Source organism: Xanthomonas pisi DSM 18956 (genome assembly GCF_001010415.1).
Classification (GTDB): domain Bacteria; phylum Pseudomonadota; class Gammaproteobacteria; order Xanthomonadales; family Xanthomonadaceae; genus Xanthomonas; species Xanthomonas pisi.
This window is the reverse complement of record NZ_JPLE01000020.1, coordinates 1-57195: the sequence shown is the minus strand read 5'-3', so window position 1 is coordinate 57195 and position 57195 is coordinate 1. Positions and strand designations below refer to the sequence as shown.

The 57195-nt window shown below is 65.5% G+C and carries 50 protein-coding genes and 1 tRNA gene (1 of these 51 only partly in view); 19 read left to right on the top strand and 32 right to left on the bottom strand.

Features of this window, described 5'->3' with window-relative positions:
• The 4 genes from Y887_RS05950 to Y887_RS20930 all read right to left on the bottom strand — a co-directional run.
• Nucleotides 1–2804: the 5' portion of an efflux RND transporter permease subunit gene (locus Y887_RS05950; protein ID WP_046963462.1), read on the bottom strand. 367 nt of this gene lie to the left of the window's left edge; 2804 of the gene's 3171 nt are visible here — the first part of the coding sequence; its start codon is at nucleotides 2802–2804; the stop codon falls past the left edge of the window.
• 105 nt (nucleotides 2805–2909) lie between these two features.
• Nucleotides 2910–4100, bottom strand: coding sequence for an efflux RND transporter periplasmic adaptor subunit (locus tag Y887_RS05945; protein ID WP_046963461.1), 1191 nt, complete (start codon nucleotides 4098–4100; stop codon nucleotides 2910–2912).
• Entirely contained in the window at nucleotides 4097–4870 is a 774-nt protein-coding gene (locus tag Y887_RS05940) for an SDR family NAD(P)-dependent oxidoreductase (protein ID WP_046963460.1), read from the bottom strand. Before Y887_RS05940 ends, Y887_RS05945 begins: the two co-directional genes overlap by 4 nt.
• The gene (locus Y887_RS20930; protein WP_084725935.1) at nucleotides 4867–5094 is read right to left on the bottom strand and encodes a hypothetical protein; all 228 of its coding nucleotides are present in this window, start codon (nucleotides 5092–5094) and stop codon (nucleotides 4867–4869) included. The genes Y887_RS05940 and Y887_RS20930 overlap by 4 nt, the downstream gene beginning before the upstream one ends.
• Nucleotides 5095–5224: 130 nt before the next feature.
• Here Y887_RS20930 and Y887_RS05935 point away from each other — a divergent pair, with 130 nt between their 5' ends.
• Entirely contained in the window at nucleotides 5225–6259 is a 1035-nt protein-coding gene (locus tag Y887_RS05935) for an XC_2801 family transcriptional regulator (protein ID WP_003483593.1), read from the top strand.
• Nucleotides 6260–7043: 784 nt separating this feature from the next.
• Here Y887_RS05935 and Y887_RS05930 read toward each other — a convergent pair.
• From Y887_RS05930 to Y887_RS05890, 9 genes are all read right to left on the bottom strand, one after another.
• Nucleotides 7044–7769, bottom strand: coding sequence for a YiaD family glycine zipper/OmpA-like lipoprotein (locus Y887_RS05930; protein ID WP_046963485.1), 726 nt, complete (start codon nucleotides 7767–7769; stop codon nucleotides 7044–7046).
• A 265-nt stretch (nucleotides 7770–8034) separates the two neighbouring features.
• On the bottom strand, nucleotides 8035–9453 hold the full coding sequence (locus tag Y887_RS05925; RefSeq protein ID WP_046963459.1) for a cryptochrome/photolyase family protein: 1419 nt from the start codon (nucleotides 9451–9453) through the stop codon (nucleotides 8035–8037).
• Between the two features lie 242 nt (nucleotides 9454–9695).
• Complete coding sequence (locus tag Y887_RS05920; RefSeq protein WP_046963458.1) at nucleotides 9696–11126, bottom strand: replicative DNA helicase; 1431 nt, start codon at nucleotides 11124–11126, stop codon at nucleotides 9696–9698.
• A gap of 219 nt (nucleotides 11127–11345) precedes the next feature.
• Nucleotides 11346–11900, bottom strand: coding sequence for an NADPH-dependent FMN reductase (locus tag Y887_RS05915; protein WP_046963457.1), 555 nt, complete (start codon nucleotides 11898–11900; stop codon nucleotides 11346–11348).
• 239 nt (nucleotides 11901–12139) lie between these two features.
• Nucleotides 12140–14080, bottom strand: coding sequence for an asparagine synthase (glutamine-hydrolyzing) (gene asnB, locus Y887_RS05910; protein ID WP_046963456.1), 1941 nt, complete (start codon nucleotides 14078–14080; stop codon nucleotides 12140–12142).
• A 40-nt stretch (nucleotides 14081–14120) separates the two neighbouring features.
• A complete protein-coding gene (locus Y887_RS05905) occupies nucleotides 14121–14765 on the bottom strand; it encodes a glutathione S-transferase family protein (protein WP_046963455.1) in 645 nt (214 codons plus the stop codon).
• A gap of 154 nt (nucleotides 14766–14919) precedes the next feature.
• Nucleotides 14920–17463, bottom strand: coding sequence for a DUF3857 domain-containing transglutaminase family protein (locus Y887_RS05900; RefSeq protein WP_046963484.1), 2544 nt, complete (start codon nucleotides 17461–17463; stop codon nucleotides 14920–14922).
• An 88-nt stretch (nucleotides 17464–17551) separates the two neighbouring features.
• Nucleotides 17552–18727: an acyl-CoA dehydrogenase family protein gene (locus tag Y887_RS05895; RefSeq protein WP_181112904.1), complete on the bottom strand. Its 1176-nt coding sequence runs from the start codon at nucleotides 18725–18727 to the stop codon at nucleotides 17552–17554.
• 160 nt (nucleotides 18728–18887) lie between these two features.
• The gene (locus Y887_RS05890; RefSeq protein WP_046963454.1) at nucleotides 18888–19679 is read right to left on the bottom strand and encodes a glycine zipper 2TM domain-containing protein; all 792 of its coding nucleotides are present in this window, start codon (nucleotides 19677–19679) and stop codon (nucleotides 18888–18890) included.
• 144 nt (nucleotides 19680–19823) lie between these two features.
• On the opposite strand from Y887_RS05890, the gene Y887_RS05885 reads away from it, so the two are divergent.
• Together Y887_RS05885 and Y887_RS05880 are read left to right on the top strand one after the other, a co-directional pair.
• Nucleotides 19824–20039: a DUF6116 family protein gene (locus Y887_RS05885; protein ID WP_046963453.1), complete on the top strand. Its 216-nt coding sequence runs from the start codon at nucleotides 19824–19826 to the stop codon at nucleotides 20037–20039.
• Complete coding sequence (locus tag Y887_RS05880; RefSeq protein ID WP_046963452.1) at nucleotides 20039–20806, top strand: TatD family hydrolase; 768 nt, start codon at nucleotides 20039–20041, stop codon at nucleotides 20804–20806. The genes Y887_RS05885 and Y887_RS05880 overlap by 1 nt, the downstream gene beginning before the upstream one ends.
• A gap of 34 nt (nucleotides 20807–20840) precedes the next feature.
• On the opposite strand, the gene Y887_RS05875 is transcribed toward Y887_RS05880, so the two are convergent.
• Complete coding sequence (locus tag Y887_RS05875; RefSeq protein WP_046963451.1) at nucleotides 20841–21674, bottom strand: tRNA threonylcarbamoyladenosine dehydratase; 834 nt, start codon at nucleotides 21672–21674, stop codon at nucleotides 20841–20843.
• Between the two features lie 71 nt (nucleotides 21675–21745).
• Here Y887_RS05875 and Y887_RS05870 point away from each other — a divergent pair, with 71 nt between their 5' ends.
• Together Y887_RS05870 and Y887_RS05865 are read left to right on the top strand one after the other, a co-directional pair.
• A complete protein-coding gene (locus tag Y887_RS05870; protein WP_046963450.1) occupies nucleotides 21746–22180 on the top strand; it encodes a hypothetical protein in 435 nt (144 codons plus the stop codon).
• Between the two features lie 130 nt (nucleotides 22181–22310).
• A complete protein-coding gene (locus tag Y887_RS05865) occupies nucleotides 22311–22793 on the top strand; it encodes a glycine zipper 2TM domain-containing protein (RefSeq protein ID WP_046963449.1) in 483 nt (160 codons plus the stop codon).
• 91 nt (nucleotides 22794–22884) lie between these two features.
• Here the strand turns inward: Y887_RS05865 and Y887_RS05860 are convergent, their stop codons facing one another.
• Nucleotides 22885–23100, bottom strand: coding sequence for a cold-shock protein (locus tag Y887_RS05860; protein ID WP_003483561.1), 216 nt, complete (start codon nucleotides 23098–23100; stop codon nucleotides 22885–22887).
• 228 nt (nucleotides 23101–23328) lie between these two features.
• On the opposite strand from Y887_RS05860, the gene Y887_RS05855 reads away from it, so the two are divergent.
• On the top strand, nucleotides 23329–23814 hold the full coding sequence (locus Y887_RS05855; RefSeq protein WP_046963448.1) for a DUF456 domain-containing protein: 486 nt from the start codon (nucleotides 23329–23331) through the stop codon (nucleotides 23812–23814).
• Between the two features lie 210 nt (nucleotides 23815–24024).
• Nucleotides 24025–25155 carry a phospholipase A gene (locus tag Y887_RS05850; protein WP_046963447.1) on the top strand — a complete coding sequence of 377 codons (1131 nt, stop codon included), beginning with the start codon at nucleotides 24025–24027 and terminating at the stop codon, nucleotides 25153–25155.
• Between the two features lie 182 nt (nucleotides 25156–25337).
• On the opposite strand, the gene Y887_RS05845 is transcribed toward Y887_RS05850, so the two are convergent.
• From Y887_RS05845 to Y887_RS05830, 4 genes are all read right to left on the bottom strand, one after another.
• Complete coding sequence (locus Y887_RS05845) at nucleotides 25338–26054, bottom strand: carbonic anhydrase (RefSeq protein WP_181112907.1); 717 nt, start codon at nucleotides 26052–26054, stop codon at nucleotides 25338–25340.
• 111 nt (nucleotides 26055–26165) lie between these two features.
• Entirely contained in the window at nucleotides 26166–26801 is a 636-nt protein-coding gene (locus Y887_RS05840; RefSeq protein WP_046963445.1) for a glutathione S-transferase family protein, read from the bottom strand.
• A gap of 13 nt (nucleotides 26802–26814) precedes the next feature.
• Nucleotides 26815–27240, bottom strand: coding sequence for a hypothetical protein (locus Y887_RS05835; RefSeq protein WP_046963444.1), 426 nt, complete (start codon nucleotides 27238–27240; stop codon nucleotides 26815–26817).
• A 333-nt stretch (nucleotides 27241–27573) separates the two neighbouring features.
• A complete protein-coding gene (locus tag Y887_RS05830) occupies nucleotides 27574–29091 on the bottom strand; it encodes a fumarate hydratase (RefSeq protein ID WP_046963443.1) in 1518 nt (505 codons plus the stop codon).
• 239 nt (nucleotides 29092–29330) lie between these two features.
• Between Y887_RS05830 and Y887_RS05825 the strand changes: the two genes are divergently transcribed.
• Both Y887_RS05825 and Y887_RS05820 read left to right on the top strand, forming a co-directional pair.
• Nucleotides 29331–31211: an ABC transporter ATP-binding protein gene (locus Y887_RS05825; protein WP_046963442.1), complete on the top strand. Its 1881-nt coding sequence runs from the start codon at nucleotides 29331–29333 to the stop codon at nucleotides 31209–31211.
• Nucleotides 31212–31411: 200 nt separating this feature from the next.
• Nucleotides 31412–32191 carry a ferredoxin--NADP reductase gene (locus Y887_RS05820; protein WP_046963441.1) on the top strand — a complete coding sequence of 260 codons (780 nt, stop codon included), beginning with the start codon at nucleotides 31412–31414 and terminating at the stop codon, nucleotides 32189–32191.
• A 163-nt stretch (nucleotides 32192–32354) separates the two neighbouring features.
• On the opposite strand, the gene Y887_RS05815 is transcribed toward Y887_RS05820, so the two are convergent.
• Nucleotides 32355–32840, bottom strand: a complete 486-nt coding sequence (locus Y887_RS05815) for a glutathione peroxidase (RefSeq protein ID WP_046963440.1) — start codon at nucleotides 32838–32840, stop codon at nucleotides 32355–32357.
• A gap of 440 nt (nucleotides 32841–33280) precedes the next feature.
• On the opposite strand from Y887_RS05815, the gene Y887_RS05810 reads away from it, so the two are divergent.
• Nucleotides 33281–35479: a M3 family metallopeptidase gene (locus tag Y887_RS05810; protein WP_181112909.1), complete on the top strand. Its 2199-nt coding sequence runs from the start codon at nucleotides 33281–33283 to the stop codon at nucleotides 35477–35479.
• A 90-nt stretch (nucleotides 35480–35569) separates the two neighbouring features.
• Here the strand turns inward: Y887_RS05810 and Y887_RS05805 are convergent, their stop codons facing one another.
• The 3 genes from Y887_RS05805 to Y887_RS05795 form a co-directional block, all read right to left on the bottom strand.
• Nucleotides 35570–36070, bottom strand: a complete 501-nt coding sequence (locus tag Y887_RS05805; RefSeq protein ID WP_046963438.1) for a MarR family winged helix-turn-helix transcriptional regulator — start codon at nucleotides 36068–36070, stop codon at nucleotides 35570–35572.
• A gap of 66 nt (nucleotides 36071–36136) precedes the next feature.
• The gene (locus Y887_RS05800) at nucleotides 36137–36988 is read right to left on the bottom strand and encodes a DUF3298 and DUF4163 domain-containing protein (RefSeq protein WP_046963437.1); all 852 of its coding nucleotides are present in this window, start codon (nucleotides 36986–36988) and stop codon (nucleotides 36137–36139) included.
• 40 nt (nucleotides 36989–37028) lie between these two features.
• Complete coding sequence (locus Y887_RS05795) at nucleotides 37029–37313, bottom strand: GNAT family N-acetyltransferase (protein ID WP_046963436.1); 285 nt, start codon at nucleotides 37311–37313, stop codon at nucleotides 37029–37031.
• Between the two features lie 212 nt (nucleotides 37314–37525).
• On the opposite strand from Y887_RS05795, the gene Y887_RS05790 reads away from it, so the two are divergent.
• On the top strand, nucleotides 37526–37726 hold the full coding sequence (locus Y887_RS05790; protein WP_046963435.1) for a hypothetical protein: 201 nt from the start codon (nucleotides 37526–37528) through the stop codon (nucleotides 37724–37726).
• Between the two features lie 149 nt (nucleotides 37727–37875).
• Here the strand turns inward: Y887_RS05790 and Y887_RS05785 are convergent, their stop codons facing one another.
• Both Y887_RS05785 and Y887_RS05780 read right to left on the bottom strand, forming a co-directional pair.
• On the bottom strand, nucleotides 37876–38484 hold the full coding sequence (locus tag Y887_RS05785; protein ID WP_046963434.1) for a rhomboid family intramembrane serine protease: 609 nt from the start codon (nucleotides 38482–38484) through the stop codon (nucleotides 37876–37878).
• A 7-nt stretch (nucleotides 38485–38491) separates the two neighbouring features.
• Complete coding sequence (locus tag Y887_RS05780; RefSeq protein ID WP_046963433.1) at nucleotides 38492–40057, bottom strand: POT-type proton-dependent oligopeptide transporter; 1566 nt, start codon at nucleotides 40055–40057, stop codon at nucleotides 38492–38494.
• A 285-nt stretch (nucleotides 40058–40342) separates the two neighbouring features.
• Between Y887_RS05780 and Y887_RS05775 the strand changes: the two genes are divergently transcribed.
• From Y887_RS05775 to Y887_RS05765, 3 genes are all read left to right on the top strand, one after another.
• Complete coding sequence (locus Y887_RS05775) at nucleotides 40343–42112, top strand: M14 family metallopeptidase (protein WP_046963432.1); 1770 nt, start codon at nucleotides 40343–40345, stop codon at nucleotides 42110–42112.
• Nucleotides 42113–42295: 183 nt separating this feature from the next.
• Nucleotides 42296–44485: a beta-glucosidase family protein gene (locus Y887_RS05770; RefSeq protein ID WP_046963431.1), complete on the top strand. Its 2190-nt coding sequence runs from the start codon at nucleotides 42296–42298 to the stop codon at nucleotides 44483–44485.
• Nucleotides 44486–44625: 140 nt separating this feature from the next.
• Nucleotides 44626–44712, top strand: a tRNA-Leu gene (locus Y887_RS05765).
• Nucleotides 44713–44840: 128 nt separating this feature from the next.
• Here the strand turns inward: Y887_RS05765 and Y887_RS05760 are convergent.
• The 6 genes from Y887_RS05760 to Y887_RS05735 form a co-directional block, all read right to left on the bottom strand.
• Nucleotides 44841–45275 carry an STY0301 family protein gene (locus Y887_RS05760; protein ID WP_343123096.1) on the bottom strand — a complete coding sequence of 145 codons (435 nt, stop codon included), beginning with the start codon at nucleotides 45273–45275 and terminating at the stop codon, nucleotides 44841–44843.
• Between the two features lie 142 nt (nucleotides 45276–45417).
• Nucleotides 45418–45825 (bottom strand): hypothetical protein, encoded by a 408-nt coding sequence (locus Y887_RS05755; protein WP_046963430.1) that lies wholly within the window; start codon nucleotides 45823–45825, stop codon nucleotides 45418–45420.
• Nucleotides 45826–46166: 341 nt separating this feature from the next.
• The gene (locus Y887_RS05750) at nucleotides 46167–47747 is read right to left on the bottom strand and encodes a DHA2 family efflux MFS transporter permease subunit (RefSeq protein WP_046963429.1); all 1581 of its coding nucleotides are present in this window, start codon (nucleotides 47745–47747) and stop codon (nucleotides 46167–46169) included.
• A gap of 6 nt (nucleotides 47748–47753) precedes the next feature.
• Nucleotides 47754–48947, bottom strand: coding sequence for an HlyD family secretion protein (locus Y887_RS05745; protein WP_046963428.1), 1194 nt, complete (start codon nucleotides 48945–48947; stop codon nucleotides 47754–47756).
• Nucleotides 48948–48957: 10 nt separating this feature from the next.
• Complete coding sequence (locus tag Y887_RS05740; protein WP_046963427.1) at nucleotides 48958–50472, bottom strand: efflux transporter outer membrane subunit; 1515 nt, start codon at nucleotides 50470–50472, stop codon at nucleotides 48958–48960.
• Nucleotides 50469–50909, bottom strand: a complete 441-nt coding sequence (locus tag Y887_RS05735) for a MarR family winged helix-turn-helix transcriptional regulator (protein ID WP_046963426.1) — start codon at nucleotides 50907–50909, stop codon at nucleotides 50469–50471. The genes Y887_RS05740 and Y887_RS05735 overlap by 4 nt, the downstream gene beginning before the upstream one ends.
• Nucleotides 50910–51031: 122 nt before the next feature.
• Here Y887_RS05735 and Y887_RS05730 point away from each other — a divergent pair, with 122 nt between their 5' ends.
• From Y887_RS05730 to Y887_RS05715, 4 genes are all read left to right on the top strand, one after another.
• Complete coding sequence (locus Y887_RS05730) at nucleotides 51032–51883, top strand: AraC family transcriptional regulator (RefSeq protein ID WP_046963425.1); 852 nt, start codon at nucleotides 51032–51034, stop codon at nucleotides 51881–51883.
• Between the two features lie 60 nt (nucleotides 51884–51943).
• Complete coding sequence (parC, locus tag Y887_RS05725; protein WP_046963424.1) at nucleotides 51944–54187, top strand: DNA topoisomerase IV subunit A; 2244 nt, start codon at nucleotides 51944–51946, stop codon at nucleotides 54185–54187.
• Between the two features lie 241 nt (nucleotides 54188–54428).
• Nucleotides 54429–54668 (top strand): hypothetical protein, encoded by a 240-nt coding sequence (locus tag Y887_RS05720; RefSeq protein ID WP_046963423.1) that lies wholly within the window; start codon nucleotides 54429–54431, stop codon nucleotides 54666–54668.
• A gap of 56 nt (nucleotides 54669–54724) precedes the next feature.
• On the top strand, nucleotides 54725–55381 hold the full coding sequence (locus Y887_RS05715) for a thiopurine S-methyltransferase (protein ID WP_084725937.1): 657 nt from the start codon (nucleotides 54725–54727) through the stop codon (nucleotides 55379–55381).
• Between the two features lie 232 nt (nucleotides 55382–55613).
• Here Y887_RS05715 and bfr read toward each other — a convergent pair whose 3' ends face one another.
• Entirely contained in the window at nucleotides 55614–56099 is a 486-nt protein-coding gene (gene bfr / locus Y887_RS05710; protein WP_074059611.1) for a bacterioferritin, read from the bottom strand.
• Nucleotides 56100–56364: 265 nt separating this feature from the next.
• On the opposite strand from bfr, the gene Y887_RS05705 reads away from it, so the two are divergent.
• Nucleotides 56365–57195 (top strand): penicillin acylase family protein (locus tag Y887_RS05705; protein ID WP_046963421.1); only part of this gene is annotated, 831 nt, incomplete at its 3' end.

The window sequence follows — 57195 nt, the reverse complement described above, 5'->3', positions numbered from 1 at the left end:
ACCTGCACGAATACGTTGTTGTCGCCACCGGTGAGCCACACACCGAACAATGCAGACAGCAAGGTCATCGGCACGATCAGGATCACCGCCAGTGGCAGGGTCCAGCTTTCGTACAACGCGGCCAATACCAGGAACGCCAGCAACACCGCCATCGGGAACACGATCAACGCCGAGTTGCCTTGGGTCGACTGCTGATAGCTCAGGTCGGTCCACTCGATGTTCATGCCGTTGGGCAACACCTTCGGCGCCATGCCGGCCAGCGTGTGCATCGCCTCGGTGGACGACAGCACGCGCGGGTCCGCTTCACCGATCAGGTCGGCGGCCGGGTAGCCGTTGTAGCGGATCACCGGATCCGGGCCGTAGGTCTGGCCCAGCGTGACCATGCTGCCGATCGGCACCATTTCGCCATTGGCATTGCGGGTACGCAGGTTGGCGATGTCTTCGACGCTGTCGCGGAACTGTCCATCGGCCTGGGCGATCACCTGATAGGTGCGACCGAAGCGATTGAAGTCGTTGATGTACGACGAACCCAGGTAGGTCTGCAGCGTGTCGAACAGGTTGGTCAGCGGCACGCCCTGCGCCTTGGCCTTGTCGCGATCGACCTTGGCGTCGAGCTGTGGCACGTTGGCCTGGTAGGTGCCGATCGGGAACTGCATGCCCGGCGTCTGCGAAATCGCACCGGACATCGCATTCACCGCACTCTGCAACTGGCCATAACCCAGACCCGCACGGTCCTGGATATACAGCGAGTAGCCCGAGCCCTGCCCCAGGCCCAGAATCGGCGGCGGCATGAAGGCGAACGCAAAACCCTGCTGGATCTGGCTGATGCGCGCGTTGAGCTCGGCATTGATCTGCACGGCGCTGCGGGTGCGCTGACTGAACGGCTTGAGCGTGATGAACACCGTGCCGGTATTGGGCGTGTTGGTGAACTGCAGCGGATTCAACCCGGGGAACGCGATCGTGTGATCCACGCCTTCGGTCTGCATCGCGATCTGGCTGATCTGGCGGATCACCTCATTGGTACGCTCCAGCGAGGCGCCCTCAGGCAGTTTGGTACCGGCGATCAGGTACAGCTTGTCCTGGGTCGGAATGAAACCGCCCGGCACGATCTTGAACATGAAACCGGCGCCCACCAACAGCAGCAGGTACACCATGAACACCGCACCGCGCTTGCTCAACGTGCGCGACACCGCACCCTGGTACTTGTGCGAGCTGCTGTTGAAGAAGCGGTTGAACGGACGGAACAACCAGCCGAACAGACGGTCGATCAAACGCGACGGGCCATCCTTGGGTGCGTCGTGCGCCTTGAGCAACATCGCGGCCAGCGCCGGCGACAGGGTCAGCGAGTTGATCGCCGAAATCACCGTGGAGATGGCGATGGTCACCGCGAACTGCTTGTAGAACTGGCCGGTCACGCCCGACAGGAACGCCATCGGCACGAACACCGCGCACAGCACCAGCGCGATGGCGATGATCGGCCCGGACACCTCGCGCATCGCCTGATGCGCGGCCGCCAGCGGGGTGAGGCCTTCTTCGATATTGCGCTCGACGTTTTCCACCACCACGATCGCATCGTCGACCACGATGCCGATCGCCAGCACCAGGCCGAACAGGCTCAAGGTATTGATCGAGAAACCCAGCAGGTACAGGGCCGCGAATGTGCCCACCACCGATACCGGCACCGCCAGCAACGGAATGATCGAGGCGCGCCAGGTCTGCAGGAACAGGATCACCACCAGCACCACCAGCAGCACCGCCTCCAGCAGCGTGTGCACCACCGCGCTGATCGAGTCGCGCACGAACACGGTGGGGTCATACGCCGCCGACCAGGCCATGTCCTGCGGGAACTGCTTTTCCAGCTCCGCCATCTTGGCGCGCACGGCGTCCGACAGCTCGATCGCGTTGGCACCCGGCGACTGGAACACGCCCATGCCCACCGCGTTCTGGTTGTCCAGCTGCGAGCGCAAGGTGTAGTTGCCGGCACCCAGTTCCAGGCGTGCCACGTCGCTCAGGCGCACGATCTCGCCGCTGTTGCCGCTGCGGATCACGATGTTGCCGAATTCTTCTTCGGTGGTGAGGCGGCCCTGCGCATTGATCGAGAGCAGGAAGTCGCTCTTGTTGGGCATCGGCTCGGCGCCGAGCTGGCCGGCGGAGACCTGCACGTTCTGCTCGCGGATGGCGGCGACCACATCGCTGGCGGTGAGCCCGCGCGCGGCGACCTTGTCCGGGTTCAACCAGATGCGCATGGCGTAGTCGCCGGCACCGAAGACCCGGATCTGGCCAACGCCCGGCAGGCGCGACAGCTCGTCCTTGACCTTCAAGGTGGCGTAGTTGCTCAGGTACAGCGAGTCGTACTTGCCCTTGGGCGAGGTCAGATGCACCACCATGGTCAGCGTCGGCGATTGCTTCTGCGTGGTGACGCCCTGGCGGCGCACGTCTTCGGGCAGGCGCGCCTGCGCCTGACTGACGCGGTTCTGCACCTGCACCTGCGCCTGGTCCGGATCGGTGCCCGGCTTGAAGGTCACGGTGACCATCAGCACGCCATCGGAGCCGGCGACCGACTTCATGTACATCATGTTTTCGACGCCGTTGATCGCCTCCTCAAGCGGCGTGGCGACGGTCTCGGCGATGACCTTGGGGTTGGCGCCCGGATACACCGCGCGCACCTGCACGCTCGGCGGTACCACTTCGGGGTATTCGCTGATGGGCAACAGCGGCATGGCGATCAGGCCAGCCGCGAAGATGATGATCGACAGCACCGCGGCAAAGATCGGCCGGTCGATGAAAAAACGGGAAAAGTCCATTGGGGTGGTCCTGAAAGAGGTTGCCGCCAGGTGGCGGCGCGGCACGGCGGCCCCGGACCGGCCTGGTCACCAGGCCGGTGGTCGAAAACGCGATGCAGCGATGAATCAGTTCGACGCGGTGCGCTTGTCCGGTGTCGCGGCCATGGCCACGGCCTTGGCATCGACCGGCATGCCGGGCATGAAGATCTTCTGCACGCCATCGACCACGACGCGGTCGCCGGCAGCCAGGCCCTTGCGCACGATGCGTAGCCCGTCGGCGCTGCGACCGAGTTCCACATCGCGGCGCTGCGCCTTGCCGTCCTTGTCGACCACGTAGACGTACTTGCGGTCTTGGTCGGTCAACACGGCTTTTTCGTCGACCAGCATGGCCTTGAACTGGCCGCTGCCCAACAGCTGTACGTGCGCATACAGACCCGGCGTGAACTGCCGCTGCGCGTTGTCGAGCACGGCACGGACGCGGATGGTGCCGGTGCTGCGGGTCACCTGGTTATCCAGGAAATCCACGCGCCCGGCGTGCGGAAAGCCCTGCTCGCCGACCAGGCCGATGCGCACCGGCAATTGACCACCGCGCTCGTCCGGACGCTCGCCGTTGCGGGCCATCTGCGAGTAGCGCAGGAAGGTGCCTTCGTCGGCATCGAAGTAGACGAACACCTTGTCCAGCGACACCAGCGTGGTCAGCACGCTGGCGCTGTCGCCGGCAGTGACCAGGTTGCCGGCGGTGACCATCGCACGCCCGGCGCGGCCATCGATCGGCGCACGCACGCGGCTCCAGTCCAGGTTGAGCTTGGCGGTGTCCACCGCGGCCTGTGCGGCCAGCAGGTCGGCATCGGCCTGGTCGGCGGCGGCGCGACGCTGTTCCCAGATTTCGGTGGAAATGGCCTGCTGATCGGAGAGTTTGCGTGCACGTGCCGCTTCGCTGCGCGCCAGCGTGGCCTGCGTGCGCGCCCGCACCATCGCTGCGTTGGCGCGGGCGAATTCGGCGCGGTAGCTACGGTCGTCGATGCTGAAGAGCACATCGCCCTTTTTCACTTCGGCGCCTTCGGTGTAGTTCACCTTGTCGATGTAACCGGACACGCGCGGGCGCAATTCGACGCTTTGCACCGCCTCGATGCGGCCGCTGAATTCGTCCCACTGGTTGATCTCCTTCATCAGCACCGGTGCGACGCTGACGCTGGGCGGCGGCGGCGCGCCGGTCTGCGCGGCACCACCGCCGCAGGCGGCAAGCACGACCGCGAGCACGGCGCCCGTCAGAACAGTACGCATTGGAAAACGGAACGGGGTGGCGTTCGGGGTCATGGTGAGATCTCTCGAGTGGGGATGGGCAAATGCAGGCCGGCCAGCCGGTCCACCGACGGGGCGGTGGAAAGACGACGGCTGACGGTCACGATGGGTTGTGCGGGCTGGCCAGGCCCGGTGATGAGCGAGACCGCGGCGCGGCCGACATCGACGGCGCGAATCCATTCCGGGCACGCGTCCTTGGCGCGGCCCGGCGTACATACCGGTTGTTCGACCGAGAGCAGATGCACGCGCACGCCCAGCGGTTTGGCTTCTTCATGCAGCACCTGGGCGAGCATGCGGATGGCAGCCGCGGCCACCGAGATGTCGCCGTGTGCCGCCCAGGCGCGCAGCGCGCACGGGCTGCCCAGCAACAGATAGCGGCCGCCACCGTCGGCTTCGGCCAGCAGCGGCAGCAGATGACGCGCCGCAGCCAGATGCGGCAGCACATCGCGCTCCAGGCGCCGACGCAGTGCCGTCACCGGCCGGTCCAGCAGGCGCCCGGCCTTCAACGGGCTGCCCAGGCTGGCAATGACCGCACCCAGCGGGCGCGGGCGCTGCGCCAGCTCGGTGGCCAGTGCCTGCGCCGAAGCGTCATCGGCCACCGAGCCTTGCAGGGTGTCCAGCAGCGCCGCATTGCCATGCTGCGCGCGCAGCGCGTCGAGCTTGGCGGCATCGCGTCCAATCACCAGCACCGGCATGCCGGCGTCGAGCAGCGCGGTCACGATCCCGGCACCCACGTTGCCCGCCCCGCCGATCACGACGGTTTCGGATTGGACCATCCCGGTCATGGGACTTTCACTCCCGACATCGGGACAATTCCGCGCTGCGCCCAGCGCGCCTGCAGTCCAGTTCGCTGTGTCGGCGCACCGCCGGCCTGCCGCTTCGGCGACACGGCAAAGCCTCGCGAAACGCTGGCCCGCGGGCTTCTTGCCGGGGAAACCACCGGATCGAAGGCGCTTTCGATGGCACTGCGGGACGTGGAGGACAAGCCGAAGACATCGCACAACCACATGGCCGTGCTCCTGCGTAGAAGGGATGCCGCATAAGCTAGGCCTCAAAGCAGCACTTGATTAGTCCGGATTTAGGGGAATAATCGTCCCGTAAGCGGTCTAATCCCTCCTGACCCCCCGGAAGGCAGTGCCATGACACACGATCTCAACGACACCCTGATCTTCGTCAAGGTGGTCGAACAAGGCAGCTTCATCGCCGCCGCCAACGCGCTTGGCCTACCCAAGACCACCGTCAGCCGCAAGGTGCAGGAACTGGAGACGCGCCTGGGTGCGCGCCTGTTGCACCGAACCACGCGGCGCATCGGGCTGACCGAAGCCGGCTCGGTGTACCACGAACATTGCCAGCGCATCGCCCGCGAACTGGAAGAAGCCGAGAGTGCGGTGGGGCAACTGCAATCGGGCCCGCGCGGGTGGTTGCGTTTCACCGTGCCGTATTCGCTGGGCATCACCTGGATCGCGCCGCTGTTGGGCGAATTCCACGCGCAATACCCGGAAATCCAGCTGGATATGCATCTGGGCAACGAGAAGCTGGACCTGATCGGCGGCGAAGCCGATCTGGCACTGCGCGTCGGTGCCCTGCCCGATTCCAACCTGGTCGCACGCAAGCTCGGCAGCCTGCGCACGCAGGTGTTCGCCAGCCCGTCGTATATCGAACGCTATGGCGAACCGCTGCATCCGGACGAGCTGCAATTCCATCGCACGCTGGCGCTGCGCAAGAACCGCAACGTGCACAACAACCGTTTTTTCTGGTCGCTCAGCGACGGCAGCGATGTGCGCGATTTTCCGGTCAATCCACTGATGGTGGCCAATGACCCGGCCGCGCTCAACGGTGCGGTGTTATGCGGCGAAGGGCTGTTGCTGACCGGCGATGTGATGGCCAAACCCTTCGTGCAATCGGGTCTGGTGCGCCGCGTGCTCGCTGGCTGGACCGGGCCGGAAGTGGATTTCAATGCGGTGTTTGCCGGCGGCCGCCTGGTGTCGCCGAAAGTGCGCGCGTTCGTGGACTTCCTGGTCACCCGGATGAACTTCGACGCGGACTACATGATGGCGCAGTGTCCGGCCCGTCTGGCCGCACAGAAAGCCGACAACGATGCGAAAGTCGAAGTGGGCGCAGAAGCGGAACTGCGTGCCGAGGGCAAACGCATTCTGGAAAACGTCACGGCGTAATACCGAATCAAAAATTCCCTCAACGGAGCCCCCTTCTCCCCTCGGGAGAAGGTGCCCGAAGGGCGGATGAGGGTACGTCTGCGAGCGATAGTTGACTGCCGATGTGGCTGCATCAAAGCAATACAGAGCCAAGCCTTTGAGTGGCGCAGAATTCCGCAACTATTTAGATCAAAAGCTTAGTTAATCGAGTGCGCGGTGCACTCACCGCTCGCGGGACACGCCGTGAATCCGTCCTTGGAGGCTCGGTGGCGGCATCCATGCCGCCACACGGTCCCGCAATCGGTGAGGACACCGCACCAGTAAATTGATCGGTTGTTTTTTTAAATGCTCGTCCGTCGCTCGGCCTGCGCTAGGAAGATGATCCGCGTCGGAAAACTGATCGGACGCGCTGTATCCGAACAACGTACATCATGCATTGCCTGCACCCTGCACCCTGCACACCGACCATCTCGACTGGTCCTTGGCCGCCCACCGTCGCGGGACCTTAAGCGGCATGGATGCCGCGCTAGAGCTTACATGGACGTACTTGCAGCGTGTCCCGCGATGGTGGGCGGGCAAGGGCCCTGCTGCCACGTCGCAGATCCGCCGCTCTGTGGTGCAGCAGTCGATAGGGTAAGAAGGTTCGAGAATTCAAGTCGTGCAGACCAGCCGCTCTATACCGAAGCGATTGGGTTACCGCTCTTGATCAACAAACCATGGATCATAAAAACAGGCCGCTTTCGCGGCCTGTTTTTCGATACATCGCGAGTCAGTCAATCAACTCGCCACAATTCAACGCATCACATCAACGCATGCCGGTATTGCTGGCAGCGCCTTCGGCACGCAACGGAATCAGACGGATTTCGACGCGACGATTCTGCGCGCGGCCGGCGTCGGTGCTGTTGTCGGCAATCGGATAGCGCTTGCCGGCGCCCATGGTTTCCATGCGCTCGCGCTGCACGCCCTGTGCGGTCAGATACTGTGCAACTGCGCCGGCACGTTCTTCGGACAGGCGCTGGTTCACCGCATCGCTGCCGACGCTATCGGTATGACCCACCACTTCCACCATGGTCTGGTTGTACTCGCGCAAGGTCGATGCCACGCCATTGAGCGCGCCATAGAACTGCGGCTTCAACGCAGACTTGCCGAAGTCGAAGGTGATGCCGTCGGGCAGGTTCAAGGTGATGTTGTCGCCCTGGCGCTGCACGTCGATACCGGTGTTGGCGGTGCGCTCGCGCAACGCACGTTCCTGACGGTCCTGGTACTGGCCAATCGCCGCGCCGCTGAGCGCGCCGATGCCGGCGCCGACCATCGCGTGCTGACGACGCTCGGTGGCGCTGTCGCCGGTGAGCAGACCGGCAGCCACACCGATCGCGGTGCCGATCAGCGCATTGCGGCCGGTCCGGTTCTGTTGCTGCGTCTGGTCGCCATATTGATCGCGCTGCACATACGAGCCCCCGGTGGCGCAGGCGGACAGCGCGATGGCGCTGGCCAGGGCAACGGCGAGACTCTTGGTGGCTGCTGGGGACATGGTGTTCTCCTGTGGCCGGAACATCCGGCGCTCAATCGTGTCGGCGAGGATAAACAGACCAACGCGACTGGCGCATGATGAAACCGGCCGTCGCCGCCGCGCGGATAGACGTCCATTCAGGAAAACGTTTTCGGCAATCACACGCGAAAACAGGACGAAAACGACCTCTGCCTGCACCGCCAGATGGCCGCATCGAAGACGCGCCCGTGGCGCGAGGTATCAGCAAAAAAAAACATATCGGCGCGCACTGGCAGGGGCGCTGCAGTCAGCCCTTTGTCTTTGCATATGCAGCCAACGCCGCATCACGCCCTTCTGCCAGACCGATGATCGGTGTGCGCGGATACTCCGGTGCCAGGCGCGCGAGCGACAACGGGTGCAGCCAGGGGGCAAAGCGTTCCTTCACCGCGAGCCTGCCGAGCTCGGGCACCCAGCGCGTGATGTACGCGGCCTGCGGATCGAATTTTTCCGACTGCGTCACCGGGTTGAACACGCGGAAATACGGTGCGGCATCGGCACCGGTGCCGGCCACCCATTGCCAGCCCATGGTGTTGTTGGCCAGGTCCGCATCCACCAGCGTGTCCCAGAACCAGCGCGCGCCTTCGATCCAGTGCACGCGCAAGTGCTTGCACAGCAGACTGGCCACGATCATGCGCACGCGGTTGTGCATCCAGCCGGTGTGCCAGAGCTGACGCATGCCGGCATCGACGATCGGAATGCCGGTGCGGCCGCGTTGCCAGGCCTGCAGCGCAACCGGATCGGCCTTGGCCCAGTCGAACCCTTCGAAGCGCGGGTTGAGATTCTGGTTGGTGGTGTCGGGAAAGTGATGCAGCAGGTGATACGAAAAATCGCGCCAGCCCAATTGGCGGATATAGCCATCGATCTCGGCACCATTGCGCGCATTGCGCTGCGCGTCCAGCGTGCCGGCGATGCGCCACGGTGCGATTTCGCCGAAGTGCAGGTGCGGCGATAGCTGCGAGGTACCGACGCGATCGGGACGGTCGCGGTTTTCGCGATACCCGTTGAGCGCACCGTCGCTGAAGATCTCCAGCATTTCATGCGCGCCGGCCTCACCGGGCTGCCAGTGCTCCCAGAACCCGTGGTCCCAGTTCAGGCGCGGCAGCAAGGCCAGCGACTCCAGCGCAACGGTTTTCAGCGCTGCCGGCAACGGCGGCAAGCTGCGCGGCGCAGGCACCGCGGCGGGCAATTGCAGCTGGGTCAGCGCGTTGCGCCAGAACGGGGTAAATACCTTGTACGGGCCACCTTGCTGGGTGGACAACTGCCAGGGCTCGAACAGCAGCGCAGAATTGCAGCTTTGTACCTCGATGCCGCGCTCACGCAGGCTGCGCTTGATCTGCGCATCGCGCGGCTGGGTGGCCGGTTCGTATTTGCGGTTCCAGTACACCGCCACCGCGCCGGTCTGCGCGATCACCTCATCCAGCACCTGCGCGCTATCGCCGGCACGCACGACCAGGCCGCTCCCCAGCGCCTGCAGCGCGTTGTCCAGCGCCGCCAGCGAGCGATGCCGCCAGCTGCGCGAGGCCGCGCCTGGCGCCCACTCGCCTTCTTCGTGCGGTGCGTCGATGTAGAGCGGAATCGGGTCATGCCCGGCATCGAGCGCGGCACGCAGGGCCGGGTTGTCCTGCAGACGCAGATCGCGACGGAACCAGACGATGGCGTGAGACATGCGAACTCGGCAACGGCGGTGAGGCTGCGCAGCATAAGCCAGCGAACGCAACGATGGTGCGATGCCCGCTCGCTATGAGGTGCGGGCGCATCGGCTTGCGATGCGCGTGGACCGACGTTGCCTCGCAATGGATTGCACAGGCGCTGCCGGCTGCTTGCGCGATCGCCGATGCGGTGTGGCGCCATGGCCGCGCCACTGCCGGCCAGGCCTACTGACGAGCGCCTGCAGCGGTCGCACGGCAGCTACTCGAAGCTACCCACCGAATCGTGCGCCAGATTGTCGAAGCGGGTGTATTCGCCGAAGAACTTGAGCTTGCACGCCCCGGTCGGGCCGCCACGGTGCTTGCCGATGATGATCTCGGCCAGGCCCTTGTCCGGCGAATTTTCCTTGTTGTAGTAATCGTCGCGGTAGATGAAGACGATCATGTCCGCGTCCTGCTCGATCGCGCCGGATTCGCGCAGGTCGGCCATCACCGGGCGCTTGTCGGTGCGCGTTTCCAGCGAGCGGTTGAGCTGCGACAGCGCGATCACCGGCACGTTGAGCTCCTTGGCCAACCCTTTGAGACCACGCGAGATTTCCGAAATTTCGGTCGCGCGGTTTTCGCTGTTGCCCGGCACCGACATCAGCTGCAGGTAGTCGATCACGATCAGACCCAGGTCGTGTTCGCGCTTGAGCCGGCGGCACTTGGAGCGCAGCACTTCCGGCGACACGCCAGGCGTATCGTCGATGAAGATCTTGGTTTCCTTCAGCATCTTGATCGCGCCGGTCACGCGCGCCCAATCCTCGTCTTCCAGCGCACCGGTGCGCAGGCGCTGCGCATTGATGCGGCCATTGGAAGAGATCAGACGCATCGCCAGCTGCGAGGCCGACATTTCCATCGAAAACACCGCCACGCCCTTCTTGGACTTGATCGCGGCGTACTCGGCAATGTTCAGCGCGAAGGTGGTCTTGCCCATCGCCGGACGCGCGGCCAGGATGATCAGGTCGGTCGGCTGCAGGCCGGCGGTCATCGCGTCGAAGTCGGTGTAGCCGGTAGGCAGACCGGTGATGTTGCCGCCGTTTTCGAAACGGTTGCGCAGCTCTTCGAACGCGTCCTTCAATGCGCCCGGCATCGCCACGAAATCGGTACGTCCGCGCGCACCGGCCTCGGCAATCTTGAACACCGCCTTTTCCGCGGCCGACAGCAGCTCCACGCTCTCGCGGCCTTCCGGCTGAAAACCGTCGTTGACGATGGTGGTGCCCACCTCGATCAGCTGCCGCAGCACCGCCTTGTCGCGGACGATTTCCGCATATGCGGCGATATTGGCGGCAGACGGCGTGGTGCTGGCCAGCTCGATCAGGTAGGCGCCATCGCCGACCTGCTCCAGCTTGCCCTGCGATTCGAACCACTCGCCCAGCGTCACCGCATCGAACGGGCGATCCTTCTCGTTCAATTCGCGAATCGCGCGGTAGATCAGCCGATGGTCGCGTCGATAGAAGTCGTTTTCGGTGAGCTGGTCGTTGACCCGGTCGAACGCATCCGGCGCCAGCATCAGCCCGCCGAGTACCGCCTGCTCGGCCTCGACCGAATGCGGTGGCACGCGCAACTGGTCAATCCGCGGCTCGGGACGATCGTAATCGTCGTCGTCGCGATCGCGATTGCGCTTGGAACGGAAACCAGGACGAGCGGACATGGACAGACAAACCTGACGCGGGGAGACGAGGGCAGGAAGCATAGTCATCGACGGCGCCGACGACCATGCACAACTCTGTGGATAACTGGTGGACAGCCAGTGCATCACGCTTGTACGCGAGCACTGTCGCAGCAGCCGCGATCCCTGCCCTGCCTGGCTTTCAGCGCGCCAGCCAAGCCTGCCGGCGAGCGCACCGGCCGGCACAACGCTGTGATCAACTCAGTGCTTGAGGTGCGCGACCAGGCCGACAAACGCGTCGACGAAGCCCTGCAGGAACTTGCGGCTGTCGGCATTGGCGATCTGGTCGTCCGGGCCGAACAGGCCGTCCTTGTACTGCAGGAACACCTCCGGCTGGCCGAGCACATGCATGTTCAGATAGGCCAGCACGTTACGCAGATGCTGCTGCGCCGTCGCGGTGCCGATCGCACCGACCGAGATGCCCACCACCGCTGCCGGCTTGCCGCTGAACGCGCTGTCGCCGTAAGGACGCGAGCCGGTATCGATGGCGTTCTTGAGCACGCCGGGAATGGACCGGTTGTATTCGGGGGTGACGAACAACACCGCATCGGCCGCGCGGATCTGCTGCTTCAGGCGCGTGCCCTGCGCCGGGAAGTCGCTGTCGCGGTCCTGGTTGTACAGCGGGATATCGCCGATCTCCACATACTCGAACACGGCCTTGTCGCCGGCCAGGTGCTCCAGTGCGCGCGCCAGCTGACGGTTGTAGGACTCTGCGCGCAGGCTGCCGACCAGGACGGCGATGGTGATCTTGCTCATGGGGGACGCTCCGTGGAAACCGAGCCCCACCCTACCCAGCGCGATGCTCAGAGCCGGTGAAGTGCCGTTCGGCGCCGGGCGGTCGACCGCAGGGACACGCAACCGGCGGGGTGCCGGCCCGAAAGGCGCTGGCGCTCCCCTGGCCGGCCGGATGTCCGAGCGGCAGTTTCAAGCGTCGCAAACAACCCGGCAGCCGCAGCGCGGTCACTGCACCACGGCCTTGGGTCGCGTGACCGGGATCAGCGCGTCAAGGCCGCGCGTTGCGCGCGCCAATGCGCCTGCCAGGCCTGAAACATCAGCACCGTCCACAGGTGCGTATGCCATTTGCGTTCGCCACCGTTGAAGTCGCGCCAGAGCCCGGCCACGGTGTCGGCGGCGAACACGCCTTCGCGCTCCAGGGTGGCGTGCGCCAGCAGATCGTCCGCCCAGCCGTGCAGGTCGCCACGCAGCCACGCGCTGACCGGCGCGCCGAAGCCGCGCTTGCCTCGATACACCATCTGGTCGGGCAGGTAGCGGCACAGCACGCGCTTGAGCAGGTACTTGCTGACCCCGTCGCGGTACTTGAGCGACAGCGGCAAGGACCAGGCGAATTCGGCCACGCGCCAGTCCAGCAGAGGCGCGCGCGCCTCCAGGCCCACCGCCATGGTGGTGCGGTCCACCTTGCACAGCAGGTCGTCGGGCAGATAGGCGGCGAAATCGGCCAGCATCATCGCGTCGGCCGGAGTGCCGGAGCCGTGCAGCGGGTCGGCAAGGCTGTAGAAACTGTCCGGCTCGGTGGCGCCCAGCACCACGGCGGCCGGATCGCGCCAGCGCGAAATGCGATTGCGGTAGATGTCGCCAATGCCACGCGCGCCGGCTTCGGCCACCAGCGCGGCCAGCCCGCCGGTGCGCGAGGATTCGCCATTGCTGCGCGCCGCCACCGCCATCAGGCGGCGCAGCGGGCCGGGCACCAGGCCGTGCATGCGCCAGTTGCGCAGTGCGCGCTGATAGCGCCCATAGCCGAAGAACAATTCATCGCCGCCATCGCCGGACAGCGCCACGGTCACCCCGCCGCGTGCCAGCCGCGCCACGAGTGCGGTCGGCACCTGCGAAGCATCGGCGAAGGGCTCGTCGAACATGTCCGGCAGGGTCGGCACCACTGCCAGCGCGTCGGCGCCGCTGACGTAGAGCTCGGTGTGGTCGGTGTGCAGATGCGTGGCCACTTCGCGCGCCAGCGGCGCTTCGTCGTGATGCGACCCTTCGAAGCCGATGCTGAAGGTGTGCACCGGCTGGCTGCTTTGCGCCTGCATCATCGCGGTGACGATGGACGAGTCGGTGCCGCCGGACAGGAACACGCCCACCGGCACATCGGCCACCATGCGCAGCGCCACCGCATCGCGCAGCACTGCGTCGAGTTGCTCTTCGGCCTGTGCATCGCTGCCGGTGAACGGCGCTGCCAGCGCGCGCTGCATCGCCTCGCGCGCATTCCAGAACGGCTGTTGCGCCTGGTCGGGGCGATGCGCGGCCGCGCCGGCCGCCACGGTCTGCGCATCCAGCCGCAGCACCCGGCCAGGCATCAGCTTGAAGGTGCGCTCGTGGATGCAGGCCGGCGCCGGGATATAGCCCAGCCGCAGCAGCAAGGTCAGCGCATCGCGATCCACGCCGTTGTCGAAGTCCGGGTGCTGCCACAACGCCTTGAGTTCGGAACCGAACACCAGCGTGTCGCCGGCCCAGCCGTAATACAGCGGTTTCTTGCCGACTCGGTCGCGCGCCAGGAACAGGCAGTTGTCGCGCGCGTCCCAGAGCGCGATGGCGAACATGCCGTTGCAGCGGCTCAGGGTGTCGTCCAGCCCCCACTCCACGACCGCCGCCAGCAGCACTTCGGTATCGGAATGGCCGCGGAAGCGATGCCCCAGCGCGGCCAGTGCGGCGCGCAGTTGCGCAAAGTTGTAGACCTCGCCGTTATAGGCCAGCACGTAGCGGCCGTCGGCCGAGCGCATCGGCTGATGGCCCAGCGGCGACAGATCCAGGATGCTCAGCCGTTGGTGCGCCAATGCCACACCTGCCTGCGCATCGCACCAGGTGCCGGCATCGTCGGGGCCGCGATGGCGCAGGGCCGCGCCCATCGGTCGCACCAGCGCATCGAGCTGCTCGCCATGCAAGCGCGGCGACGCCAGCAGCATTCCTGCCAATCCGCACATCGTCAGTGCTCCTGCGGGCGGCCGATGCCGTGCATGTCGCTCATGCGCTCACCGAGGCGGATGCAGGCGCCGGCATTGCGACAAACCCGGGCAAGGCCTGGACGCGTTGCAGCCAGGCACCGATCGCCGGCCAGCGCTCCAGATCGAAGCCGCCGTCCTCGGCGCAATGGGTATACGCAAACAGCGCGATATCGGCGATGCCGTAGTCGCTGCCGGTGAACCAGACGTGCTGCTGCAGATGCTGCTCCATCACTGCCAGCGCCTGTTCGCCGCGCACGCGCAGCTGCGGCAGTTCGGCGCGGCGCGATGCATCGCGCGGTGTCCACAGGCTGATGAAACGCGCCACCGCCAGATACGGCTCATGGCTGTATTGCTCGAAGAACATCCAGCTCAGCGCCTGCGCGCGCTGCCACGCATCGGTGGGCAGGTATGGCGTGCCTTCGGCCAGCCAGAACAGGATCGCGTTGGATTCGGTCAGCACGCGGCCGTCGTCGCGTTCCACCATCGGCACCTTGCCGTTGGGATTCTTGGCCAGGTAGTCCGGTGTGCGGGTCTGCCCGGCCACGCTGTCCACTTCGACCCAGTGATAGCGGCTACCCAGCTGCTCCAGCAGCAGACGCACCTTGTAGCAGTTGCCGGAACTGGACATGCCATGCACGGTCAACGGGGGACGCACGGTCGACATCAAGCTGGCTCCGCGGCAACGACGAGGGGCTGGCAGTGTCACAGCCCTGTGCGCCTTTGCAAAGCCCTTTGCATGCAACGACAGCCGCCTGCCGCCGTCGTTGCCATCGCTGCCATCGCTGCCATCGCCAGCGGCGTTGCAGCGATGGCATAGCTCAGGCCGTCGCCACGATCGCCACCGGTACGCCCAGCACCGCGATGACCACACCCAGCAGCGACAGCGTCAAGGCCCAGGCGCCGAACGCGCGCGTGCGCCCGCATCCGGTGGCACCGGCAACGGCCTGAACCGAGCACACCGACCACCACAGCCCGCCCAGCATCAACAGCAGCACGCACATCGACAACTGCGCCATGCCGGCCGGATCGTTGGCACCGCTCTGCAGCAGGGCCGGCCTGCCCTTGAGCGCGACCAGCCCGGCAAGGACGCACACCAGCCATGGCAAGACGCTGCCCGCCATCGCCGGCAGCAGCCGCTCGACCTGCGCTGCGCTACCCATCCAGCGCAACAGCTGTTTGAGCAGCACGCAACCCAGCACCAGCACCGCTCCCACGGCCAGCGCACCGGCCAGCTGCATCCACCATGGCAAGGCCTGCAGCCACATCCACGCCGACACCAGCGTGGTCACCGCAAACACGGCCCACGCGCTGCGGCGCAAACCGCTCTGCTGCGGCATGCGCTGCACCGTGCCGTGCGGATCGAACAGCAGCCCGCCCAGGCCGCCGCCACGCCACCAGGCCAGGCAACCCAGCACCAGCACGATCAATGCCAGCAACCCGACCAGTGGGTAGCTCAGCGCTCGCCAATCGGTCGGTTGCCTGCGCCGCTGCGGCTTGAGGTCGTGATTGAAGTACAGCAGGTCGCGCGCGCGCTCCATGTCGGCCGCCGCACGCGCCACCTGATTGGCGGGGATGCGGTCGGCGAAGCGCTGCCATTGCCCGATGATCTCGATACGGCCATCGCGCATCGCAATCGTGCGCGAGAAGCGAAACCAGGGGTTGGACACGGTCTGCGTGTCTGCAGCCACCTTGGCCGCCGGGTCTGCCTGCACGCGCACGGTCTGCCGTGCCAGCTGCGGCCCGCGCAACGCCAGCGGGCTCTTGCGCGCCTCCTTGGGCAAGCTATCCATCCAGTCGCCGAGCTGAAACAGCGGGAAACCCACTTCGTCGCCTTCTGCCGCCGGCCATTCCAGCCGATAGGTTTCATGCGTGCGCACATTCAATGCATCGCTATCGTCGATGGTGGGCGCATCGACCTGTGTCAGCGCGGTGTAGTACTGCTGCATGAACTCCAGATAGCGCTCCCCCATCGCCTGCGCGCCATCGTTTTCGAAACTCGACGCCACCCGTTCGCCGCGTCCCTGCCGGTAGGTGGTGTCCACGCTGAAGGTGGCCACGCGCTGCGGTTTGCGCAGCGAAATCGCGATGTCTTCAACGACTTCTACCTGCGGCAAGGTCGGCATCGGCGCCGGCACGTCGATCAGGGCGTCCTGCCCGGCCAGGACCGGCAATCCGCGCACGAACGGCAGCGGCCGACGCTGCGCAAGCGGGCCTTCCTCGCGGTCGCGTGTGGCGTCCACCCACACATCGCCCTGCGGCAGATGTGCGCGCACCACAACATGGTCGAATGCGTAGGGGCTCGGCAGGCGCTTGTCCAGCGTGGCGCCCTTGTCGCTGTTGACCAGCACCGGCTCGGCGCGGATGCCGGCCAACTGCAGCAGCGCAATCAACAAGGTCGCCTTGTCCTTGCAGTCGCCGTAGCGGTTGCGCAACGTCACTTCCGGCGCATGCGGGGCATGCGAGTTCTCGCCCATGTCCAGGCCGACGTAACGGATCTCGCCCTGCACGAAGGCCACCGCACGCAGCAGTGCGCCTTGCGCATCGTCGCTGCGCAGCCGCAGGCTCTGCCTCATGCTGGCAGCCACCTGCGCATCCTGGAATGCATCCGGGTACAGCTGCGCGGCCCACGCCGCCACCCGCGCCCAGTTGCCGGCCGTGGACACTTCGATCAACCCGTACGGGTCCACATCGTCTGGAGCGCCTTTTTCCTCCTGCACGGCGGCGACGTTGCTTGCCCCGATATTCAGCAACGTGACCCCATCGGCCTTGCTGACAGCGCGGCTGAAGCCCGGCGCGCTGATGCGCCACTGCAAGGCCATGTCGGCGGGATAGCGCACACGGACCCGCCGTTCGCCCAGCGGCACGCCGTAGCGCGCATCGAACACGTCGTAATAACCCTTGCCGAACACCGGATTGCTGCCGCTGATGGTCACCCCGTAATCGACCCGGTCGCCCACGCGCAGGTCCGGCAAGGTGATCGACAGCGTCAGCGCGCCATCGATCAAACCGTCTTCCAGGCCGCTTTCGCGGCGCAGCTTGGCGTAATGCGCGCGGCTGCGCATGTCGATGCGCTGACCCGCACGCCAGACATCCAGGCTGTTGAGCTGCAACGTCTGATACTGCGGCTGGTAATCGATGGAGATCTGCCCGGCCTCGTCCAGGCTCTTGGCGCGCTGCACCGTATAGCTCAACCGGCGGTACGCGCGCACCGCCGGGCCGGTGAGATCGACCTGATCGGACACCAGCTCATAGCGCAGTCCGCTCGCACCCGGCACGCTGTCGGGCACCGCATCGGCCACCACCCATGCCGGTGCCGGCGCCATGCTCGGCGCCTCGTTCGCTTGCGCCGGCGCTATCACGATCGCGGCAATCGCGCAGATCCCGCACAGCGTCCAGAAGACGCCTCTCAGGCGTCGCACCACATCCTTGCCGATCAACACCCACTCCTCGTCAAAACGCATTGAGTCCCGTCAGCGCACGTCCCACCACTAGCTGGTGCACGGTTTCGGTGCCCTCGTAGGTAATCACCGATTCCAGGTTGAGCGCATGCCGGATCGCCACATGTTCGGTGGTGATGCCGGCCGCCCCCAGAAGGTCGCGGCATTCGCGCGCCACGTCCAGCGCCATGCGGCAATTATTCCACTTTGCCAGCGAGATCTGTTCCGGCCGCAGCGTCCCGGCCTCCTTCAGACGGCCAAGCTGCAGCGCCAGCAACTGTGCGGTGGAGATCCGCCGCGCCATATCGGCCAGCTTGATCTGCGCGCTCTGGGTGGCCGCCAGCGGCCGGCCGAACAGGATGCGTTCGCCGGCATACGCCAGCGCCTCGCGCAGGCAGGCCACCGCCGCGCCGATCGCACCCCAGGCGATGCCGTAGCGCGCCTGATTGAGGCAACCCAGCGGCGCCTTCAACCCGGCCGCGTTCGGCAGGCGCATCTGCTCCGGCACGAACACGTCATCCAGGAACAGCGCCGAGGTCACCGAGGCGCGCAGGCTCATCTTGTGGGCGATGTCCTGCGCCGTGAAACCGGGGCTGGCGGTTTCCACCAGGAACCCGCACACGCCATCGTCGGTGTGCGCCCAGACGATGGCCAGGCTGGCGATGCTGCCGTTGGTGATCCACATCTTTGCGCCGTTCAGGCGCCAGCCGTCGCCATCGCGCACTGCCCGGGTGGTCATGGCCGCAGGGTCCGAGCCGCCTTGCGCTTCGCTCAGGCCGAAGCAGCCGATGACGCGGCCGGCGGCCATCTCCGGCAACCAGCGCTGGCGTTGCGCGTCGCTGCCATAGGCATGGATGGGATACATGCACAGCGAGGACTGCACGCTGACGAAACTGCGCAGGCCGCTGTCGCCGCGCTCCAGTTCCTGGCAGATCAGCCCGTAGGACACCGCTCCCAGACCTGCACCGCCATCGTCGACCGGCAGGCTGGGCCCCAGCAATCCCAGTTGCGCCAGTTCCGGCACCCACTCGCGCGGGAACCGCCCCGCATCGAAGGCATCGCCGATCGCCGGCAGTACCCGCGTATCGGTAAAACGCGCGACGGCGTCCTGCACCGCCCGCTCTTCGTCGGTCAGCAGCGCACGGACATCGAACAGATCATCGGGACGCACCGGCATGCTGGCTTCCACCACAGGAGAAGCGGCGATTATCTGCCAGTTGCCTGCCGAACATGGCGGCGACGTGTCCAGCGCACGGGATTGACCGCTGGCCTGAAAACAAAAAGAGCCGGCAGTGCCGGCTCTTTTCTTGCTGACGCAGCGATCCTTACGGAAAGCTGCCAGCGTTTTATTACTGGCGCGTACTGCCCGCATCCACGCGGACACCCCGGTCACCGGCCGTCGACGCGGTCTGGGTCACCAGCTGACCGTCGACCACCGGCAGACGATCGCTCGCCGGCTTGTCGTTCATCCGCACGGTCTTTTCGAAACCGTCATAGCGGTAGGTCACGTCGTAGGCCACCACGTTATCGGCGTCGCCCAGCGAGATACGCTCGCCCGGCTTGCTGTCCATGCGCATGGTCCCGGTGGTGCCATCGGCATTGCGGTAGGTCACGTCGTAGCCCACCACGCGCGAGGAACTGGAATTGGCGTTTTCGGTATGGCACTGGCGTTCGGTGCGATCGACGACGCGGCCACCGACATGATTGCGGTCGACCCGGTTGCCGATGAAGCCGCCACCCACCGCACCTGCGGCGGTCGCCAGCTTGCGGCCGTTGCCGCCGCCCACCTGGTTGCCGATCAGGCCGCCGATCACCGCACCGGCCACCGTGCCGCCGACATTGCCGTCGCGCTCGGGCAAACGCTCCTGCACCACCACGTCGCGGCACACTTCGCGCGGCGAGGAGCTGGTGGTGGTTTCGCGGATCGCGGCGCTGTTGACGACCTGCGCGTACTGCGGCTCGCGCTGGGTGATCGGTGCGACCTTGACCACGTCGGCGTACTCCAGGCCGCGCGGCGCCGGCTCGCCGTTGGCAACGAAGTCCCCCGACGACGGACGGTTATTCATGAAGGCGGCGGTGGCCACGCCTCCCACCAGCAAAGCACCTGCAGCGACCAGTATAGTGGTGGTATTGCTCTTCATAACCAGCTCCCTGCGGACGCACCGCGTTGTTGACGGCGTGATTCCAGCACGTGAACCCTGAACAAAAACGCCCTCGCTCATGAACGCCTCGGTTAAGTTCAGCTAGCGGTTACTTCATGCACTTCTAACAGCCGGAGTCTTCGCATGCGAAATCCCCTGACTGCGCGTGCCCTGGAGTGGGCGGGCAAGTTGCGCTATCCCACGCTGTTCAAGCTGGCTGCGGCGTTGTTCCTGGTCGATGTGGCGTTGCCGGACCCGGTCCCGTTTCTGGACGAACTGCTGTTCGGCCTGACCACGCTGCTGCTGGCGAACTGGAAAACCCGCAAGGCACCGCTGCCGGCACCGGTGCACCGCGACTGATGGAGTTGATCGACAGCCATTGCCATCTGGACGCGGGTGAATTCGACCACGACCGCCCTGCGGTGATCGCGCGCGCGCGCCAAGCCGGCGTCATGCAACAGGTGGTGCCGGCCGTCACCGCCGCCAGCTGGCCGGGCTTGCGTGCGGTGTGTGAACAGGCGCCGGGGCTGCATCCGGCCTATGGCCTGCACCCGATCTTCCTGGATCAACACCGCCCCGAGCATCTGGAGCTGCTGGCCGAGTGGATCGAGCGCGAGCGCCCCTGTGCGATCGGCGAATGCGGGCTGGATTTCTATCTCCCAGGCCTGGACGCGCAGGCCCAGCGCGACTATTTCGATGGGCAGCTGCGCCTGGCCAAGCGCCACGACCTGCCGCTGATCGTGCACGCGCGCCGCGCCACCGAGGAAGTCATCGCCCGCATCAAGGCCGTCGGCGGCCTGCGCGGCGTGGTGCACAGCTTTGCCGGCAGCCCCGAACAGGCGCAGCAATTGTGGAAACTGGGTTTCATGATCGGCCTGGGCGGGCCGGTCACCTACCCGCGCGCCAATCGCCTGCGCGGCCTGGCCGCAACCATGCCGTTGCAGCACCTGCTGCTGGAAACCGACGCACCCGATCAACCCGATGCCAGCATCCGCGGCGAGCGCAACGAGCCGGCCGCGCTGCGGACGGTAGTGGACTGCATCGCGCAGCTGCGCGGCGAAGACGTCGAGCGCATCGCCGCACAGACCACGGCCAACGCACGCGCCCTGTTCGGCTTGCCGGGCTGATCAGGCAAGCAGCCGCCGCAGTGTGCGCATGCGATTACGGCGAAGCGTCAGCGACCTCGGCCACCGGCTTGGACGCAGCGGCCTTGGGCTTGAGCAACATCTCCAGCGCCTTGCCAACCGCCACAAACGCGAACGTTCCGGTGATATGCGTGGCTGCGCCCAGCCCGGCTCCGCAATCCAGCTTGAGCGTGGCGTCGGCATCCAGTTGCGGGCGGATGCCGCAGACGCTGCCATCGGCCTGCGGATATTTGACGTTCTCCAGCGAGTACACCGCCGGCACGCCGAAATAGCGCTGCGGATTCTTGGGGAAGTTGAACTCGCTGCGCAGCTTCTTGCGGATCAGCGCCAGCATCGCGTCGTGTTCGGTGCGCGAGACATCGCGTACCCGCACCAGGGTGGGATCGGTGCGCCCGCCGGCAGCGCCCACGGTGAGCAGCGGCAGCTTGCGGCGGCGGCACCAGGCGATGGTTTCCACCTTGACCCGGAAACTGTCGCAGGCGTCGATCACCAGATCCAGGCCGTCGCCCAGCAGGGTTTCGATATTGCCGGTGGTGAGAAACGCCTCTACCGCCTCGGCGTCGATCTCCGGGTTGATCGCCACGCAGCGTTCGGCCATGGCGCGCGCCTTGTTGCGCCCGTATTGCCCGGCCAGCGCCGGCAATTGCCGATTGGTGTTGGACACGCACAGGTCGTCGGCATCGATCAGGCGGAGATGGCCGATGCCGGTCCGTGCCAGCGCCTCCACCACCCACGAGCCCACGCCCCCCATGCCCACCACCGCTACGCGGCAGGCGGACAACCGCTCCACCGTGCCGACTCCGTACAGCCGGTCGATACCGGCAAAGCGTTCACGCCATTGTGCTTTCATCAGCCTATTTTACGCGCGCCACCGCGCGCGCGTCCGCCCAATCGTAGGCTTTCCTGCCGGAGCAGTTCCTCATGTCCGCCACACCTCCCAATCAATCGCGCGCGGCCCGTTACGCCTTCATGCTGGTGCTGGGCGTGTTGATCGGGCTGATCACCACGGTCATGGTGGCGCGCGCGTTGCAGGCGCGGCGCGACCCGCTGCCCGACAGCCTGATGCAGGTGCTGGACTACCAACTGCGCGCGCTGCAGCCGCCGCCGGGCGAGGCCTGCGTCCCCGCGCAGCAGCAAGCGCGACTGCAATCGCTGCGCTTGCTTGCCGACGAACTGGAACCGGCATTTGCGCAGACTGGCGAAGACCGCCGCTTCGGCGAGCATGCCCAGGCACTGCGTGTTGCACTGGCGCAGGCGCAGGCGCAGCGCAGCGCGCCGTCCAGCTGCGCGGCATTCGTGCCGATCAAGCGGCAGATTTCAGAAACCTGCCAGGCGTGTCACCGCGACTTTCGATGAGGCTGGATGAAGGCGGCGCTCGGGTTTCGTTAAGCCTGGAGTGATCCAGTTGGCAGACCGTTCACCTGGACCAACACAGGATGACGTCGCCGCGGCCCCGACCGCCTTGTCGACCCACTGGAGACACCTCATGAAAACCCGACTGCTTGTTATCGGCCTGGCTGCGACCGCGACCCTGGTCGGCTGCGCCACGTCCCAGCCCCAGTACGGCAGCTATCGCGGCGACCGCGGCTACGACCAGGGCTATTCCCAACCGGCGCCGCGCTGCGTGGATTGCGGCATCGTCACCCGCATCGATGAAGTCGGCCCCACCCGCACGGCGCCCACCGGCACCGGCGCGGTGCTCGGCGGCATCGTCGGCGCAGTTGCCGGCCGCCAGATTTCCAAGGAAACCGGCGGCAGCAAGGGCAACAAGAATGTCTCGGCCGTGGCCGGTGCCGCTGCCGGTGCGCTGGCGGGCAATGCCATCCAGAACAACGTCACCAGCGAGAGCTTCGATGTGCAGGTGCGCATGGACGATGGCCGCGTCATCGTGGTGAACCAGCGCGACCTGGCCGGCGTGCGCGAAAACGCCTATGTGCGCGTGGTCAACGGCAAGGTGGTGCTGCGCTGAGCAGCGGCTGCCACCAAGGTGCGGACAACAAAAAGGCCCGGTAACGGGCCTTTTTGCTGGGCGCGTGAGGCATCACCCGCACTGCAGCGGCTCAGACCACCTGCACCGCATCGGCCTGCAGGCCCTTCTGGCCTTGCACGACGGTGAAGCTGACCTTCTGCCCCTCCTTGAGACTCTTGAAGCCCTGGATCTGGATGGCGCGGAAATGGACGAAGACGTCTTCGCCGTTTTCGCGGCTGATGAATCCAAAGCCCTTGGCATCGTTGAACCACTTCACGACACCATTCTCGCGTTCGATGTTGGACATCTCGACTGACTCCCTACGACACTGTGATGGACTGGCGGTGGCAGCTGTGATTGCAAGGAGGAAGCGAGGTACAAGGATGTAGCGGATCGGGCGATCTACCGCATCAGGCCACGATTCACGGTGACCTTTGCAAACAGCAGCGGCTGCAACTTAACCCGCACAAAACGAATTTTCAAGCACTCTTTGCGCGTTTTTGTCAAGCCTGAAACAGGACATTTCTAGACCATCATGGACACGACTGTCGTTTATTACGTGCTGGCTGGCGTGCTGGTGCTGGTGGGTCTTGCCGGCGTCATCCTGCCCGCACTGCCGGGCTTGCCGCTGGTCTTTGCCGGACTGTTGGTGGCGGCCTGGGCAGACGGGTTCACCCATGTCGGCTGGGTCGCGCTGGTGCTACTCGGGTTGATCACCGCACTGTCGTTCGTCATCGACTTCCTCGCCACCCTCTACGGCGCGCAGCGCGTGGGAGCCAGCAAGATGGCGATGTGGGGGTCGGTGATCGGTGCCATCGCCGGGATTTTCTTCATGCCGATCGGCTTGTTCGTCGGCCCGTTCGCCGGCGCGTGGTTGGGCGAGTACTACCAGACCCGCAAGACCGGCCAGGCCACCAAGGTCGGCTTCGGCACCTGGGTCGGCATCATGCTGGGCACGGCCACCAAGCTGGCCCTGGGCATGTGCATGTTGGGCGTGTTTGCGATCGCCTGGTTCTTCTGACCCATCCATTGCAGATCCCGGGCCGGCACGGCCGCTGTCGCACCGGGCGTGCAGACCGGGTCTCAGCAACGCCCCACCAGCGTAGCGACACCCGCCTGGTCGCAACGCCATAGATGTTATGCCGCCGTGTACACACGGCGTATGCAGACGCGACCGTTAAGCTACGCGCCTGACGCGCCTGCCTGGCGCCTACACTCGGCCAGACTGCCCATGCCCAAGCACCGCACCCGTCCCCTGATGCTGATCGCCCTGGCCGCTGCGCCACTGGCGCATGGCCAGGAAATCGCTCCGCAGCCGGCGTCGCCGCAGGCCTGTACCTCCGTGACTTCGGATGCCGCGCGCCTGGCGTGCTACGACCAGGCGCTGGGTTATACCCCGCAGGCTGTGCAGGAGGCAGATGCCGCAGCGCAGTTGGCCAAGCAGGCCGCCAAGGCGGACGACACCCGCAAGATCAGCCGCATGGGCGATTTCTTCCGCGCCGACGGCCAGGACCAGCCGAAGGAAGAAGCGGTCGCCAATGCCGGCCGCGGTTCGCTGCTGGATCGCCGCTGGGAACTGGCCAAGGACTCCAAGCTGGGCACGTTCCAGCTGCGTGGCTACAAGCCGGTCTATCTGCTGCCGGCGTTCTGGACCAGCGACACCAACCGTACGCCACAATCGCCGAACCCGGCCAACTCGGTCAGCACGCCACAGCAACTGGATAGCGCCGAGTTGAAGTTCCAGCTGAGCTTCAAGACCAAGGTGGTCGAAGACCTGTTCGGCGACAACGGCGACATCTGGATGGGCTACACCCAGAGTTCGCGTTGGCAGGCCTACAACACCGATGCCTCGCGCCCGTTCCGCGAAACCAATTACGAGCCGGAAGCGATGCTGGTGTTCCGCAACAACTACAGCCTGTTCGGCTGGAAGGGCCGCATGAGCGGCATCAGCCTCAACCACATGTCCAACGGCCGCGAAGATCCGCTGTCGCGCTCCTGGAACCGGGTGATCCTCAACATCGGCCTGGATCGCGAAAACTGGGCGCTGACGCTGCGCCCGTGGTTCCGCATCAAGGAAGACCGTGCCGACGACAACAATCCCGACATCGAGGATTACATGGGCCGCGGCGACGCGACCCTGGTCTACAACAAGGACGGCCACGAATTTGCGTTGATCGCGCGGCATTCGCTGCGTGGCGGCGACCGCTCGCACGGTTCGGTGCAGCTAGATTACGGCTTCCCCATCACCAACCTGCTGCGCGGCCATGTGCAGGTGTTCGACGGCTACGGCGAAAGCCTGATCGACTACAACCACAAGGCCACCTACATCGGCCTGGGCGTGTCGTTGCTGGAGTGGTTCTGACGGCGCTGGCGGTACGGATAACGCCTGTCGCAGCCTGACCACGCGCTGGAGTCTGTGTCGACCTGAGCGATGTGGGGGACTGCAATGAAAAAGCCGGCAGCGATGCCGGCTTTTTTGTGTCGCGGTTACCGCACGCAAACAGGGACGGCGGAAGACGCTGCCGCCCTGTTTCAGGCGGCGACTCAGACGTCGAAGAAATCCACCTTGCCGTCCTTCAACGTGTAGTAGGCGCCCACCACCCGACATGCGCCTGTGCGCAGCGGTTCGAGCAATGCCGGTTCGGAGGCGCCGCGCAGGCGATCGACAGTGCGCTTGACGTTGGCCTTGACCGAGGCGGCGAGCAGGTCGTCGCCGCCCTTGCTCTTGGCGGCCAGCACGGCCGGGACGATGGGTTCGATCATGGAGCCGATCGCGCCGGGAAAGAAGGCATTCTGTTCGACAACCGACACCGCAGCCGCCACTGCGCCGCAACTTTCGTGGCCCATCACCACCACCAGCGGCACGCCGAGCTGGCTCACCGCATATTCGATCGACCCAAGCGCGGTGGTGTCCACGGTATTACCGGCGTTGCGCACGATGAACATCTCACCCAGGCCGCGGCCGAACAGCAGCTCCGGCGGCACGCGCGAGTCCGAGCACGACACCAGGATCACGAAGGGAGTCTGCCCGAGCGCCAGTTCCAGACGCCGCTTGCTGTCGGAAATGACCTTTTTGGGGCGATTCTCGACGAAGGCCGCGTTTCCGTCGCGCAGCACCTGCAGCGCCTGTTCGGCGTTGAGATCGGTCTTTTTCGAGGGTGCCGCCGCGCGTACCGCGAACGGGAGGGATGCGGCAGCGGCCGCGATCGGCGCGCAACAGGCGCACTGCAGCAATTTTCGGCGGGATGCGGAATGCGACATGGACGAGCCCCTGCTCTCTGGTTGGTCTCGCGATGCTACTACGCGGCCGGCGCGGCAAATGCCTACCAGGGAGGTTATCCGGACATGACTTCGCGCCCACGCGCCGCGGGTTCAGGTCCAGTCCGCTATACCCTCGCGACGATAGGTTTCCTGAAACGCCGGGCGCGCCTTCATACGCTGCGCATGCGCCTTCAGCGCCGGCCAGGTATCGGTCGGACGCGGCATGTTGCGCGACCAGCGCATCAACATGGTCAGCATGAAATCGGCGGCCGATAGCGTCTGGCCGAGCAGATACGGCCCGTGTGCCTGCAGATGCGCATCGACCTGGGTCCAGGCCGCTTCCAGCTTGTTGCGTGCTTGCGCCTGCGCTGCATCGACGTGCGCGGCGCCGGCCGGCTCGTGCGGGTAGAACCAGGCGCGATACGCCGGCTGCAAGGTATTGGCGCAGAAAAACATCCACGTGGAGTACGCCGCGCGCTCGGGCGTGGCGACCGGCGGCGCCAACCCGGCGTGCGGGTAGAGATCGGCCAGGTGCATGACGATGGCGGCCGCTTCGGTGAGGACCTGCCCGTCCAGCACCAGGGTCGGCACCACCCCGGCCGGGTTGAGCGCCAGATACTCCGGCGCCTTTTGCTCGCCGCGTTCGAAATCCAGCGGATGCAGTACGTGCGCAACGTCCAGTTCGATCAACAGCCAATGGAGGACCAGGGCGGCGGTACTGGGGGTGTGGTAGAGCGTGGCGGCCATGCGGGGTCTCGGGTCAGTTGGTACAGGCGCGCAGGCAGGCGAGCTTGCGCGGTTCGCAGTGATTGTCGTCGCTTTGCTGGGTGCAATCGAAGACCTGCGCCATGCAGTTGGCTCGTTGCGCCGGATTCTGCACGTCGTCGCAGCGCTTTCCGCGCGGCGCTGCCCTGCTGCTGCAACTGGACTCGCTGGGCCGGTCGGCGCGGCATTGTCGAGCGCTGCTATTGCACTGCGCGATACAGCGATCCGCAGCCGAGGGGCCATTGAAGCGTGTCGCAGCGTCGCCTGTCTTGAGCGGATTACGCTCTGCGAATGGCACCGGGGCGGCAGGTGGCGGCGCGTAGTTGCGCGAGGGAAACAGCACCGTGGGTGCCTTCTGCTGCTGCGCCGCCGAGCTCAGGCTCAGGCACGACAACAGCGCGACGCAGACGAGTCGGAGCATTCCTGTTCTCCTCAAGACCAACGGCGGGTACGGCGAGCATAGCCGGTTCCCGTGCAGCCACGCCTGTCTTCCCTGACGAGAGATCGCAGATGCCGCCTCTCCGACGGCACTGGACCCGCTGCCGGTACCTGGCTGCATCTGCCGGGTGACCTGCAAGCAAACGGCAAGGCATGCCATCGCCTCGCCGTTCCAACCACGGCTGACGCGCGCACTGTCGCGCACAGTCGTCAGGCGGATGCAGCGGATGCGGAAAACGCGCGCGTCTGCGCGCTTGTTCCGCCAACGTGCGCAGACCGCCGCGCCGACGGTCTGCGCGGCCGGTTGCGACTGCCGTTATTCCACCACGACCGGAATCTTGCCGATGCGCGATTGCCATTGGCGCGGGCCGGTCTTGTGCACCGATTCGCCGGTGGAATCCACCGCCACGGTGACCGGCATGTCCTTGACCTCGAATTCGTAGATCGCCTCCATACCCAGGTCTTCGAAGGCCAGCACGCGCGCGGCCTTGATCGCCTTGGACACCAGATACGCCGACCCGCCGACCGCCATCAGGTAGACGGCCTTGTTGTCGCGGATCGCATCGATGGCCGCATCGCCGCGCTCGGACTTGCCGACCATGCCGAGCAGGCCGGTCTGTTCCAGCATCTGGCGGGTGAACTTGTCCATGCGCGTGGCGGTGGTCGGGCCGGCCGGGCCCACTACCTCGTCGCGTACCGGATCGACCGGGCCGACGTAGTAGATGAAGCGGTTGGTGAAATCCACCGGCAGGCTTTCGCCGCGGTTGAGCATGTCGATCATGCGCTTGTGCGCAGCGTCGCGGCCGGTCAGCAGCTTGCCGTTGAGCAGCACCACTTCGCCCGGCTTGAAGCTGGCGACTTCCTCGCGGGTGATGGTGTCCAGATTCACCCGGCGCGCATTGGTCGGGTTGTAGGTGAGCTTGGGCCAGTCTTCCAGCGACGGCGGGTCCAGCATCACCGGGCCACTGCCGTCCAGGGTGAAATGCGCATGGCGGGTGGCGGCGCAATTGGGAATCAACGCCACCGGCAGGTTGGCGGCGTGGGTCGGGTAATCCTTGACCTTGATGTCCAGCACCGTGGTCAGGCCGCCCAGGCCCTGCGCGCCGATGCCGAGCGCGTTGACCTTTTCGTAGAGTTCCAGCCGCAGTTCTTCGGCGCGATTGGAGGCACCGCGCGCCTGCAGGTCGACGATGTCGATCGGCTCCATCAGCGCCTCCTTGGCCAGCAGCATCGCCTTCTCGGCAGTACCGCCGATGCCGATGCCGAGCATGCCCGGCGGGCACCAGCCGGCGCCCATGGTCGGCACGGTCTTGAGCACCCAGTCGACGATGGAATCGGACGGGTTGAGCATGGCGAACTTGCTCTTGGCCTCCGAGCCGCCGCCCTTGGCCGCGACGATCACCTCGAGATGGTCGCCGGGCACGATCTTGGTGTTGACCACCGCCGGCGTATTGTCTTTGGTATTGGCGCGCTTGCCGGCCGGGTCGGCCAGCACGCTGGCGCGCAGCTTGTTGTCGGGATGGTTGTAAGCGCGACGCACGCCTTCGTTGACCATGTCTTCCACGCCCATGGTGGCGTCGTCCCAGCGCACGTTCATGCCGATTTCCAGGAACACGGTGACGATGCCGGTGTCCTGGCAGATCGGGCGGTGGCCTTCGGCGCACATGCGCGAATTGATCAGGATCTGCGCGATGGCGTCCTTGGCGGCCGGCGATTCTTCGCGCTCGTAGGCGGCGGACAGATTCCTGATGTAGTCGACCGGGTGGTAGTAGCTGATGTACTGCAGCGCATCGGCGACGGACTGGATGAGGTCTTCCTGCTTGATCGAGGTCACGGCTGGCTCTACGGCTGGCGGGGGCAATCGGCATATTTTAGAGCAAACCGCGGGCGCGGCCGGATGTGGCATCAATCGCAGCGATCGACAGATGGAGCGGGCGCGCCTGCCAGGACGGGCGCCGCGCCGCCGGTGCCGACCCCGCCAAGCGCGCTGCGACCGGCCTGTGCACCGCGCGATCGCCCGTTGCCAAGCATCCCAACACCCCGCACCCACGCCGCGCGCGGCACACTAGCGCGATGTCAGCTTCCCGTTCCGGCGCCGCCGCGCCCGCCGCTCCCCGTACCGGCCCTACCCTGCGCGAGCGCCTGGATGCGCTGCGTAATCTGCCCCCGTTCCTGCGCCAGATCTGGCAGACCAGCCGCTGGTTGAGCGCCAGCAGTATCGGTCTGCGCGTGCTGCGCGCGTTGATGCCGGTGGCCACGCTGTATATCGGCAAATTGATCATCGACGAGGCGATCCACCTGGTCGGCCAGCCGCCGGCGTTCGAGTCCCTGACCCAGGCATTGAGCAGCGGACGCTTGAACCGCTTGCTGGAATTGCTGGCGCTGGAACTGGCGCTGGCGATCGGTTCGGATCTGCTCGGGCGCATGGTCGGGTATGCCGATGCGCTGTTGTCGGAGCTGTTCAACAACGCTGCCAGCGTGCGGCTGATGGAACATGCCGCCCAATTAGATCTGGAAGACTTCGAAGACCCCGACCGCCAGGACAAGCTCGATCGCGCGCGGCGCCAGACCATGAACCGCATGAACCTGATGAGCCAATTGTTCGGCCAGGTGCAGGACGCCATCACCGTGGTCAGCCTGGCGGTGGGCCTGGTGGTGTATGCGCCGTGGTTGATCGTGCTGCTGGCGATCGCGCTGATCCCGGCCTTCATCGGCGAGGCACACTTCAATGCGCTGGGCTATTCGCTCAACTTCCAGTGGACGCCGGAGCGCCGCCAGCTCGACTACCTGCGCCAGGTCGGCGCCAGCGTGGAGACCGCAAAAGAAGTCAAGATCCTCAACCTGCATCGCTTCCTGATCGCGCGGTACCGGCGCCTGGCCGACAAGTTCTTCCAGGCCAACCGCGCACTGGCGCGCAAGCGTGCGTTGTGGGGAGCGTTGCTGGCGGCGCTGGGCACCTTGGGCTACTACATGGCCTACGGCTACATCGCCTGGCGCACGGTGCGTGGCGATTTCAGCATCGGCGATCTGACCTTTCTGGCCGGCAGTTTCCTGCGCCTGCGTCAGTTGCTGGAAGGCCTGTTGATCGGCTTTTCGCAGGTCGCCGGCCAGGCCTTGTATCTGGACGATCTGTACTCGTTCTTCAACATCGTGCCGGAGATCCGCTCGCGCCCCAATGCCTTGCCGGTGCCGCGCCCGATCCGTCAGGGCTTCGTGTTCGAGGACGTGGGCTTCCGTTATCCGGACGCCGAGCAATGGACGGTGCGGCACCTGGATTTCGAACTGCGCGCCGGCGAAGTGCTGGCGCTGGTCGGCGAAAACGGCGCCGGCAAGACCACCCTGGTCAAGCTGCTGGCGCGGCTGTACGACCCGGACGAAGGCCGCATCCTGCTCGATGGGCAGGACCTGCGCGACTACGACCTGGACGATCTGCGCGCCAACCTGGGGGTAATCTTTCAGGACTTCGTGCGCTACCACCTGAGCGTGGGCGAGAACATCGGCGTGGGCCAGGTCGATGCGATGGACGATACGCCGCGCATCCAGGCCGCTGCGCAGCGCGCAATGGCCGGCGAGCTGATCGACAGCCTGCCCGATGGCTACGACCAATTGATCGGCCGACGCTTCAAGAACAGCGTGGATCTGTCCGGCGGGCAGTGGCAGAAGATCGCCATCGCACGCGCCTACATGCGCGATGCGCAGCTGATGATCCTGGACGAACCCACCGCCGCACTGGATGCGCGCAGCGAGTTCGAGGTGTTCCAGCGCTTCAAGGAACTGTCGGACAACCGCACCGCGGTGCTGATCTCGCACCGCTTCTCCAGCGTGCGCATGGCCGACCGCATCCTGGTGCTGGCCGCCGGCCGCATCGAAGCCAACGGCACCCATGCCGAACTGATGGCCCAGGGCGGGCGCTATGCGGAGCTGTTCGAGTTGCAGGCGGCGGGGTATCGGTGAGGCCGGGAATCGGCATTCGGGATTGGGGATTGGTAAGAGCTGCCGGCTCATCCGCGAGCCCGATGCGTCCAGGACCCAGGATCTGCTCTTGCGAATCCCCAATCCCGACTCCCGAATCCCGGCCGGCCAAATGAGAGCCCCTCTCATTTGGCCGGCTTGAGGTAGAATTGGCCGGTACTCTTCCCACGACACTTACCGGTATGTCTTCCGCTTTCGGCGCCGAAACGGTGCTTGAGGTCCGTCACTGGACCGATGCCTACTTCAGCTTCACCACCACCCGCGATGCCGGTTTCCGCTTCGAGAACGGGCAGTTCGTGATGATCGGTCTGGAGACCGAGACGCGCCCGCTGCTGCGTGCGTATTCGATCGCCAGCGCCAATTGGGAAGAACATCTGGAGTTCTTCAGCATCAAGGTGCCGGACGGCCCGCTGACCTCGCGGCTGCAGCACATCAAACCGGGCGACAAGGTCCTGGTCGGCAAGAAGCCCACCGGCACGCTGCTGATCAGCGACCTGCACCCGGGCCGCAATCTGTATCTGTTGGGCACCGGCACCGGCCTGGCGCCGTGGCTGTCGATCATCAAGGACCCGGAAACCTACGAGCGCTTCGACAAGGTGATCCTCACCCAGGGCGTGCGCTTCGTGCAGGACCTGGCCTATCGCGACTACTTCGAGCGCGAGCTGCCGCAGCACGAATTCCTCGGCGATCTGCTGCGCGAAAAACTGCTGTATTACCCGGCGGTCACCCGCGAAGCGTTTGCCAACCAGGGCCGGTTGACCGAGCTGATGGCCGATGGCCGCATGCAGCAGACGCTCGGGTTGCCTACCCTGGACCCGGCCAACGACCGCTTCATGATCTGCGGCAGCCCGCAGATGCTGGCCGACCTGCGCAGCCTGCTGGACGCGCGCGGCTTCCAGACCTCGCCACGCATCGGCACGCCGGGGCATTACGTGTTCGAGCGCGCCTTCGTCGAGAAGTGATGCAGCGCGCGGCAATGCCGTTGCTGCACCCTCGTAGGAGCGCACCCGGGCGCGACCGCGCAGTCCCGGTAACGCCTCTCAGCCTCTGCATAACGCCTGATCTCCTCGGTCATGCCGCATCGCGCCCGGGTGCGCTCCTACGGTGCAAGTTGCGCGCGCGACATCACGCGGCCAGCGCGCGTTCGATGTCCGCGACCAGGGCCTCCGGCTTGGTGGTCGGTGCGTAGCGCTCCAGCACGGCGCCGTCGCGGCCGATCAGGAACTTGGTGAAGTTCCACTTGATCGCCTCCGATCCAAGCACGCCACGTTGTTCGTGCTTGAGCCATTGCCACAGCGGATGCGCGCCGCTGCCGTTGACCTCGACCTTGGACGCCAGCGGAAAATCCACCGCGTAGTCGAGCGAACAGAACTGGCGGATCTGTGCAGCATCGCCCGGCTCCTGATGGCCGAACTGATCGCACGGGAAACCGATCACCACCAACCCACGCTCGCGATAGCGCTGCCACAGCGCCTGCAGGCCTGCGTACTGCGGGGTAAAGCCGCATTTGGAAGCGACATTGACCACCAGCACCACCTTGCCGGCGTAGTCGCGCATCGACCGGGGCCGGCCTTCCAGGTCGGTGAATTCGAACGTGGAGATGTCGCTCATGGCTGCCCTGAAGTGTGCGAGGTGGGCAGCGTAACCCAGCAGCCCGCAGTGTCGCATCGCGGTTGCCGGGCGCGTCAGCCGGGAGAGGCGGTGTTCAACGGATCCGTCGCCGTCGCCATCTGGCCCTTTCCGCTGGTTCCGACCGTTGCCGGCTGCTGACACGGCGCGCTACCGGCCAGCATCCGTCAGGCGGGCTGATCGAGACCTGGCTGCCCGCCGGGCAGCTGGAATGCAGCCGAGTGGAACACGCCGCACCGCGTACCGGCAGCGCCGGTCCGGCGGCTGTGCGCTCATGGCGTCATCGGTCATGTGCCCGCAAGACCAGTAGCGGTCGTGCCCGCCTGATGGCGGCGCAATGACCTTACAGCCATGCCTTTTGTCACACGCCTGTCCCGGCAGGCTAGGTTAGCCTCGGCGGTTCGCACTTTGGAGCTACCTTCTTGACCACCCGTCTCGCTTTTGCCCTGGCCGCTTCCCTGGGACTTGCCATGCCGTCCTACAGCATCGCCGCACCCGCGACCACGCAGGCTGCCACCCAAGCCAACCCCTTCTTTGCCGACAGCACGCTGCCGCTGCATTACCCGCAGTTCGACAAAATCACCGACAGCGACTTCGCCCCCGCCTTCGACGCCGGCATGGCCGAGCAATTGAAGGAGGTGGACAAGATCGCCAACCAGAAAGCCAAGCCGAGCTTCGACAACACCATCGTCGCGCTGGAAAAGAGCGGCGCCACGCTCGATCGCGCCACCACGGTGTTCTTCAATCTGGTGGGTGCCGACACCAACGATGCACGCAAGAAACTGCAGGCCGATTATTCGGCCAGGTTCGCCGCGCATCGCGATGCGATTTCGCTCAACGGCAAGTTGTTCGCGCGCATCCAGACCCTGTACGACCAGCGCGCCAAGCTGGGCCTGGATCCGCAAAGCCTGCGCCTGGTCGAGAAGTACTACAGCGACTTCGTCCGCGACGGCGCCAAGCTCTCCGATGCCGACAAGACCACGCTCAAGGCGATGAATGCCGAGCTGGCCAACCTGGGCACCACCTTCAGCCAGAACGTGCTGACCGAGGTCAACGCCGCTGCAGTGGTGGTGGATGACGTCAAGCAGCTCGACGGCCTGTCTGAAGAACAGATCGCCGCTGCCGCCGAAGCGGCCAAGGCGCGCAAGCTCGATGGCAAGTACGTCATCGCGCTGCTCAACACCACCGGCCAGCCGCCGCTGACCCAGCTGAACAATCGCGACCTGCGCAAGAAAATCTATGACGCGTCGGTCTCGCGCGGCAGCCACGGCGGCCAGTACGACAACACCGCGCTGGTGTCGCGCATCATGAAGCTGCGCGCCGACAAGGCCAAGCTGCTCGGCTTCCCGACCTACGCTGCGTATTCGCTGGAAAACCAGACCGCCAAGACCCCCGAAGCGGTCAACGCCATGCTCGGCAAGTTGGCGCCCGCTGCGGTGGCCAACGCCAGGCGCGAGGCCGCCGATCTGCAGGCGATGATCGACAAGGAGCAGAAGGCCGCGCGCAAGCCGACGTTCAAGCTAGAAGCCTGGGACTGGGCCTACTACAGCGAGAAGGTGCGCCAGGCCAAGTACAACTTCGACGAATCCCAGCTCAAGCCGTACTTCGAGCTAAAGAACGTGCTGGAAAACGGCGTGTTCTATGCGGCCAACCAGGAATACGGCCTGACCTTCAAGCAGCGCACCGACCTGCCGACCTACCGCGACGACATCACCGTCTATGACGTGTTCGACGCCGACGGCAAGCAGCTGGCGATCTTCATTGCCGACATGTATGCGCGCGAATCCAAGCGCGGTGGCGCATGGATGAACTCCTACGTGTCGCAGTCGGATCTGACCGGTTTCAAGCCGGTGGTGGCCAATCACCTCAACATTCCCAAGCCGCCGGCCGGCCAGCCGACGTTGCTGACCTGGGACGAAGTCACCACCATGTTCCATGAGTTCGGCCATGCGCTGCACGGCATGTTCTCCGACGTCAAATACCCCTACTTCTCCGGCACCAGCGTGCCGCGCGACTTCGTCGAGTTCCCTTCGCAGGTCAACGAGATGTGGGCCGACGAGCCGTCCATCCTGAAGAACTACGCCAAGCATTACCAGAACGGCACCCCGATGCCGCAGGCGCTGCTGGACAAGGTGATTGCCGCGTCCAAGTTCAATCAGGGCTTTGCCACCACTGAGTATCTGGGTGCGGCGATGCTGGATCAGAACTGGCATCAGGTCAGCGCCAACCAAGTACCGGACGCCGCCGGCGTGATGGCCTTCGAAGCCAAGGCCCTGCAACAGGACGGCATCGCCTACGCGCCGGTGCCGCCGCGCTACAAGACCCCGTACTTCAGCCACATCATGGGCGGCTACGCGGCCGGCTACTACGCCTACATCTGGTCCGAAGTCCTGGATGCCAACACCCAGCAGTGGTTCAAGCAACATGGCGGCTTGAGCCGCGCCAACGGCGACCGCTTCCGCAAGACGCTGCTGTCGCGCGGCGGCAGTGTGGACGCGATGGAGCTGTTCCAGAACTTTGCCGGGCATGCACCGCAGATCGAGCCCTTGCTTGAAAAGCGCGGCCTGAGCGCGCATGGCGGCGATGGCGCCACACCGGAGGCAGCGCAGTCCAAGCCGTAATCGGACCTGCATCGCCACAACGCCGCCCGGAGCGATCCGGGCGGCGTTGTCGTTTTGGCGCTGGCATGCGGCGCAGCTGCCGCGTGGCGCTCAGGCGTCTACGGCATCCACGCCATTGAGCAGCTTCTTCAGCAGCTTTTCCAGACGCGCCTGCTCCGCGTCGCTGAGGTCGGCCGTCTGTTCGTGCAACAGCGTGCATGCTTCCGGTAACAGGCTTTCGATCAATGCCAGCCCGGCCGGTTGCAGGGTCAGCATGATCTTGCGGCGGTCGTCGGCACTGCTGCCACGCGCGATCAAGCCCTTCTCGCACAGCTGGTCAGTGAGCCGGGTGATGTTGGCCGGCTTCTCGCTGGCGGCCTCTGCCGCCTCGGTCGGGGTAATCGCCTGTTCGGGCGTGCCGTACAACATCATCAGGATTTCGTATTCCGGCGGGCTGATCCCGTACGGCTTGAGTCGCACACAACTGATGGTGTGCAGCCGCTTGTAGAGATGCTTGATCAACCTCACCAGGACAGCCGGCTCCCGCGGAAAGGCTGGGTAGCGCGCGCAGGTGTGGTCCACGCGATTTGCGGTTGGATCGAAACTACTCATATCACCCGTTTGGCTACATTACTGAATGGCCGAACCATTCAATCACATCACCTGCGGGGCGACACCTCAACGAGCGAAAAGATGTACATATTCCGGCGCGATCCACGGCATCAAGGTGGATGCAGCGACCTCGGCCGTTTGCGTGCCGTCCGAATATGGCCCGACCTGATAAGGCGGAAACACGAAGCGCACTGCGGTGATCTGCCCGGCTGCATTCAACACCGGGACGAACTGCGCGAAGTTGTCCACTTGCGCTGCAGTGCCTTCGGCAATCATGCGGTCGGCCGATGCGACTTGTTCGGCCTGTTCCTCCACCGGTACCCGATCGGCCTCCACACGTTGGGTAGCCGCCGCATGCAATTGCGCAGCGACATCGCGACCGATCTTTTCCCATCCGGCCGGATCTGGAACCAACGCTTGCGCGGTCAGTTGCTTGCGCTCCTTGATCAGCCACACGAAACGCGCCACCAGCGGCTCGCCATGCGCGCCGCCGGTGTAGCGGCTGCCATCGGCGGAAATGACGATCAGATCGGTGGTCTGCAACAATCTTTCGAATGCCAGCGACAACTCATAAGGCGCCGCGGGCTTGTCGTTGCCCAGACCGGAGACGGCTTCCATCAACTCGCTGCGGGCATCCTGGGCATATTTGCGAATCACCGCAGCCAGCTCCGGGTACGCATCCAGCCCACGCGGATAGCTGATACCAACCATGTAGGCCGGCGCATGTTCGATCACATCTTCCAGCGGGCCGCTCTGCACCATCAGGGGTTCCGGCGCCGGCGCCGGCGTTGTCGGTGCGGCCGCATCGGCTGCCGGCTCCGCCGGCTCGACCGCTGCAGGTTCGCGCTGCGTACAGCCCGCCAACAGGGCCAGCAGCAGCAGACCGCGCACACTAGTGAATCCAAGCAACCGCCCCATTCCCACCTGCTCCCCTGATCGAACCACCCACTGCTGTCCGTCAGGCCAGCAGATCCTGAAACTGTTGATGCCGGCGCATGTAAGCGGCGGCGTAGCTGCACGCTGGCACGACCATCAGGCCAGCCGCACGCGCATGCTGCAAAGCGGCCTCGACCAACACGGCGGCAATCCCGCGACCTGCAATTGCATCCGGTACTAGCGTATGCGTAATGGTCATGCGCTTGGCTTCGAGCCGATAAACCAGCTCGGCATGATGTCCCTCGGTGTCAACAATGAAGCGCTGCTGTGTGGGATCGTGTTGGGCGTGCACTGTCGCTGCCTCCATCGTGGTCTGCGCCCGGCAGTGAAGATGCGCCAGTGTGACCAGCGCGACGCCGCGCCTGCGTGAAAATGAATCGACGCTGTGACCGCCTTCCCGGCCTGGCAAAGATGGCCTTAAGTTCGCTCGGGTAGCGCCGATAGCTGACTCGAAGGCGCTGCCTGCAACCGGTCTCCGGGCTGGCCAGTGCCCTCGCCTTATCAACGAGGAGTCACCGCATGCACAACGATTCGGCAGGAAACGGCACAGACAGCGATAGCTCGCTGCTGGAAGGCTTGTTCCAGTTCGCCATCAATGGCGACACCCACAACCCCGACTTCGCGCAACTCAACGATACCGTCTACGAACGTCTGCAGCAGGCCTACGGCGCGGCGTCGGGCGCAGCGCTCAGCACCGACCGGGAACGCAACGCGGCCTGATGCCGGCCTCGCTCCATCTGCCAGGACCTGTGACGCCATGGCGTCGGTCCTGGCCCGGTTGCCGCAGGCAACCGCTGCACTGATGCGTCAGCTGCGTTGCCGCAGCGCCGGCCAGCCCGGCCCCCCAGGCAGCAAGACGGTCAGCGCCCTCAGCCGAAGCGGGGATTGGACAGCTGCTCCAGGAAGACCTGCCACACCCGCGGCTCCATGATCAGCATGAACATCACACCGAATGCCGCACCGGCCAGGTGCGCGCTGTGGTTGATGCGATCGCCGCCGCGGCGGTCCATCCACAGGCTGTAGCCCACGTAGAACACCGCATAGATGATCGCCGGTGCCGGAATGAACAGCACCAGGATGATGGTCCACGGCTGCAGCAGGATGAAGGCGAACAGCACCGCCGACACCGCACCGGAGGCGCCCAGGCTCAGGTAATTGGGGTTCTTCTGGTTCTTCAGATAGCTGGGCAGGATCGACACCACCAGCGCAGCCAGATAGAACAGCGGATAGGTCAGCACGCTGCCGGTCAGCTGCGTCATCACGCTTTCGATCACCCGTCCGAAAAAGAACAGCGTGATCATGTTGAAGACCAGGTGCCCCAGGTCGGCATGGATGAAGCCGTAGGTGACCAGACGGTCGTACTGCTTGTGCTTGTCCAACGCCGGCGGCCAAAGGATCAAGCGGTCGTTCAATTTGCGGTTGTTGAACGCCATCCACGAGACGAGGCCGGTGATGGCGATCAGGATCAGGGTAATCATGCAGACCTCAGGCAGAACGGTAATTGTCGACCATGCGATACCGGCGTGCGTACAGGCCGAAGGCCAGTGCTGCCAGGAACGCGAAGGCCGCGAAGAAGAACATCAGGAATGCCGCTTCGCTGAGCCCAGTATCGGCGATATGGGAGGTCACCGTCGCGTTGCGCACCGCCACGTTCGATAGCAGCACCCACAGATTGCCCACCGTGGTGGTCAGATACCAGAAGCTCATCACCACACCCTTCATCGACGGCGGCGCCTGGCTGTAGGCGAACTCGATGCCGGTGGCCGACACCAGCACCTCGCCGAAGGTGAGCAAGGCATAGGGCAGCATCTGCCAGGCGATGTGCATCGGCTCACCGCCGTCCATGACGACCTGGATCGCGCCGACCGCAATCCACGCCACGCCGCTGAAGGCGATACCGCTGGTCATGCGACGCAACGGCGTCGGCTCCCAGCCACGGCGGCGCAGCAGCGGGTATAGCACCAGGTTGTTGAAGGGGATCAGCAGCATCACCAGCAGCGGATTGAGCGCCTGCATCTGCGAGGCGGTGAACCAAGCCGGCATGGTCATCTCGCGCCCTTGCAGCACCCAGGTCGAGGCCTTCTGATCGAACAACGAAAAGAACGGCGTCACCAGCGCGAAGATCACCAGCACCCGCAGCAATGCGCGCACGCCTTCGACCGCTGCATCCGGATGCGTGCCGCGCGCGCGTTCCAGCTGCCACCAGGTGCCGCCGCCGATCCCGGCCAGCAGCAGCACCAGCGCCATGCACAGACAGATGACGATGCCCAGCGGCTCGATCAGCGCCATGCAGGCCAGCGCAGCGACCACCGCGACGATGGCCAGTACCAGGCCAGGCCGTCCCTGCCCTGGTGCGCGTGCCAGCAATGCCGTGCGCAGCACGGCGCCAAACCCGTGCGGGTCTTTCGGCGGCAACGGCACCAGCACGTAGCGCTTGCGCCCCAGCCAGAACACCAGCGTGGCCACGAACATCAAAATGCCGGGGATGCCGAACGCCCACGACGGGCCCAGATGCTTCAGCGCCAGCGGAATCAGCAACGAGGCGAACAGCGAGCCGAAGTTGATGATCCAGTAGAAGGCGTCGAACACCACCTTGGCCATGTGCTTGTTGGACTGGTCGAACTGGTCGCCCATGAACGAGGCCACCAGCGGCTTGATGCCGCCCGCGCCCAGCGCGATCAGGCCCAGCCCCACGAAGAAGCCGTGACGGCTGCCCTCGAACATCGCCAGACACGCGTGGCCGGCGCAATAGATCAGGCTGAACCACAGGATGGTGTTGTATTTGCCAAACAGCCGGTCGGCCAGCCAACCGCCCAGCAGCGGGAAGAAGAACACCCCGATCATGAAACTGTGCAGGATGTGCTTGGCTTCGGCCTCTCGGTCCGGCCCGCCAACTTCCTGCAGCAGCATCGAGGTGATCAGAAACTGCACCAGGATGTTGCGCATCCCGTAAAAGCTGAAACGCTCGCAGGCTTCGTTGCCGATGATGAAAGGAATCTGGCGCGGCAAGCGCGCGCCGGCCGTGGGGCCCGGCAAGGTCGAGGTGGTCAAAGGCGGTCCGGTCGAACGGAAAACAGGCCCTATCGTACCGGCGCCGAGAGGCCGGCCGCCATGCAGGAGCAGGCGCGCGCGCGGCGCGGCGCGCCACCGACATCGCATAGCACGCATGCGAGCCCGCGTGCAGGCGCGCGCAGAACCTATCGATACCCGACAAAAGCAGCGTGTTCGGAGCGCTCGCGCCCGCTTTGAATGGTCGGCAAATGTCGCAGTGCAGATTGGCCTTCCAGCTCGGCTCGGCTACATTGCAAACGTTTTCCTGGAACACTGGACCGCTGGATGCCCCGCTTCACCCGCCTGGCCCTGAGCCTGTTGTTGTTGACCTGTGCCCCTGCTGCGCTGACCGCCGAACCGCTGACCACCCAGGCCGAGCGTAGCGGCTTCGTGCAGACCGGACGCTACGACGAAGTCATCGCACTGTGCGATGCCTTTGCCCAGCGCTACCCGCAGGCGGTGCGCTGCGTGGAGTTCGGTAGCACGCCGGAAGGCCGGCCGATGAAGGCGTTGATCGCCTCCACCAGCGGCGCGCTGGATGCGGCTGGCGCCGCGCAGCGCAAGCTGCCGGTGGTGCTGATCCAGGGCGGCATCCATGCCGGCGAGATCGATGGCAAGGACGCGGGCTTTCTGGCTTTGCGCCAGCTGCTCGATGGCAAGGCCGGCAAGGGCGTGCTCGACCAGCTGGTCTGGGTGTTCGTGCCGGTGTTCAACGTCGATGGGCATGAGCGCTTCGGCGCCTGGAACCGCCCCAACCAGCGCGGACCCGAACAGATGGGCTGGCGCACCACCGCGCAGAACCTCAATCTCAACCGCGACTACGTCAAGGCCGACGCGCCGGAGATGCAGGCGATGCTGCGGCTGGTGCAGCAGTGGGACCCGCTGATGGTCGTGGACCTGCATGTCACCGACGGCGCCAAGTTCGAGCACGACGTCTCGGTGCAGGTGGAGCCGGTGCATGCCGGCGACACCACGCTGCAACGCGACGGTACGCGTTGGCGCGACGCGGTGCTGGGCGACCTCACCAGGCAAGGTTCGCTGCCGCTGCCGTACTACCCGTCTTTCGTGCATGAGGACGACCCCGCCTCCGGTTTCGCCGACGACGTATCGCCGCCGCGCTTTTCGCATGGCTATTTTCTGCTGCGCAACCGCTTCGGCATGCTGGTGGAAACCCACTCGTGGAAGGACTACCCCACACGCGTGCGGGTGACCCGCAACGCCATCGTGTCGGTGCTGGAGCAGACCGCAAGACACGGCAGTGCCTGGCGCGCCGATGCGCTGGCGGCCGATCGGCGCGCCAGCCAGCTGGCCGGCATGCCCGAGCCGCTGAGCTTTGCTGCCGGCCCTGCCGCGCGCACCGTGGCATTCCGCGGCTATGCGTACACGCGCACACCCTCGCCGATTTCCGGCGCGTTGATGACGCGCTACGACGAGAGCAAACCGCAGATCTGGAAGCTACCGCTGCGCGATCAGATCAAACCCGATCTGGTGGTCGAGGCACCGCGTGGCGGATATCTGGTGCCGGCCGCGCACGCCGCCTTCGTCGCAGAAAAATTGCGCCTGCACGGCATCGATTTCCGCACCGTCGCCAGTGCAGCCGAACACCCGGTGCAGACCTTCCGCGCCGACACCGCCAGCGTTGCCGCGCGCTCGAACGAAGGCCACCAGACGCTGGACGTCGTTGGGCAGTGGCGCGATGAAACCCGCGCCGTGCCCGCCGGCTCGCTGTTCGTACCGATCGCTCAGCCCAAGGCACGTTTGCTGATGGCGATGCTGGAGCCGCAGGCACCGGACTCCTTGCTGCAGTGGGGCTTTTTCAATTCGGCCTTCGAGCGCAAGGAATACATGGAGGCCTACGTGGCCGAAGACGTGGCGCGCCACATGTTGGCCAACGACGCCGCGCTCAAGGCGCAGTTCGAACAGCGCATCGCCAGCGACCCGGCGTTTGCCAAGAGCCCGCAGGCGCGCCTGGAGTTCTTCGCCAAGCGTCACTCCTCCTGGGACGAGCGCTACCAGCTGTATCCGGTGCTGCGTACCGCGCAGACCGACTTCTAAACCGCGCCGCCGATTCCGGCGAGCGGCCGAGCGGCGCCTGTGCGCCCCTACCAGTCGGGCATTTCGGTACCCCTCAAGTTTTGTAATGACCCAGCACCACAAGGACACCCCGTGCCACACCCCGATATGAAAACGTTTACAACAACCGTCAATCGTCCTCGCCCACTCGTACTGGCGGTGGTGATGGGCCTGGGCATTGCGCTGACCGCGCCGTTGGCAATCGCACAATCCGCATCGGCATCGCAGCCGTGGATGGACACCGCATTGAGCGCCGACCAGCGTGCGGACCGGCTGCTGGCACAGATGAGCGAGGATGAAAAATTCCAGATGCTGCGCAGCTATTTCGGCCTGGGCACCGACAAGATTCCCAAGCCGGAAGGCGCGCTGGGGTCGGCCGGTTATGTACCCGGCATTCCACGCCTGGGCATCCCGGCGCAGCAGCTGGCCGATGCCGGGGTGGGCGTGACCAATCCCGGCGGGATCCGCAAGGGCGATTTCGCCACCGCGATGCCGTCGGGCCCATCCACGGCGTCGAGCTGGAACCCGCAGCTGGCCTTTGCCGGCGGCAGGACCATGGGCCGCGAATCCTGGCAGCAGGGCTTCAATGTGTTGCTGGCCGGCAGCGTCAACCTGCAGCGCGACCCGCGCAACGGGCGCAATTTCGAATATGCCGGCGAAGACCCGCTGCTGGCCGGCACCATGGTCGGCGAATCGATTCGTGGCGTGCAGAGCGAACACGTGCTGTCGACGATGAAGCACTTCGCGCTCAACGACATGGAAACCCGGCGCAACTTCCACAGCGCGCAGATCGGCGAGCAGGCGATGCACGAATCGGACCTGCTGGCCTTCGAGATCGCGCTGAAGATCGGCGACCCGGCTTCGGTGATGTGCTCGTACAACAAGATCAACGGCATCTACGGCTGCGAGCACGACTACCTGCTCAACCAGGTACTCAAGCAGGAATGGAAATACCCCGGCTACGTGATGTCCGACTGGGGCGGCGTGCACAGCGGCTCCAAGGCGGCCCTGGCCGGACTGGACCAGCAATCGGCCGGCGAAGTGTTCGATGCGGCGGTGTTCTTCGACGCGCCGTTGCGCATGGCGGTGGGCGCTGGCGTGGTGCCGCGCGCGCGCTTCGACGACATGGTCAGGCGGGTGTTGCGCAGCCTGTTCGCGCATGGCGCGTTCGATCACCCGACCCAGCGCCAACCCATCGATGGCAAAGCCGGGCAACTGGCCGCGCAGCATGTCGCCGAAGAAGGCAGCGTGCTGCTGCGCAATGAGCAGGCCACCTTGCCGCTGTCCAAGGACGTGCGCCGTCTCGCGGTGATCGGCGGCTACGCCGACAAGGGCGTGATGTCCGGCGGCGGCTCCTCGCGCGTGGACTACACCGTCAATGGCGGCAACGCCGTACCCGGGCTCACCCCGACCACCTGGCCCGGCCCGGTGATCATCCATCCGTCCTCGCCGCTGCAGGCGCTGCGCGCCGCGTTGCCGAACGTGCAGATCGATTATGTCGACGGCAAGGACCGCGCTGCCGCGGCACGCGCGGCCAAGGCCGCCGATGTGGCGATCGTGTTCGCGACCCAATGGGCCGCCGAATCGGTGGACCTGCCGGACATGCAATTGCCCAACAACCAGGATGCCTTGATCGAGGCGGTGGCCAAGGCCAATCCCAGGACCACCGTGGTGCTGGAAACCAACGGCCCGGTGCGCATGCCCTGGGCCGAGCGCGTGCCGGCAGTGCTGCAGGCCTGGTACCCGGGCATCGGTGGCGGCGAAGCCATCGCCAACCTGCTGACCGGCGCGGTGAATCCTTCCGGCCATCTGCCGGTGACCTGGCCGGTGGACGAATCGCAGCTGCCGCGCCCGTCGATTCCGGGGCTGGGCTTCACGCCGGCCAAGCCGGGCGAAGACAGCATCGACTACGCCATCGAAGGGGCCAATGTCGGCTACAAGTGGTTTGCCGCGCGCAAGCTCACCCCGCGGTATCCGTTCGGGCACGGCCTGTCGTACACGCAGTTCCGCATGGGCGGCCTGCAGGTGGACGCGCAAGGCAGTACCCTCACCGCGCGCTTTGAAGTGGAGAACACCGGCCCGCGCGAAGGCGCTGCCGTGCCGCAGCTCTACGTCACCCTGCCCGACGGCCACCCCACCCCGCTGCGCCTGATCGGCTGGCAGAAGCTCACGCTCAAGCCTGGCGAAAAGCGCAGCGTGCAGGTGGTGGCCGAGCCAAAGACGCTGGCCGATTTCGATGCCAAGGCACGTCACTGGAAGATCGCTGCCGGCACCTACCGCGTGCAGTTGGCGCGTTCGGCGAATGAACCGGTGCAGAGTGCGGAGGTGACGCTGCAGGCGGCGCGGCTGCCGTGAGCGCAATGGCGGGCGCCTCATTGAGCGCGTCCGCCGTGCGTGTGTTGTTGAGATGCCACACGGCGTGAATCGCCACGAAAAATTTGTCCGAGATACGTTGACAGCTACGCGCGCAACTTGCACAATTCGCCCCCTGAGTCGCCCAGGTGGCGGAATTGGTAGACGCACTAGCTTCAGGTGCTAGCGGGGGCAACTTCGTGGAGGTTCGAGTCCTCTCCTGGGCACCACGACTCACGGTAGATCGTAAAAAACCTCGCTTCGGCGGGGTTTTTTGCGTTTGGGCGTTTGCGATGGAGAAACGTCAACCTGCGTATCGATAATGCTGGCGCCTGGGCGGCGAGCTGGCAAGACGTCCCTACTCGCAGTCGAAGGACGCGACCCGTTCGGTTGCGGGCGCTGTGGCGACGCGCATCGTGCCTGTGCAAGTGCGTACTGCACGGCTGACCTGCAGCGACACCTGCACCCCCTCGCCGTATTCGCAGACCAGATACGTGCCGTGCGGGTCTGCGTCATCGAACCGCCATATCGCGCGCTCCAATCCACGTGGATGCGGTGAATCCGCGTTGCGCGGCACCAGTGCGGCACGTTCGCGTGGATGGCCGGAATACACCCCGATCGACGACAAGCGCAGGGGAGGACGCAGGTCGAGGCCGAGTTGCGCGCCTGCAGGCAGATCCGGGCTCTGCAACGTTGCATCGGAGATGCGCAACATGGCGGGACACTGCAAGGTGCGTTCAGCCAAGGCCGGCGAGGCAAGCGCAAGCACGAATGCAAACGCCAAGCAACGCACTCCACCGACAAACGACGTCACTGTCATGATCGCAACTGCCTCGAATGCAACCCCAACGTACGGAGCAGCGACGCTGCCGCGTGCCGAAACCAGATGACGCATGCAGGCCCGATCACGCAGACCTGCATGCGCGTTGCCATGCTTACTTGGTGCTGGCTGCCTGTTCTTGATAATCCGTCAAATAATGCTCGGGATTGATCTGCTCCGACACGCCAGCGTCGTAGCCGACACGCATCGGCTTCGCCGCACCAGGCAAGTACAACTCGCCACCCCCTTCGTTGAGGATCAGCAGCACGTACGGACGGCCTTTCAACTGAATCGTGTAGCGCGTGTCTTTCTGGGTCGCAGCGGTTGTCGCCAGCAGAATCTTGTCGTCGATCTCGCTGTCGGCACCCGTTACCTGCACCAGCGCCTGATTCTTTTCGCGCGGACCGTAGCGCAAGGTCGACACCTTGGCACCGTCGTTTGAGCTATACGCCTTCGCCTGCTTGGCGACTTCCGGGCGTGCGGCCGCAGCCTGCGTCTGCGCGACGGCAGCGAGCGAGAGCATAGAAATAAACACGGTTGCTGCGGACAGACGGCGCAACTGAAATCCAAACATCATGAGAGCTTCCTTGTTGTGGTGACGAGCACGGGCAGCATACCCATGCCATGCGTCGCGCAATGATCTGCTTACCAGCGACCAATGCGCGCAGCCGCGCTGCATGCTACTCCAGGACACCAAGCCAGTGCAGTACCGCTATCGGGGCAACCCGCTGCGGATGCTAATGACAGCGCAGCAGGGCATACCGCCTAATGCCGACGCACAACCGAACGACGACACGCCTTCCAACTCCCAGATCGAAGTGCAGGAATCACAACGCCGCTACGCCAACCGATGAGCAGCCATTCTCAGTGCCCCCCAGCCGCCGCCGCACCACCGGCGCCTGCGCCGAACGGCGGTTTGGCCAGCCACAGGAAGAAGATGATCGCCAGGAACGTCCAGCCAAGCAGATAGAAGATGTCGTTGAAGCCCATCTGCGACGCCTGGTGGTTGATCATGTTGTTGAGCGAAGCCGCGCCGCGTTGCAGGTCGCCCTGCCCCATCGCAGCGACCTGTTCCTGCATGCCGGGCGTGTAGACCGAAATGTGTTCGGTGATGTGCGCATGGTGCACCTGCGTGCGGCGCGCCCACAGATAGGTGGTCAGCGATGCGGCAAAGCTGCCGCCCAGGGTACGCAGGAAGGTAGCCAATCCCGAGCCCGCCGCGATCTCGCGCCCGTCCAGGTCCGAGAGCAGGATCTGCAGCACCGGCATGAAGAACAACGCCACGCCCACGCCCATCACCAACTGCACGGTGGCCACGTGGCTGAAGTCCACCTGCAGGTTGAAGTTGGAGCGCAGGAAGCTGGTGAACGACAGGAAGATGAAGGCGACGGTGGCGAGCATGCGCAGATCGAAACGCAATGCGTATTTACCGACGAACGGCGTCATCAACACCGGCAGGATGCCGATCGGCGCGGTGGCCAGACCCGCCCAGATCGCGGTATAGCCCATATCGCGTTGCAGCCACTGCGGGATCAACAGGCTCACACTGAAGAACGCCGCATAGGCGACCACCATGGCCAATGTGCCGGCGCGGAAGTTGCGATGCCGGAACAGCTTGAGATCGACGATGGGGTCCTTGTCGGTGAGTTCCCAGATCACGAACACCACCAGCGCCACGGCAGCAACGCAGGCCAGCACCACGATCTTGTCGGACGAGAACCAGTCTTCGTCGTTGCCCAGGTCCAGCACCAGCTGCAGCGCACCGACGCCGACCACCAGCAGGATCAGGCCGATGTAATCCATGCGCGGTTTTTCGAGCTGTTCGGGGCGATGCCGCAACTGCGAGCCCACGATGCTGCTGGCGATGATGCCCAGCGGGACGTTGATCAGGAAGATCCATTCCCAACTGTAGTTGTCGGTGATCCAGCCACCCAGAATCGGGCCGGCGATCGGCGCGACCACGGTGATCATCGCCAGCAACGCCAGCGCCTGGCCGCGTTTTTCGCGCGGGTAGATCGACACCAGCAAGCTCTGGGTGATGGGATACATCGGCCCGGCGACAAACCCCTGCAGCGCGCGTGCGACCACCAGCATGCCCATGCTCTGGGCTAGCCCGCACAGCAGCGAGGCGATGGTGAACGCCAGCGTGGACCACACGAACAACTTGGTTTCGCCAAAACGCCGGCTCAACCAGCCGGTCAATGGCAACGCGATCGCCGTGCTCACCGCGAACGAGGTGATGACCCAGGTGGCCTGCTGCGAACTGGCGCCGAGATTGCCGGCAATGGTCGGCAACGAGACGTTGGCGATGGTGGTGTCCAGCACCTGCATGAACGAGGCCATGGCCAGGCCCATGGTGCACAACGCCACGCTGGCCGGGCGAAAGCCGGCAGCGGGCGCCGGCGCTGCCGGGCCGCCGGACGCAGTAGGAGCTTGCGAAGACATGGTGGCTTAGCCCGCCTTGCTGGCAGCCTGCAACGGCAGGTTGTCCTGGATGATGCGATGGATGTCGGCATCGGCAGCCTGCAACTGCTGGGCGTATACATCGGTGGAAAACACCGAACCGGTCGCCAGCTTGGTCGGCAGCACGCTGCCCTGCTGATCGTGCAGATTGACGTCGACCTTCATCGACAAGCCAATGCGCAGCGGATTGTCGGCCAGTTGCTTGCGATCCACCGCAATGCGCACCGGCACCCGCTGCACGATCTTGATCCAGTTGCCGCTGGCGTTTTGCGCCGGCAGCAGCGAGAACGCACTACCGGTGCCCAGGCCCAGGCTCTCGATGCGACCGGTGTAGTCGACACCACCGCCATACAGATCCGAATGCAGTTCCACTTCCTGGCCCAGGCGCATGTGCTTGAGCTGGGTTTCCTTGAAGTTGGCTTCCACCCACACCTGCTCCAGCGGCACCACCGCCATCAACACGCTGCCCGGCTGCACGCGCTGACCAACCTGCGCCGAACGTCGTGCGACATAGCCGGATACCGGCGCCACCACGCCGGTGCGTGCATGATTGAGGTAGGCCTGACGCACCTGCGCTGCAGCCGTCTGCACATCCGGCTGATTGGACAGCGCGCTGTCGTCGATCAGCGCACGGTTGCGCTCGAAGCTCTCGCGCGAGCCGCTCACGGCCGCTTCGGCGGCAGCGAGCTCTTCGCGGGCATGCGCCAGTTCTTCGTTGGAAATGGCACCGCTGGCAGCCAGATTCTTGCGTCGCGCAAAGTCGGCACGGGCGCTGCGCAGGGTGACTTCGCGTGCAGACAATTCGGCCTGCGCGCCTTCCACGCTGCGGTACAGACCGCGCACCTGGCGCACGGTCTTGGCCAGGTTGGCTTCGGCCTGCTGCAGCGCCACGGCGGTATCGGCCGGGTCCAGTTGCACCAGCAACTGGCCACGCTCGACGCGCATGCCGTCTTCGGCGCCGATGCTGACCACCGTGCCGCCCACCATCGGGGTGATCTGCACCTGGTTGCCCTGCACGTACGCGTCGTCGGTGTCTTCGTGCCAGCGTCCGACCAGGACGTACCAGGTCACGATGCCGATGATCGCCAGGATCACCACAATGGCCACGATGCGCAGCGCCGTACGACGCTTGCTGGGTGCCGCTGGCGCGGGTTGGGAAGCAGTTGGAGTCGTCTGGCTCATCGTCGATGTCTCAGGAATTCGGTTGTGCGGAAGTGGGCGCGGCGTGTGCGGTGTCGCGTGCGGGCTCCGGCGCGAAGCCGCCGCCCAGCGCACGCTGCAACCTCACCGAGGCCAAAAGTTGTTGCGATTGCAGCCCGGCCATGCGCTGGCGTGCGACGAGCAATTGCTCCTGCACGCTGAGCACCTCCAGGTAGCCGCCGATGCCGGCGCGGTAGCGCTGCTCGGCCAGATCGAATGCGGCGGCGGCGGTCTGCACGGCATCGTCCTGGGCGCGTGCGCGCTGCTCCAGCGAACGCACCGCATTGACCTGGTCGGCCACTTCGCGCAACGCCGCGATCACCTTCTGGTTGTAGTCGGCCACTGCCAGGTCGTACTGCGCATCGCTGCCGGCCAGATTGGCGCGCAGCTTGCCGCCGTCGAAGATCGGCAGGCTCAATGCCGGGGCGACCACGCCGAAGACCGAAGCGCTTTCCAGCAACTGGCCGACATCGCGATTCACCACACCGCCCAGCGCGGTGATGTTGAAGCTGGGATAGAAGCGGGTCTTGGCCGTGGCGATCTCCTTGTCGGCCGCCTCCACGCGCCAGCGCGCAGCCACGACATCCGGGCGACGGCCGAGCAGATCGGCCGGCAGGTTGCTCGGCAGCTGCGCGGCGACGGTCGCGCCCAGCACCGGGCGTGCGATGTCCAATCCGCGGTCCGGGCCCTGGCCAAGCAACGCCGCCAGCGCGTTGCGCGCCTCGTCGATCTGCTGCTGCGCCGACTGCAGCTGTTGCTGCGCAGCCGGCACGCGTGCCTGCGCCTGACGCAGTTGCAGATCGCTGTCGATGCCTGCACTGCGGCGCTGCTGGGTCAGCTCCACGGTCTTGCGCGAGCGCGCCAGTTCCTGGTCGGCCACATCGTGCAGACGCCAGGCGTAGTCGAGTTGCGCATAGGCTTCGGCGATCGCCGCCGACAGGTTCAGGCGCGCCGCCTGCGCGTCCACCTCGGCCGCGTGCGCGGTGTCCACCGCTGCTTCCCAGGCGGCGCGCTTGCCGCCCCACAGGTCCACGCCATAGCGGAAATCCACCACCAGCTGACCGTTGCCGCCGAAGCGTCCGCCGCGTTCTTCGCCGGCCACCGACTCCGGCAACTGCACGCCCGCATAGCCGCCGGAGACCGACAGGCTGGGGCCGCGATCGGCCTGCGCAGTGCCGATACGGGCCTGCGCCTGGCGCAGGCGCGCGTCGGCCGCGTCAAGGCTGGGGCTGTGCTGCAGGCCTTCGCCGATCAGCGCGTTCAATTGCGCATCGCCGAGCGCACGCCACCAATCGCTGGCCGGCCATGCGGCCGGACTCAGCCAGGTCTGCCCCAGGGTGCGCTCGGCATGCAGCTGGCTGGCGTCGAGCACGGTGCCTTGCGGCGCCAGGCCACGGCTGCTGGCGCAGGCGGCCAGCGCCAGCGTCAGGGCGGCGACAACGAGTGGCCGCGCCAGGCGCATCGGGCGCGGGCGCAGCGTCTGGATGGAAAAACTAGCAGCGTTCATGAGTTGAGTGCATCGCGGACACGGATAAGAAGAGAGGTGAGTTGTTCGCGCTCAGGGGCATCCAGGTCGCGCAGGCCATGCTCGATCGCGCGTTCGCCACGCAAGCGCAGCCGCTCCCACAGCGCCACGCCCTGCTCGGTCATGACGATCTGCAGCGCGCGCCGGTCCTGGGCATGCGGCTCGCGCCGCACCGCGCCCAGTGCCTCGAGCTTGTCGAGCAGGCGGGTGACCGCGCTCGGCGTCTGGTCCAGCGCCTGCGCCAGTTCGTTGGCCGTGCAGGGCGAGCGCACCGCCAGGATCTTCAAACCGACGTAGTGGCTGAAGCCGAAGTCGGGCAGCTCGCCCTTCATCTCGGCATCGAGCTGACGCATCAGCGCGTCGCGCACTTGGCGCAACAGCAACCCGAACGACGGCGGAGCGGAGGACGGTCCATTCATGCGGCACATTTTGTTCCGAAAAATATATTTGTCAACGCAAATATCTCAACCGGGATTAAACTGCCAGCAAGGATCGCCACCTTACGCGCCACGCCAGCTGGCCCGGTAATACAATCAGGCCAATGACTATCGAAAACCCGCCAACGACGGTGGACGCGCTACCGCCCGGCGTGCGGGGCAGCTTCGAATGGGCCGACGGCCCGGTACTGATCGCCTTCCTGGCCGACCTGCGCGCGGTGTGGGCGCCGGAAACCGCCTGGCATGCGCATGTGCGCGGGCAGCTGATGTTTGTCGAACAGGGCGTGCTGACCGTGCATACCGAGCAGGGCACGCTGTCGCTGCCGCCGGGCTGCGCCGGCTGGATGCCGCCCGGCCAGCAGCACACCGTCGAGCTGGCCGGCCCGATGCGCGGTTGGGGCGTGGTGGTGCGGCCGGATGCCTGCGTCGCCCTGCCCGCGCAGGGCGGGGTGATCCGGCTGACCGGGCTGGCCCGCGAAGCGATCATGCGTGCCGCCAGCTGGCCACTGGATCAGCCGCTGGATAGCGCCCAGCAGCGGCTGGCGGCGGTACTGCTGGACGAGCTGCGCCAGGTGCAGATCGACCACCTGCACCTGCCGATGCCGGCCGACCGCCGCCTGCTGCGGATTGCCCGCCAATTGCTCGCCACCCCTGCCGACCCACGCCCGCTCGATGCCTGGGCCGATTGGGGCGGGCTGTCGCCGCGCAGCCTGAGCCGGCATTTTCGCGACGAGACCGGGCTGAGTTTTGCGCAATGGCGCCAGCAGGCACGGCTGGCCGAGGGCCTGCGCCGGCTCAGCCAGGGCAGCGCGGTGGCGCAGGTGGCCGACCAGCTCGGCTACAGCAGCCCCAGTGCCTTCGTCAGTGTGTTTCACCGCCATTTCGGCGCCCCGCCCACCCGCTATCTGGCCGCCGGCCACGCGCGCGGCTTGGCATCCCCCGCCGCATCCGGATAATCGGCGCTCTTCGAGCTCGCGCCTCGGCGCGGCCTCCTCTTTCGTAGGACCTGGCTTTACATGACCGATCTGACCCGCCCCACCTTCCATGGCTTCGAACAGCTGCCGCTGCGCGAGTACGCCGAACGCGCCTATCTCGACTATTCGATGTACGTGGTGCTCGACCGCGCCCTGCCGTTCCTCGGCGACGGCCTGAAGCCGGTGCAGCGCCGCATCATCTTCGCGATGAGCGAGCTCGGCCTGAACGCGGCTGCCAAGCCGAAGAAGTCCGCGCGCACCGTGGGCGATGTGATCGGTAAATACCACCCGCACGGCGACAGCGCCTGCTACGAAGCGCTGGTGCTGATGGCGCAGCCGTTCTCGTACCGCTATCCGCTGATCGAGGGCCAGGGCAACTTCGGCTCCACCGACGACCCCAAGTCGTTCGCGGCGATGCGCTATACCGAGTCCAAGCTCACCCCCATCGCCGAAGTGCTGCTGGGCGAAATCGGCCAGGGCACCACCGATTGGGCGCCCAATTTCGACGGCACCCTGGAAGAGCCGACCTGGCTGCCGGCGCGCCTGCCGCACCTGCTGCTCAACGGCACCACCGGCATCGCGGTGGGCATGGCCACCGACGTGCCACCGCACAACCTCAACGAGATCGTCAGCGCGCTGCTGCGCCTGCTCGACAACCCCGATGCCACGGTCGCGGAACTGTGCGAACACGTGCTCGGCCCGGACTACCCGACCACCGCGGAAATCATCACCCCGGCCGCCGACCTGCGCAGCATCTACGAGACCGGCCATGGCAGCGTGCGCGCACGTGCCACTTATAAAAAAGAACACGCCAACATCGTCATCGATGCGCTGCCGTACCAGGTCTCGCCATCCAAGGTGATCGAACAGATCGCCCAGCAGATGCGCGCCAAGAAGCTGCCCTGGCTGGAAGACATCCGCGACGAGTCCGACCACACCAGCCCGGTGCGCGTGGTGCTGGTGCCGCGTTCCAACCGCGTCGATGCCGAACAGTTGATGGGCCACCTGTTCGTCACCACCGATCTGGAACGCAGCTACCGCGTCAACCTCAACGTGATCGGCCTGGATGGCCGGCCCCAGGTCAAGAATCTGCGCCAGCTGTTGAGCGAATGGCTGACCTTCCGCAGCGATACCGTCACCCGCCGGCTCAACCATCGCCTGCAGAAGGTCGAGCGCCGCCTGCACCTGTTGGAAGGTTTGTTGATCGCCTTCCTCAACCTGGACGAAGTGATCCGCATCGTCCGCAGCGAAGACGAACCCAAGCCGGTGTTGATCTCCCGTTTCGCGCTCAGCGAGGAACAGGCCGAATACATCCTGGAAACCAAGCTGCGTCAGTTGGCGCGCCTGGAAGAAATGAAGATCCGCGGCGAGCAGGAAGCACTCGCCAAGGAACGCGCGCAGCTGATGGCGATCCTGGAAAGCAAGACCAAGCTCAAGAAGCTGATCAAGGACGAGCTGATTGCCGACGCCAAGAAGTTCGGCGACGCGCGCCGCTCGCCGCTGGTGCAGCGTGGCGCCGCGCAGGCGATCGACGAAACCGAGATGGTCGCCAGCGAACCGATGACGGTGGTGCTGTCGGAAAAGGGCTGGGTGCGCGCGGCCAAGGGCCATGAGGTCGATCCGGCCGGCATGTCGTATCGCGACGGCGACAGCCTGCTGGCGGCGGTGCGCAGCCGCAGCACGCACCAGGTGGCGTTCCTGGATTCGGATGGCCGCGCCTACTCCACTGCCGTGCACACCCTGCCCTCGGCGCGCGGCAACGGCGAACCACTGACCGGACGCTTCTCGCCCGGCTCGGGCGCATCGTTCCAGGTCATGGCCAGTGCCGACAACGCCACCCGCTTCGTGCTGGCGTCCTCGCACGGCTATGGCTTCGTGACCCGCTTCGAAAACCTCACCGGCCGCAACAAGGCTGGCAAGGCGATGCTCAACCTGACTGCCGGTTCGCAAGTACTGAGCCCCGCGCAGGTGAGCAACCCGCAGACCGACCGCATCGTCGCCGTCACCAGCGCCGGCAACCTGCTGGCGGTGCCGGCCACCGACGTGCCCGAGCTGGACAAGGGCAAAGGCAACAAGATCATCGAGATCCCCAAGGCCAAGCTCGGTACCGAGCGCGTGGTGGCAGTGGTCGCGGTGGCGCCGGGCAACACCCTGCTGGTGCGCAGCGGCGCGCGCACCATGAGCCTGTCGTTCAAAGATCTGGACACGTATGTGGGCGCGCGTGCGAGTCGCGGGGCGTTGCTGCCGAGAGGGTGGCAGAAGGTCGACGGGCTGGAAGTGCAATAAGGACCACTCACTCATCCGGCGCGCAGCGGCGCGGTTGACCGGGTCGCCGCCGCGTTCCGCAAGGGCGCGGCAGAAGGTCGATGGGCTGGAAGTGCAGTAACGGCCGCCGCGATGCCAAGCGCGCCAAGGTGCGACTGGCATCGCGAATACAGCGACTTGCACCAGCAGAAAAAAATGGATTGGACGATCGGCGACACGTAGAGCACCTGCGCGGTGACGCGTTGGTGCATCAGGAGGCTGAGTGCGCTACCCAGACGGTCAAGAAGCAAAAGCAGGTGATCTGGTCCAAATCGATACGCTGTATCGCGGCATGGTGATCGCCTGCATGGACACAGACGATTATCTTGCTGGATGCGAGGACTGGAGCTACCTACGCAGTGGCGTGATGGTCGATACGGATTTTGCAGGACTGGTGCATTACGACCAGGAGTCTGCGCTGGCCGAAGACATGGTGCTTGTTTCGCGCCAACCAACGCGTTGAGACGCCGCTGCTCGTTCTGGTCGGCAGTTCCCTCGCAGCATGACAACGAGCAAATGATGGACACAGATTTCTGGTTGCAACGTTGGCAGGACGGACAAACCGGCTTTCACCAGGATGAGGTGATGCCGCTGCTGCAGAAGCACTGGCCGGCACTGCACCTGCCACATGCTGCACGCGTCTTGGTGCCGCTGTGCGGCAAGACGCTGGACATGCATTGGCTGGCCGCGCAAGGCCATCGCGTCCTGGGCGTGGAGGTCTCGCCACTGGCCGTGACGCAGTTCTTCGAGGATGCCAACCTGCAACCGCAGCGCCATGGCAGCAGCGCTGGCGAACATTTCGTCGCCGGCCCCATCGAGATCATCTGCGGCGATGCCTTTGCGCTGGACGCGCGCGCGTTGGCCGATTGCACGGCGGTCTACGACCGCGCTGCGCTGGTGGCCTTGCCGGCGGACCTGCGCCAGCGGTATCTGCAAACCACCTACGCGCGTTTGCCTGCAACGTGCCGTGGGCTGCTGATCACGCTGGAGTATCCGCAAACCGAAAAGGCCGGCCCGCCGTTTGCGGTGGATGCGGCGCAGGTGCAGGCGCTGTTTCAGGCGCCATGGCAGGTGCAACAGTTGGAACGGCGCGACATCCTGGATCAGGAGCCGCGCTTCCGTGCCGACGGCGTCACCGCCCTGTCGACCGCGGTGTATCGGCTGCAGCGCAACTGACGGCATCGAGACCAGGTCTGCAGCGCCCATCCGGGCGCCGGAATGGCCTCAATGAAAATGCCGGCATCGAGCCGGCGATCTGCAGCAGTAACGCCTGTGACATAACGACGGTCTGCACGTCTGCGCAATCGCGCGCAACGTGCCGGCCGCATGCCTCAGGCACCACAGTCCGTGGCCGCCTCAAGCACCAGCGCACAGCCTTGCAGCGTACGCCGGTCCAGCGATCCCGCAATCAACCGGCCACGTGGCCCTTGTCGATCTTCGAGGTCTGGTACAGCTCCAGGCCGATCCGCTTGATCAGGCCGAGCTGCTGCTCCAGCCACCAGGCATGATCTTCTTCGGTGTCCTGCAACTGCTTGAGCAGCATGTCGCGGCTGACGTAATCGCCGTGCTCTTCACACAGCTTCATGCCGGCAGCGAGCGCCGCGCGCACTTCGTATTCCACCACCAGATCGCGCTCGAGCATCTCGACAACGGTCTTGCCCGGCGCAAACTCGGCCGGACGCATATCCGGGTCGCCTTCCAGGAACAGGATGCGCCGCAGCAACGCATCGGCGTGCTCGGTTTCTTCCTGCATCTCGTGATTGATGCGCTCGTACAGCGCCATCAGGCCCTGATCCTCGTAACGGCGCGAATGCAGGAAATACTGATCGCGTGCCGCCAGTTCGCCGCGTAGCAGCTGCTTGAGGTAATCGACGACTTCGGGATGGCCTTTCATGGTGTGCTCCAGCGACGCAATGCGCGCATGGTGCACTAAGCCGGCGGGCAATGATCTAATCGGAATCACTTTCAGTTGCGCTTGCGGCCAGACCCGTCGTGGTCATGATCTGCAGCCACACTGAAGCGGCCGGCAGCACCTCGGCGCAGCGGGAACGGGCAGTATCGGCAGGCCTTGCACCTGACGCGCCGGAGCTGCTTTCTCCCGCTCCACTGACCGCCCAGGTCTATCGGCACCCCACGAACCACGTTCCAAGGAACCGACGATGCGCAAATGGCTGGCCCGGCTGATGCTGGCAACTGTAGTGCTGGTGCTCGCCGCCGGCCTGGCGCTGTATCTGCTGCTGCGCGGCAGCCTGGCGCAGCTGGATGGCGACAGGCCCCTGACTGGCCTGGCCGCCGCCGTCAGCGTGCAGCGCGACCAGAACGGCGTGGTCACCATCGACGCGGCAAGCCCGACCGATGCGATGCGCGCGCTCGGCTACGTGCATGCGCAGGAGCGCTATTTCGAGATGGACCTGATGCGCCGCGCGCCCGCCGGCGAATTGTCCGAACTGTTCGGTCCCAAGGCGGTGGAGCTGGACAAGCGCAATCGCGTGCATCGGCTGCGCGCCCGCGTGCATGCCAACCTGGACATCGCCGCCGGCAGCCAGCGCGCGGCACTGCAGGCCTACACCGACGGCGTCAATGCCGGGTTGGCCGCCTTGCCGGTACGCCCGTGGCCGTATCTGCTGCTGCGCCAGGCCCCGCACGCCTGGACGCTGGACGACTCCATCCTCACCGGCCTGGCGATGTATGCCGACCTGCAGGACAGCGACAACCAGACCGAACTGGCCGCCGCGCGCATCCGCGCCGTGGTGCCGCCTGCCCTGGCGGCGCTGCTCGATCATCAAGGCTCCAGCTGGGACGCGCCGCTGTTGGGCCCGGTAGATGGCGATGCATTGCTCCCCGAAGCGGCTGCGCTGGATCTGCGTGCCTTGCCGCACCCGCCCGCCGCACCGCCCGCCGAACAACCCACCCCAGGCAGCAACAATTTTGCGGTGGATGGCAGCCTCACTGCAGATGGCCGCGCCATCGTCGCCGACGACATGCATCTG

Bases quoted from the DNA above. Each gene is read 5' to 3' on its own strand.
- Y887_RS05945 (WP_046963461.1), bottom strand. From the start codon at position 4,100: ATGACCCCGAACGCCACCCCGTTCCGTTTTCCAATGCGTACTGTTCTG.
- Y887_RS05940 (WP_046963460.1), bottom strand. From the start codon at position 4,870: ATGACCGGGATGGTCCAATCCGAAACCGTCGTGATCGGCGGGGCGGGC.
- Y887_RS20930 (WP_084725935.1), bottom strand. From the start codon at position 5,094: ATGTGGTTGTGCGATGTCTTCGGCTTGTCCTCCACGTCCCGCAGTGCC.
- Y887_RS05935 (WP_003483593.1), top strand. From the start codon at position 5,225: ATGACACACGATCTCAACGACACCCTGATCTTCGTCAAGGTGGTCGAA.
- Y887_RS05930 (WP_046963485.1), bottom strand. From the start codon at position 7,769: ATGTCCCCAGCAGCCACCAAGAGTCTCGCCGTTGCCCTGGCCAGCGCC.
- Y887_RS05925 (WP_046963459.1), bottom strand. From the start codon at position 9,453: ATGTCTCACGCCATCGTCTGGTTCCGTCGCGATCTGCGTCTGCAGGAC.
- Y887_RS05920 (WP_046963458.1), bottom strand. From the start codon at position 11,126: ATGTCCGCTCGTCCTGGTTTCCGTTCCAAGCGCAATCGCGATCGCGAC.
- Y887_RS05915 (WP_046963457.1), bottom strand. From the start codon at position 11,900: ATGAGCAAGATCACCATCGCCGTCCTGGTCGGCAGCCTGCGCGCAGAG.
- asnB (WP_046963456.1), bottom strand. From the start codon at position 14,080: ATGTGCGGATTGGCAGGAATGCTGCTGGCGTCGCCGCGCTTGCATGGC.
- Y887_RS05905 (WP_046963455.1), bottom strand. From the start codon at position 14,765: ATGTCGACCGTGCGTCCCCCGTTGACCGTGCATGGCATGTCCAGTTCC.
- Y887_RS05890 (WP_046963454.1), bottom strand. From the start codon at position 19,679: ATGAAGAGCAATACCACCACTATACTGGTCGCTGCAGGTGCTTTGCTG.
- Y887_RS05885 (WP_046963453.1), top strand. From the start codon at position 19,824: ATGCGAAATCCCCTGACTGCGCGTGCCCTGGAGTGGGCGGGCAAGTTG.
- Y887_RS05880 (WP_046963452.1), top strand. From the start codon at position 20,039: ATGGAGTTGATCGACAGCCATTGCCATCTGGACGCGGGTGAATTCGAC.
- Y887_RS05875 (WP_046963451.1), bottom strand. From the start codon at position 21,674: ATGAAAGCACAATGGCGTGAACGCTTTGCCGGTATCGACCGGCTGTAC.
- Y887_RS05870 (WP_046963450.1), top strand. From the start codon at position 21,746: ATGTCCGCCACACCTCCCAATCAATCGCGCGCGGCCCGTTACGCCTTC.
- Y887_RS05865 (WP_046963449.1), top strand. From the start codon at position 22,311: ATGAAAACCCGACTGCTTGTTATCGGCCTGGCTGCGACCGCGACCCTG.
- Y887_RS05860 (WP_003483561.1), bottom strand. From the start codon at position 23,100: ATGTCCAACATCGAACGCGAGAATGGTGTCGTGAAGTGGTTCAACGAT.
- Y887_RS05855 (WP_046963448.1), top strand. From the start codon at position 23,329: ATGGACACGACTGTCGTTTATTACGTGCTGGCTGGCGTGCTGGTGCTG.
- Y887_RS05850 (WP_046963447.1), top strand. From the start codon at position 24,025: ATGCCCAAGCACCGCACCCGTCCCCTGATGCTGATCGCCCTGGCCGCT.
- Y887_RS05845 (WP_181112907.1), bottom strand. From the start codon at position 26,054: ATGTCGCATTCCGCATCCCGCCGAAAATTGCTGCAGTGCGCCTGTTGC.
- Y887_RS05840 (WP_046963445.1), bottom strand. From the start codon at position 26,801: ATGGCCGCCACGCTCTACCACACCCCCAGTACCGCCGCCCTGGTCCTC.
- Y887_RS05835 (WP_046963444.1), bottom strand. From the start codon at position 27,240: ATGCTCCGACTCGTCTGCGTCGCGCTGTTGTCGTGCCTGAGCCTGAGC.
- Y887_RS05825 (WP_046963442.1), top strand. From the start codon at position 29,331: ATGTCAGCTTCCCGTTCCGGCGCCGCCGCGCCCGCCGCTCCCCGTACC.
- Y887_RS05820 (WP_046963441.1), top strand. From the start codon at position 31,412: ATGTCTTCCGCTTTCGGCGCCGAAACGGTGCTTGAGGTCCGTCACTGG.
- Y887_RS05815 (WP_046963440.1), bottom strand. From the start codon at position 32,840: ATGAGCGACATCTCCACGTTCGAATTCACCGACCTGGAAGGCCGGCCC.
- Y887_RS05805 (WP_046963438.1), bottom strand. From the start codon at position 36,070: ATGAGTAGTTTCGATCCAACCGCAAATCGCGTGGACCACACCTGCGCG.
- Y887_RS05800 (WP_046963437.1), bottom strand. From the start codon at position 36,988: ATGGGGCGGTTGCTTGGATTCACTAGTGTGCGCGGTCTGCTGCTGCTG.
- Y887_RS05795 (WP_046963436.1), bottom strand. From the start codon at position 37,313: ATGGAGGCAGCGACAGTGCACGCCCAACACGATCCCACACAGCAGCGC.
- Y887_RS05790 (WP_046963435.1), top strand. From the start codon at position 37,526: ATGCACAACGATTCGGCAGGAAACGGCACAGACAGCGATAGCTCGCTG.
- Y887_RS05785 (WP_046963434.1), bottom strand. From the start codon at position 38,484: ATGATTACCCTGATCCTGATCGCCATCACCGGCCTCGTCTCGTGGATG.
- Y887_RS05775 (WP_046963432.1), top strand. From the start codon at position 40,343: ATGCCCCGCTTCACCCGCCTGGCCCTGAGCCTGTTGTTGTTGACCTGT.
- Y887_RS05770 (WP_046963431.1), top strand. From the start codon at position 42,296: ATGGGCCTGGGCATTGCGCTGACCGCGCCGTTGGCAATCGCACAATCC.
- Y887_RS05755 (WP_046963430.1), bottom strand. From the start codon at position 45,825: ATGCTCTCGCTCGCTGCCGTCGCGCAGACGCAGGCTGCGGCCGCACGC.
- Y887_RS05750 (WP_046963429.1), bottom strand. From the start codon at position 47,747: ATGTCTTCGCAAGCTCCTACTGCGTCCGGCGGCCCGGCAGCGCCGGCG.
- Y887_RS05745 (WP_046963428.1), bottom strand. From the start codon at position 48,947: ATGAGCCAGACGACTCCAACTGCTTCCCAACCCGCGCCAGCGGCACCC.
- Y887_RS05740 (WP_046963427.1), bottom strand. From the start codon at position 50,472: ATGAACGCTGCTAGTTTTTCCATCCAGACGCTGCGCCCGCGCCCGATG.
- Y887_RS05735 (WP_046963426.1), bottom strand. From the start codon at position 50,909: ATGAATGGACCGTCCTCCGCTCCGCCGTCGTTCGGGTTGCTGTTGCGC.
- Y887_RS05730 (WP_046963425.1), top strand. From the start codon at position 51,032: ATGACTATCGAAAACCCGCCAACGACGGTGGACGCGCTACCGCCCGGC.
- parC (WP_046963424.1), top strand. From the start codon at position 51,944: ATGACCGATCTGACCCGCCCCACCTTCCATGGCTTCGAACAGCTGCCG.
- Y887_RS05715 (WP_084725937.1), top strand. From the start codon at position 54,725: ATGGACACAGATTTCTGGTTGCAACGTTGGCAGGACGGACAAACCGGC.
- bfr (WP_074059611.1), bottom strand. From the start codon at position 56,099: ATGAAAGGCCATCCCGAAGTCGTCGATTACCTCAAGCAGCTGCTACGC.